This is a genomic window from Aeromicrobium jepli (assembly GCF_047246605.1).
GTDB lineage: Bacteria > Actinomycetota > Actinomycetes > Propionibacteriales > Nocardioidaceae > Aeromicrobium.
In genome coordinates this window covers 268,418-314,471 of record NZ_JBFOKO010000003.1, presented here as the reverse complement: position 1 = coordinate 314,471, position 46,054 = coordinate 268,418, and the positions used below count along the sequence as shown (strand labels likewise).

The 46,054-nt window shown below is 64.7% G+C and carries 89 protein-coding genes (2 of these 89 cut by a window edge); 21 read left to right on the top strand and 68 right to left on the bottom strand.

Going from position 1 to position 46,054, the window contains the following annotated elements:
- From AB3M81_RS09010 to AB3M81_RS08975, 8 genes are all read right to left on the bottom strand, one after another.
- A protein-coding gene (locus tag AB3M81_RS09010; RefSeq protein ID WP_412903564.1) for a hypothetical protein crosses the window boundary here: on the bottom strand, window positions 1–403 show its 5' portion. It extends 185 nt beyond the left edge of the window; 403 of the gene's 588 nt are visible here — the first part of the coding sequence; its start codon is at window positions 401–403; its stop codon lies off the left edge, out of view.
- On the bottom strand, window positions 400–756 hold the full coding sequence (locus tag AB3M81_RS09005) for a hypothetical protein (RefSeq protein WP_412903563.1): 357 nt from the start codon (window positions 754–756) through the stop codon (window positions 400–402). Before AB3M81_RS09005 ends, AB3M81_RS09010 begins: the two co-directional genes overlap by 4 nt.
- Window positions 753–1,115, bottom strand: coding sequence for a hypothetical protein (locus AB3M81_RS09000; protein ID WP_412903562.1), 363 nt, complete (start codon window positions 1,113–1,115; stop codon window positions 753–755). Before AB3M81_RS09000 ends, AB3M81_RS09005 begins: the two co-directional genes overlap by 4 nt.
- A gap of 98 nt (window positions 1,116–1,213) precedes the next feature.
- The gene (locus AB3M81_RS08995; protein WP_412903561.1) at window positions 1,214–1,846 is read right to left on the bottom strand and encodes a C40 family peptidase; all 633 of its coding nucleotides are present in this window, start codon (window positions 1,844–1,846) and stop codon (window positions 1,214–1,216) included.
- Between the two features lie 304 nt (window positions 1,847–2,150).
- Window positions 2,151–2,507 (bottom strand): hypothetical protein, encoded by a 357-nt coding sequence (locus tag AB3M81_RS08990; protein WP_412903560.1) that lies wholly within the window; start codon window positions 2,505–2,507, stop codon window positions 2,151–2,153.
- Window positions 2,504–2,689 carry a hypothetical protein gene (locus tag AB3M81_RS08985; RefSeq protein WP_412903559.1) on the bottom strand — a complete coding sequence of 62 codons (186 nt, stop codon included), beginning with the start codon at window positions 2,687–2,689 and terminating at the stop codon, window positions 2,504–2,506. Before AB3M81_RS08985 ends, AB3M81_RS08990 begins: the two co-directional genes overlap by 4 nt.
- A gap of 5 nt (window positions 2,690–2,694) precedes the next feature.
- Window positions 2,695–3,006 (bottom strand): hypothetical protein, encoded by a 312-nt coding sequence (locus AB3M81_RS08980; RefSeq protein ID WP_412903558.1) that lies wholly within the window; start codon window positions 3,004–3,006, stop codon window positions 2,695–2,697.
- Between the two features lie 64 nt (window positions 3,007–3,070).
- A complete protein-coding gene (locus tag AB3M81_RS08975; RefSeq protein WP_412903557.1) occupies window positions 3,071–3,409 on the bottom strand; it encodes a hypothetical protein in 339 nt (112 codons plus the stop codon).
- A 340-nt stretch (window positions 3,410–3,749) separates the two neighbouring features.
- Here AB3M81_RS08975 and AB3M81_RS08970 point away from each other — a divergent pair, with 340 nt between their 5' ends.
- The 15 genes from AB3M81_RS08970 to AB3M81_RS08900 all read left to right on the top strand — a co-directional run bounded on the left by AB3M81_RS08970 (window position 3,750) and on the right by AB3M81_RS08900 (window position 12,007).
- Window positions 3,750–4,391: a hypothetical protein gene (locus AB3M81_RS08970; protein ID WP_412903556.1), complete on the top strand. Its 642-nt coding sequence runs from the start codon at window positions 3,750–3,752 to the stop codon at window positions 4,389–4,391.
- Window positions 4,388–4,705: a DUF4326 domain-containing protein gene (locus tag AB3M81_RS08965; protein WP_412903555.1), complete on the top strand. Its 318-nt coding sequence runs from the start codon at window positions 4,388–4,390 to the stop codon at window positions 4,703–4,705. The genes AB3M81_RS08970 and AB3M81_RS08965 overlap by 4 nt, the downstream gene beginning before the upstream one ends.
- A 16-nt stretch (window positions 4,706–4,721) precedes the next feature.
- Window positions 4,722–5,267, top strand: coding sequence for a hypothetical protein (locus AB3M81_RS08960; RefSeq protein WP_412903554.1), 546 nt, complete (start codon window positions 4,722–4,724; stop codon window positions 5,265–5,267).
- A 65-nt stretch (window positions 5,268–5,332) separates the two neighbouring features.
- Window positions 5,333–5,656, top strand: coding sequence for a hypothetical protein (locus AB3M81_RS08955; protein ID WP_412903553.1), 324 nt, complete (start codon window positions 5,333–5,335; stop codon window positions 5,654–5,656).
- Between the two features lie 185 nt (window positions 5,657–5,841).
- Window positions 5,842–6,456: a hypothetical protein gene (locus tag AB3M81_RS08950; RefSeq protein ID WP_412903552.1), complete on the top strand. Its 615-nt coding sequence runs from the start codon at window positions 5,842–5,844 to the stop codon at window positions 6,454–6,456.
- Entirely contained in the window at window positions 6,453–6,881 is a 429-nt protein-coding gene (locus AB3M81_RS08945) for a DUF2493 domain-containing protein (protein ID WP_412903551.1), read from the top strand. The genes AB3M81_RS08950 and AB3M81_RS08945 overlap by 4 nt, the downstream gene beginning before the upstream one ends.
- Window positions 6,878–7,351 (top strand): hypothetical protein, encoded by a 474-nt coding sequence (locus tag AB3M81_RS08940; RefSeq protein WP_412903550.1) that lies wholly within the window; start codon window positions 6,878–6,880, stop codon window positions 7,349–7,351. Before AB3M81_RS08945 ends, AB3M81_RS08940 begins: the two co-directional genes overlap by 4 nt.
- Window positions 7,348–7,812, top strand: a complete 465-nt coding sequence (locus tag AB3M81_RS08935; RefSeq protein ID WP_412903549.1) for a hypothetical protein — start codon at window positions 7,348–7,350, stop codon at window positions 7,810–7,812. Before AB3M81_RS08940 ends, AB3M81_RS08935 begins: the two co-directional genes overlap by 4 nt.
- On the top strand, window positions 7,809–8,123 hold the full coding sequence (locus tag AB3M81_RS08930; RefSeq protein WP_412903548.1) for a hypothetical protein: 315 nt from the start codon (window positions 7,809–7,811) through the stop codon (window positions 8,121–8,123). The genes AB3M81_RS08935 and AB3M81_RS08930 overlap by 4 nt, the downstream gene beginning before the upstream one ends.
- 23 nt (window positions 8,124–8,146) lie before the next feature.
- Complete coding sequence (locus AB3M81_RS08925) at window positions 8,147–8,449, top strand: hypothetical protein (protein ID WP_412903547.1); 303 nt, start codon at window positions 8,147–8,149, stop codon at window positions 8,447–8,449.
- Window positions 8,446–9,099: a hypothetical protein gene (locus tag AB3M81_RS08920; protein ID WP_412903546.1), complete on the top strand. Its 654-nt coding sequence runs from the start codon at window positions 8,446–8,448 to the stop codon at window positions 9,097–9,099. Before AB3M81_RS08925 ends, AB3M81_RS08920 begins: the two co-directional genes overlap by 4 nt.
- Window positions 9,096–9,515 (top strand): hypothetical protein, encoded by a 420-nt coding sequence (locus AB3M81_RS08915; protein ID WP_412903545.1) that lies wholly within the window; start codon window positions 9,096–9,098, stop codon window positions 9,513–9,515. Before AB3M81_RS08920 ends, AB3M81_RS08915 begins: the two co-directional genes overlap by 4 nt.
- Window positions 9,515–9,982, top strand: a complete 468-nt coding sequence (locus AB3M81_RS08910) for a hypothetical protein (protein ID WP_412903544.1) — start codon at window positions 9,515–9,517, stop codon at window positions 9,980–9,982. The genes AB3M81_RS08915 and AB3M81_RS08910 overlap by 1 nt, the downstream gene beginning before the upstream one ends.
- A gap of 20 nt (window positions 9,983–10,002) precedes the next feature.
- The gene (locus AB3M81_RS08905) at window positions 10,003–10,980 is read left to right on the top strand and encodes a pentapeptide repeat-containing protein (protein WP_412903543.1); all 978 of its coding nucleotides are present in this window, start codon (window positions 10,003–10,005) and stop codon (window positions 10,978–10,980) included.
- Between the two features lie 181 nt (window positions 10,981–11,161).
- Window positions 11,162–12,007: a pentapeptide repeat-containing protein gene (locus AB3M81_RS08900; protein ID WP_412903542.1), complete on the top strand. Its 846-nt coding sequence runs from the start codon at window positions 11,162–11,164 to the stop codon at window positions 12,005–12,007.
- A 5-nt stretch (window positions 12,008–12,012) separates the two neighbouring features.
- On the opposite strand, the gene AB3M81_RS08895 is transcribed toward AB3M81_RS08900, so the two are convergent.
- Complete coding sequence (locus tag AB3M81_RS08895; RefSeq protein WP_412903541.1) at window positions 12,013–12,222, bottom strand: hypothetical protein; 210 nt, start codon at window positions 12,220–12,222, stop codon at window positions 12,013–12,015.
- A gap of 140 nt (window positions 12,223–12,362) precedes the next feature.
- Here AB3M81_RS08895 and AB3M81_RS08890 point away from each other — a divergent pair, with 140 nt between their 5' ends.
- On the top strand, window positions 12,363–12,827 hold the full coding sequence (locus tag AB3M81_RS08890) for a hypothetical protein (protein WP_412903540.1): 465 nt from the start codon (window positions 12,363–12,365) through the stop codon (window positions 12,825–12,827).
- Window positions 12,828–12,946: 119 nt separating this feature from the next.
- Here the strand turns inward: AB3M81_RS08890 and AB3M81_RS08885 are convergent, their stop codons facing one another.
- From AB3M81_RS08885 to AB3M81_RS08865, 5 genes are all read right to left on the bottom strand, one after another.
- Window positions 12,947–13,543 carry a hypothetical protein gene (locus tag AB3M81_RS08885; protein ID WP_412903539.1) on the bottom strand — a complete coding sequence of 199 codons (597 nt, stop codon included), beginning with the start codon at window positions 13,541–13,543 and terminating at the stop codon, window positions 12,947–12,949.
- Window positions 13,544–13,610: 67 nt separating this feature from the next.
- Window positions 13,611–14,018 carry a hypothetical protein gene (locus AB3M81_RS08880; protein WP_412903538.1) on the bottom strand — a complete coding sequence of 136 codons (408 nt, stop codon included), beginning with the start codon at window positions 14,016–14,018 and terminating at the stop codon, window positions 13,611–13,613.
- Window positions 14,015–14,242, bottom strand: coding sequence for a hypothetical protein (locus AB3M81_RS08875; RefSeq protein ID WP_412903537.1), 228 nt, complete (start codon window positions 14,240–14,242; stop codon window positions 14,015–14,017). Before AB3M81_RS08875 ends, AB3M81_RS08880 begins: the two co-directional genes overlap by 4 nt.
- A gap of 53 nt (window positions 14,243–14,295) precedes the next feature.
- Window positions 14,296–14,559 carry a helix-turn-helix domain-containing protein gene (locus AB3M81_RS08870; RefSeq protein ID WP_412903536.1) on the bottom strand — a complete coding sequence of 88 codons (264 nt, stop codon included), beginning with the start codon at window positions 14,557–14,559 and terminating at the stop codon, window positions 14,296–14,298.
- An 87-nt stretch (window positions 14,560–14,646) separates the two neighbouring features.
- Window positions 14,647–15,000: a hypothetical protein gene (locus tag AB3M81_RS08865; protein ID WP_412903535.1), complete on the bottom strand. Its 354-nt coding sequence runs from the start codon at window positions 14,998–15,000 to the stop codon at window positions 14,647–14,649.
- A 118-nt stretch (window positions 15,001–15,118) separates the two neighbouring features.
- On the opposite strand from AB3M81_RS08865, the gene AB3M81_RS08860 reads away from it, so the two are divergent.
- Entirely contained in the window at window positions 15,119–15,721 is a 603-nt protein-coding gene (locus tag AB3M81_RS08860) for a hypothetical protein (protein WP_412903534.1), read from the top strand.
- A gap of 67 nt (window positions 15,722–15,788) precedes the next feature.
- Here AB3M81_RS08860 and AB3M81_RS08855 read toward each other — a convergent pair whose 3' ends face one another.
- From AB3M81_RS08855 to AB3M81_RS08830, 6 genes are all read right to left on the bottom strand, one after another.
- On the bottom strand, window positions 15,789–16,565 hold the full coding sequence (locus AB3M81_RS08855; RefSeq protein ID WP_412903533.1) for a hypothetical protein: 777 nt from the start codon (window positions 16,563–16,565) through the stop codon (window positions 15,789–15,791).
- A gap of 85 nt (window positions 16,566–16,650) precedes the next feature.
- Entirely contained in the window at window positions 16,651–17,172 is a 522-nt protein-coding gene (locus AB3M81_RS08850; protein ID WP_412903532.1) for a hypothetical protein, read from the bottom strand.
- 92 nt (window positions 17,173–17,264) lie between these two features.
- On the bottom strand, window positions 17,265–17,594 hold the full coding sequence (locus tag AB3M81_RS08845) for a hypothetical protein (protein ID WP_412903531.1): 330 nt from the start codon (window positions 17,592–17,594) through the stop codon (window positions 17,265–17,267).
- Window positions 17,591–17,743 carry a hypothetical protein gene (locus tag AB3M81_RS08840; RefSeq protein ID WP_412903530.1) on the bottom strand — a complete coding sequence of 51 codons (153 nt, stop codon included), beginning with the start codon at window positions 17,741–17,743 and terminating at the stop codon, window positions 17,591–17,593. Before AB3M81_RS08840 ends, AB3M81_RS08845 begins: the two co-directional genes overlap by 4 nt.
- 36 nt (window positions 17,744–17,779) lie before the next feature.
- Entirely contained in the window at window positions 17,780–18,406 is a 627-nt protein-coding gene (locus tag AB3M81_RS08835) for a hypothetical protein (protein WP_412903529.1), read from the bottom strand.
- Window positions 18,406–18,912, bottom strand: coding sequence for a hypothetical protein (locus AB3M81_RS08830; protein ID WP_412903528.1), 507 nt, complete (start codon window positions 18,910–18,912; stop codon window positions 18,406–18,408). Before AB3M81_RS08830 ends, AB3M81_RS08835 begins: the two co-directional genes overlap by 1 nt.
- Before the next feature lie 105 nt (window positions 18,913–19,017).
- On the opposite strand from AB3M81_RS08830, the gene AB3M81_RS08825 reads away from it, so the two are divergent.
- Both AB3M81_RS08825 and AB3M81_RS08820 read left to right on the top strand, forming a co-directional pair.
- Window positions 19,018–19,614, top strand: a complete 597-nt coding sequence (locus tag AB3M81_RS08825; protein ID WP_412903527.1) for an NUDIX hydrolase — start codon at window positions 19,018–19,020, stop codon at window positions 19,612–19,614.
- Between the two features lie 214 nt (window positions 19,615–19,828).
- Entirely contained in the window at window positions 19,829–20,410 is a 582-nt protein-coding gene (locus AB3M81_RS08820; RefSeq protein ID WP_412903526.1) for an Ltp family lipoprotein, read from the top strand.
- Between the two features lie 72 nt (window positions 20,411–20,482).
- On the opposite strand, the gene AB3M81_RS08815 is transcribed toward AB3M81_RS08820, so the two are convergent.
- The 8 genes from AB3M81_RS08815 to AB3M81_RS08780 all read right to left on the bottom strand — a co-directional run bounded on the left by AB3M81_RS08815 (window position 20,483) and on the right by AB3M81_RS08780 (window position 23,672).
- Complete coding sequence (locus AB3M81_RS08815) at window positions 20,483–20,713, bottom strand: hypothetical protein (RefSeq protein WP_412903525.1); 231 nt, start codon at window positions 20,711–20,713, stop codon at window positions 20,483–20,485.
- Between the two features lie 47 nt (window positions 20,714–20,760).
- The gene (locus AB3M81_RS08810) at window positions 20,761–20,997 is read right to left on the bottom strand and encodes a hypothetical protein (RefSeq protein WP_412903524.1); all 237 of its coding nucleotides are present in this window, start codon (window positions 20,995–20,997) and stop codon (window positions 20,761–20,763) included.
- A gap of 34 nt (window positions 20,998–21,031) precedes the next feature.
- Entirely contained in the window at window positions 21,032–21,640 is a 609-nt protein-coding gene (locus AB3M81_RS08805) for a ribonuclease H family protein (protein ID WP_412903523.1), read from the bottom strand.
- Window positions 21,633–21,863 (bottom strand): hypothetical protein, encoded by a 231-nt coding sequence (locus tag AB3M81_RS08800; RefSeq protein WP_412903522.1) that lies wholly within the window; start codon window positions 21,861–21,863, stop codon window positions 21,633–21,635. Before AB3M81_RS08800 ends, AB3M81_RS08805 begins: the two co-directional genes overlap by 8 nt.
- Before the next feature lie 9 nt (window positions 21,864–21,872).
- Window positions 21,873–22,403, bottom strand: a complete 531-nt coding sequence (locus tag AB3M81_RS08795) for a hypothetical protein (RefSeq protein WP_412903521.1) — start codon at window positions 22,401–22,403, stop codon at window positions 21,873–21,875.
- Window positions 22,403–22,615, bottom strand: a complete 213-nt coding sequence (locus AB3M81_RS08790; RefSeq protein WP_412903520.1) for a hypothetical protein — start codon at window positions 22,613–22,615, stop codon at window positions 22,403–22,405. Before AB3M81_RS08790 ends, AB3M81_RS08795 begins: the two co-directional genes overlap by 1 nt.
- 104 nt (window positions 22,616–22,719) lie before the next feature.
- On the bottom strand, window positions 22,720–23,526 hold the full coding sequence (locus AB3M81_RS08785) for a hypothetical protein (RefSeq protein WP_412903519.1): 807 nt from the start codon (window positions 23,524–23,526) through the stop codon (window positions 22,720–22,722).
- Entirely contained in the window at window positions 23,523–23,672 is a 150-nt protein-coding gene (locus AB3M81_RS08780; RefSeq protein WP_412903518.1) for a hypothetical protein, read from the bottom strand. Before AB3M81_RS08780 ends, AB3M81_RS08785 begins: the two co-directional genes overlap by 4 nt.
- A gap of 101 nt (window positions 23,673–23,773) precedes the next feature.
- Between AB3M81_RS08780 and AB3M81_RS08775 the strand changes: the two genes are divergently transcribed.
- Window positions 23,774–24,097, top strand: a complete 324-nt coding sequence (locus tag AB3M81_RS08775) for a hypothetical protein (protein ID WP_412903517.1) — start codon at window positions 23,774–23,776, stop codon at window positions 24,095–24,097.
- A gap of 153 nt (window positions 24,098–24,250) precedes the next feature.
- On the opposite strand, the gene AB3M81_RS08770 is transcribed toward AB3M81_RS08775, so the two are convergent.
- The 5 genes from AB3M81_RS08770 to AB3M81_RS08750 all read right to left on the bottom strand — a co-directional run bounded on the left by AB3M81_RS08770 (window position 24,251) and on the right by AB3M81_RS08750 (window position 29,708).
- Window positions 24,251–24,994: a tRNA(His) guanylyltransferase Thg1 family protein gene (locus tag AB3M81_RS08770; protein WP_412903516.1), complete on the bottom strand. Its 744-nt coding sequence runs from the start codon at window positions 24,992–24,994 to the stop codon at window positions 24,251–24,253.
- Between the two features lie 87 nt (window positions 24,995–25,081).
- Window positions 25,082–26,419, bottom strand: coding sequence for a hypothetical protein (locus AB3M81_RS08765; RefSeq protein WP_412903515.1), 1,338 nt, complete (start codon window positions 26,417–26,419; stop codon window positions 25,082–25,084).
- A gap of 51 nt (window positions 26,420–26,470) precedes the next feature.
- Window positions 26,471–27,526 (bottom strand): hypothetical protein, encoded by a 1,056-nt coding sequence (locus tag AB3M81_RS08760; protein WP_412903514.1) that lies wholly within the window; start codon window positions 27,524–27,526, stop codon window positions 26,471–26,473.
- A 65-nt stretch (window positions 27,527–27,591) separates the two neighbouring features.
- Window positions 27,592–28,662 carry a hypothetical protein gene (locus tag AB3M81_RS08755; RefSeq protein WP_412903513.1) on the bottom strand — a complete coding sequence of 357 codons (1,071 nt, stop codon included), beginning with the start codon at window positions 28,660–28,662 and terminating at the stop codon, window positions 27,592–27,594.
- A complete protein-coding gene (locus AB3M81_RS08750; RefSeq protein WP_412903512.1) occupies window positions 28,662–29,708 on the bottom strand; it encodes a hypothetical protein in 1,047 nt (348 codons plus the stop codon). The genes AB3M81_RS08755 and AB3M81_RS08750 overlap by 1 nt, the downstream gene beginning before the upstream one ends.
- Before the next feature lie 169 nt (window positions 29,709–29,877).
- Here AB3M81_RS08750 and AB3M81_RS08745 point away from each other — a divergent pair, with 169 nt between their 5' ends.
- Entirely contained in the window at window positions 29,878–30,150 is a 273-nt protein-coding gene (locus AB3M81_RS08745; RefSeq protein ID WP_412903511.1) for a hypothetical protein, read from the top strand.
- Here the strand turns inward: AB3M81_RS08745 and AB3M81_RS08740 are convergent.
- The 35 genes from AB3M81_RS08740 to AB3M81_RS08570 all read right to left on the bottom strand — a co-directional run.
- A complete protein-coding gene (locus tag AB3M81_RS08740; RefSeq protein ID WP_412903510.1) occupies window positions 30,147–30,365 on the bottom strand; it encodes a hypothetical protein in 219 nt (72 codons plus the stop codon). The genes AB3M81_RS08745 and AB3M81_RS08740 overlap by 4 nt on opposite strands.
- Before the next feature lie 35 nt (window positions 30,366–30,400).
- A complete protein-coding gene (locus AB3M81_RS08735) occupies window positions 30,401–30,853 on the bottom strand; it encodes an NADAR family protein (protein WP_412903509.1) in 453 nt (150 codons plus the stop codon).
- Window positions 30,850–30,987, bottom strand: coding sequence for a hypothetical protein (locus tag AB3M81_RS08730; RefSeq protein ID WP_412903508.1), 138 nt, complete (start codon window positions 30,985–30,987; stop codon window positions 30,850–30,852). The genes AB3M81_RS08735 and AB3M81_RS08730 overlap by 4 nt, the downstream gene beginning before the upstream one ends.
- A gap of 115 nt (window positions 30,988–31,102) precedes the next feature.
- The gene (locus tag AB3M81_RS08725; protein ID WP_412903507.1) at window positions 31,103–31,579 is read right to left on the bottom strand and encodes a hypothetical protein; all 477 of its coding nucleotides are present in this window, start codon (window positions 31,577–31,579) and stop codon (window positions 31,103–31,105) included.
- A gap of 26 nt (window positions 31,580–31,605) precedes the next feature.
- On the bottom strand, window positions 31,606–31,845 hold the full coding sequence (locus tag AB3M81_RS08720; protein WP_412903506.1) for a hypothetical protein: 240 nt from the start codon (window positions 31,843–31,845) through the stop codon (window positions 31,606–31,608).
- Window positions 31,846–31,879: 34 nt separating this feature from the next.
- Complete coding sequence (locus AB3M81_RS08715) at window positions 31,880–32,062, bottom strand: hypothetical protein (RefSeq protein ID WP_412903505.1); 183 nt, start codon at window positions 32,060–32,062, stop codon at window positions 31,880–31,882.
- A complete protein-coding gene (locus tag AB3M81_RS08710) occupies window positions 32,059–32,346 on the bottom strand; it encodes a hypothetical protein (protein ID WP_412903504.1) in 288 nt (95 codons plus the stop codon). The genes AB3M81_RS08715 and AB3M81_RS08710 overlap by 4 nt, the downstream gene beginning before the upstream one ends.
- 65 nt (window positions 32,347–32,411) lie before the next feature.
- Window positions 32,412–32,750 (bottom strand): hypothetical protein, encoded by a 339-nt coding sequence (locus AB3M81_RS08705; RefSeq protein ID WP_412903503.1) that lies wholly within the window; start codon window positions 32,748–32,750, stop codon window positions 32,412–32,414.
- 34 nt (window positions 32,751–32,784) lie between these two features.
- Window positions 32,785–33,516: a hypothetical protein gene (locus tag AB3M81_RS08700; RefSeq protein WP_412903502.1), complete on the bottom strand. Its 732-nt coding sequence runs from the start codon at window positions 33,514–33,516 to the stop codon at window positions 32,785–32,787.
- Between the two features lie 59 nt (window positions 33,517–33,575).
- On the bottom strand, window positions 33,576–33,788 hold the full coding sequence (locus AB3M81_RS08695) for a hypothetical protein (RefSeq protein WP_412903501.1): 213 nt from the start codon (window positions 33,786–33,788) through the stop codon (window positions 33,576–33,578).
- Complete coding sequence (locus AB3M81_RS08690; protein ID WP_412903500.1) at window positions 33,785–34,162, bottom strand: hypothetical protein; 378 nt, start codon at window positions 34,160–34,162, stop codon at window positions 33,785–33,787. The genes AB3M81_RS08695 and AB3M81_RS08690 overlap by 4 nt, the downstream gene beginning before the upstream one ends.
- A gap of 14 nt (window positions 34,163–34,176) precedes the next feature.
- A complete protein-coding gene (locus AB3M81_RS08685) occupies window positions 34,177–34,554 on the bottom strand; it encodes a hypothetical protein (protein ID WP_412903499.1) in 378 nt (125 codons plus the stop codon).
- A gap of 3 nt (window positions 34,555–34,557) precedes the next feature.
- The gene (locus tag AB3M81_RS08680) at window positions 34,558–35,154 is read right to left on the bottom strand and encodes a 3'-5' exonuclease family protein (protein WP_412903498.1); all 597 of its coding nucleotides are present in this window, start codon (window positions 35,152–35,154) and stop codon (window positions 34,558–34,560) included.
- An 87-nt stretch (window positions 35,155–35,241) separates the two neighbouring features.
- Window positions 35,242–35,682 carry a hypothetical protein gene (locus AB3M81_RS08675; RefSeq protein WP_412903497.1) on the bottom strand — a complete coding sequence of 147 codons (441 nt, stop codon included), beginning with the start codon at window positions 35,680–35,682 and terminating at the stop codon, window positions 35,242–35,244.
- Between the two features lie 101 nt (window positions 35,683–35,783).
- Window positions 35,784–36,458, bottom strand: a complete 675-nt coding sequence (locus AB3M81_RS08670; protein WP_412903496.1) for a hypothetical protein — start codon at window positions 36,456–36,458, stop codon at window positions 35,784–35,786.
- 35 nt (window positions 36,459–36,493) lie between these two features.
- Window positions 36,494–36,772 carry a hypothetical protein gene (locus AB3M81_RS08665; protein WP_412903495.1) on the bottom strand — a complete coding sequence of 93 codons (279 nt, stop codon included), beginning with the start codon at window positions 36,770–36,772 and terminating at the stop codon, window positions 36,494–36,496.
- On the bottom strand, window positions 36,769–37,119 hold the full coding sequence (locus tag AB3M81_RS08660) for a hypothetical protein (protein WP_412903494.1): 351 nt from the start codon (window positions 37,117–37,119) through the stop codon (window positions 36,769–36,771). The genes AB3M81_RS08665 and AB3M81_RS08660 overlap by 4 nt, the downstream gene beginning before the upstream one ends.
- Complete coding sequence (locus AB3M81_RS08655; protein ID WP_412903493.1) at window positions 37,119–37,403, bottom strand: hypothetical protein; 285 nt, start codon at window positions 37,401–37,403, stop codon at window positions 37,119–37,121. Before AB3M81_RS08655 ends, AB3M81_RS08660 begins: the two co-directional genes overlap by 1 nt.
- Window positions 37,400–37,648 (bottom strand): hypothetical protein, encoded by a 249-nt coding sequence (locus tag AB3M81_RS08650; RefSeq protein ID WP_412903492.1) that lies wholly within the window; start codon window positions 37,646–37,648, stop codon window positions 37,400–37,402. The genes AB3M81_RS08655 and AB3M81_RS08650 overlap by 4 nt, the downstream gene beginning before the upstream one ends.
- A gap of 71 nt (window positions 37,649–37,719) precedes the next feature.
- Window positions 37,720–37,938 (bottom strand): hypothetical protein, encoded by a 219-nt coding sequence (locus AB3M81_RS08645; RefSeq protein WP_412903491.1) that lies wholly within the window; start codon window positions 37,936–37,938, stop codon window positions 37,720–37,722.
- An 82-nt stretch (window positions 37,939–38,020) separates the two neighbouring features.
- On the bottom strand, window positions 38,021–38,698 hold the full coding sequence (locus AB3M81_RS08640) for a hypothetical protein (protein ID WP_412903490.1): 678 nt from the start codon (window positions 38,696–38,698) through the stop codon (window positions 38,021–38,023).
- Window positions 38,699–38,758: 60 nt separating this feature from the next.
- Entirely contained in the window at window positions 38,759–39,094 is a 336-nt protein-coding gene (locus AB3M81_RS08635; RefSeq protein WP_412903489.1) for a hypothetical protein, read from the bottom strand.
- Window positions 39,094–39,849, bottom strand: coding sequence for a hypothetical protein (locus tag AB3M81_RS08630; RefSeq protein WP_412903488.1), 756 nt, complete (start codon window positions 39,847–39,849; stop codon window positions 39,094–39,096). The genes AB3M81_RS08635 and AB3M81_RS08630 overlap by 1 nt, the downstream gene beginning before the upstream one ends.
- Window positions 39,846–40,643: a hypothetical protein gene (locus tag AB3M81_RS08625; RefSeq protein ID WP_412903487.1), complete on the bottom strand. Its 798-nt coding sequence runs from the start codon at window positions 40,641–40,643 to the stop codon at window positions 39,846–39,848. The genes AB3M81_RS08630 and AB3M81_RS08625 overlap by 4 nt, the downstream gene beginning before the upstream one ends.
- Window positions 40,640–41,074, bottom strand: coding sequence for a hypothetical protein (locus AB3M81_RS08620; protein WP_412903486.1), 435 nt, complete (start codon window positions 41,072–41,074; stop codon window positions 40,640–40,642). The genes AB3M81_RS08625 and AB3M81_RS08620 overlap by 4 nt, the downstream gene beginning before the upstream one ends.
- On the bottom strand, window positions 41,071–41,376 hold the full coding sequence (locus AB3M81_RS08615; protein WP_412903485.1) for a hypothetical protein: 306 nt from the start codon (window positions 41,374–41,376) through the stop codon (window positions 41,071–41,073). The genes AB3M81_RS08620 and AB3M81_RS08615 overlap by 4 nt, the downstream gene beginning before the upstream one ends.
- Window positions 41,373–42,728, bottom strand: coding sequence for a nicotinate phosphoribosyltransferase (locus tag AB3M81_RS08610; RefSeq protein WP_412903484.1), 1,356 nt, complete (start codon window positions 42,726–42,728; stop codon window positions 41,373–41,375). Before AB3M81_RS08610 ends, AB3M81_RS08615 begins: the two co-directional genes overlap by 4 nt.
- A 112-nt stretch (window positions 42,729–42,840) precedes the next feature.
- Window positions 42,841–43,059: a hypothetical protein gene (locus tag AB3M81_RS08605; RefSeq protein ID WP_412903483.1), complete on the bottom strand. Its 219-nt coding sequence runs from the start codon at window positions 43,057–43,059 to the stop codon at window positions 42,841–42,843.
- 189 nt (window positions 43,060–43,248) lie between these two features.
- Window positions 43,249–43,461, bottom strand: a complete 213-nt coding sequence (locus AB3M81_RS08600; protein WP_412903482.1) for a hypothetical protein — start codon at window positions 43,459–43,461, stop codon at window positions 43,249–43,251.
- Between the two features lie 2 nt (window positions 43,462–43,463).
- The gene (locus AB3M81_RS08595; RefSeq protein ID WP_412903481.1) at window positions 43,464–43,733 is read right to left on the bottom strand and encodes a hypothetical protein; all 270 of its coding nucleotides are present in this window, start codon (window positions 43,731–43,733) and stop codon (window positions 43,464–43,466) included.
- Window positions 43,734–43,741: 8 nt separating this feature from the next.
- Entirely contained in the window at window positions 43,742–43,936 is a 195-nt protein-coding gene (locus tag AB3M81_RS08590) for a hypothetical protein (RefSeq protein WP_412903480.1), read from the bottom strand.
- Window positions 43,924–44,796: a methyltransferase domain-containing protein gene (locus AB3M81_RS08585; protein ID WP_412903479.1), complete on the bottom strand. Its 873-nt coding sequence runs from the start codon at window positions 44,794–44,796 to the stop codon at window positions 43,924–43,926. Before AB3M81_RS08585 ends, AB3M81_RS08590 begins: the two co-directional genes overlap by 13 nt.
- Entirely contained in the window at window positions 44,790–45,386 is a 597-nt protein-coding gene (locus AB3M81_RS08580) for a hypothetical protein (protein ID WP_412903478.1), read from the bottom strand. Before AB3M81_RS08580 ends, AB3M81_RS08585 begins: the two co-directional genes overlap by 7 nt.
- 45 nt (window positions 45,387–45,431) lie before the next feature.
- Window positions 45,432–46,031, bottom strand: a complete 600-nt coding sequence (locus AB3M81_RS08575; protein ID WP_412903477.1) for a hypothetical protein — start codon at window positions 46,029–46,031, stop codon at window positions 45,432–45,434.
- On the bottom strand, window positions 46,028–46,054 hold the final stretch of the coding sequence (locus tag AB3M81_RS08570) for a hypothetical protein (protein ID WP_412903476.1). It continues 333 nt past the right edge of the window; the window shows 27 of its 360 coding nt (coding positions 334–360); its start codon lies off the right edge, out of view; the stop codon is at window positions 46,028–46,030. The genes AB3M81_RS08575 and AB3M81_RS08570 overlap by 4 nt, the downstream gene beginning before the upstream one ends.

Genomic DNA, 46,054 nt, shown 5'->3' with positions numbered 1-46,054 from the left:
GGGTGAGAATTCCTGACCCGGGAGGGATGACTTCGGTGGCGTGGTCGACCATCTCGGGTGGGACGAGGAAGTAGAACGCGTTGGTGTGGGCGCGCCACAGGACGGACTTCGCGGGCGTCTCGAGTTCTCGTTTGAGGTCAGCCTTGGAGACCTTCACCTCGACGGCCCACCTCTTGTCCTTGAACAGGACGAGCGCGTCGATGTACCGGATGGTGTTCTCGGCGCCTTGCTTCTGGTCGGCCCGGAACCCCTTCTGCTTGTAGGCGAGCCCGAGCGGCACATGCCGGATGACGGCCGCGCCGAGCCTGCCCTGCTGGTACTGCCGGTAGAGCGCGTCGAGGAGGAGTTTTTCGGTCGCCGCTGCAACAGACAGGACCGGTTCGATGACGCCCCCGTCGGTCACGTCCCTTCCACCCGCGTGGGCTGGTGAGATTCGCGCAGGAGTTCGTACCGGCCGCACGTGCCGCATTCGCGCCCCTCGAACGTCGTCTCGACACCACGAACGAGATGGGTGAGCGTCTGGCTGACCGGGTTGTACCGGTGCCGGGTCGCCATGCAGAACGGACTGGTTCGGTAGCGGAGACGTTCCGCGCGCGACCGAACCTGCTTGACGTCGATGTGCTCGTTGGTGAGACGCTGCCCGTAGTCACCCATGAACTCGGGGTTGTCGAGCGCGTCGACGAGCAGAAGCGGGTCGGTGAGGATCGTGACCATCTGCTCGTCGGTCATCGACCAGTCGTGGGTCGTGGCGGTCATGCGGGGATCACGATCGCTGCGACCGGGGAGGTGACCCGATGGGTGTAGATGCCGTTGCGCAGCAGGTCGAGGATGAACCGTGCGGACTGGCCGACACGGATCTGGCCTTGGTCGATGACATGGATCGGGTCGCCGTCGGCTCGAAGGACCGCACTGTCGTCGGCGTGCAGGCCGAGGTACTTGACCTCCTTGGGAACGCCTCCGTCGGCGAGCCACTGCTTGACCCTCTCGTCATCGGGGTGCCGGGTGAGGGTCTGGTTGTCGGCGTCGTACGTGTAGGTCGAACCGGTCGCGGTGATGAACACGTAACGGCCGTCGGTTGTCCCTGAGGGTAGGACGTCGATGTTCTGGTCGGTCATACGAGGTTCTATGCGGCAGACCCGGCGAACATGGCGCGAAGAGGGGCAGGCCCACCGGTGGTGAGCCTGCCCCTCTTCGCTTGTTGCGGGTGCGACGGTCAGGGTCGCGCGACGGTGTAACCGCTGGTCCAGATCTTGACCTTCTTGACGGTCTCACCCGTGCGTGGAGCGTGCCAGATCTTCCCGTCACCGGCGTAGATGCCGATGTGGTAGTAACCGCCACCGTTGGAGAAACCGATGAGGTCGCCCTTCTTCTTGGCGCTCTTGGAGACCTTCTTCGCGGCGCGCATCTGGTCACCGGCGATTCGGGGCAACTTCTTGCCGACGGCCTTCTTCACGACGTACTGGACGTAGCCGGAGCAGTCGAACCCCTTGGGGGTGGTGCCACCCCACACGTACGGGGTGCCCTTGTACTTCGCGGCGACGCGGACGATCTTGGCTCCGCGTGCGGCCTTCTTCTTGGCTGCGATGCGCTTCTTCTTCGCGGCGAGGGCTCGCTTCTTCTTGAGCGCGGCCTTCCTCTTTGCGATGGCCTTCTTGCGCTTCTCGGCCGCGGCCTTCTTCTTGGCTGCCGCCTTCTGCGCTGCGGTCTGCTCGGGCGCCGGGGCCGGAGCGGTGTTCGTGCTGGTGTTCGTGTCGTTCGTGCTGGTCGATGCTGCCTGCGCGGGGGCTCCCACGGTCATGACCGAGACGGTCAGTGCGGCGGCGAGGATGGACTTGACGTACTTCATCGGATTTCCTTCATGCCGTCTGCGAGGAGGATCCTGTCGGGCTGGCGCAGAAGGTGCGCCCCATACTGGTTGGCCCCAAGCCCACGAGGTGGGCGGTCGTGCTCGGGTTCCCCGTCCTGCCGAGTTTTGGTTGAAGTCGCACGAACGTCGGCAGGCTCGACGCGTTCGTGGTCTGGCCCCGGTTGAGGCCACGGGTAGTTAAAGGCGGCGATACGGGCGCGACTCGATCAAGATCTGGATGCAACTGGCTGTTTCCCGCGTAACCGCGGCGTCAAAGGTGACGAGGTTCACCCGGAACGTCGGGTCAGTACTGCCGTGGAGGTGACATCTGGCCGACGATGCGCAACCGCTTCGTGTTGTTACAGCGACGGCACACCAGAGCGGTCACGGTGGAGGTCGAACGTCGCAGGACGTCGTTCTCCTCGAACTCGACCCGCTCGGCGTCATGGCCGCGCAGCAGGCACACCGGCCCGGTCTTCGCGGCGAGTGCCTTCCACTTGTCGGACGCGGCTACCTGCTCGCGGGCCGTCTGGCGCAGCCGGTCGAAGTAGTGGCCGCGCAGTTCGTCGTCGGCGAGCATCGTCGTGTACCCGTGCGGGGTGTCGTAGATGAGGTTCGCGAGTTCCTCATCGGTCCACGACCGGGCGGTCACGCCGGTCACGCTCGAGACCTCGCGATCGAGTCCACAGTGCCGCCCTGTTCGACGATGATGGCGTGGGCGTCATCCTTCGACTTCGCGATGATGATGAACGAGCGGGTCTCCCCCGTCGCGTTCGTACCGGACGCGACGTACGTCTTGCGTTTGCAGAACTTGGCCTTGGGGCCTTTCACCTTGGCAGGCATCGTGTTCACCGGGCCATCGCGAACGACAGCCGAGACAGTGCGGTCGTGAGGACCGTGACTTGCTGGCCGTCCTCGAACCGGACCTCCGAAGCGACCGGGTTCGATGAGATGACCTCGCCCTCGATGAGAACGAACACTGGGGCGTCCCACACCTCGTGGAGGGACCGGCCGTTCATGTTGCGCAGGGTCGCGCCGGTCACGGTGACGCCTCGACTACTGCCGGACTCAGTGTTGATGACGACGTTCGCGTGACCGTTCTCGTCGGTGGACAGGACGGTCGCGTCGATGAGAACACGGTCGGCGGGGGTGAACTTCATGACAGGGCCTCTTTCGCTCGTTGCTCTGTTCAAGCCCGCACGCCGGACGGGTTCCGATCGGATCTCACGATGCGGGAACCGCGATGTGATGCATCTCGGTGACCCGGTTGCAGATCCGTTCAACGGCCGCGAGTTCAGGTCCGTCGAGGTCGATGCGGGCTTCGGCGCGCAGGTCGTCGATAGCCTGCTTGGCTCCACGCTGCTCAGCGATCATCGAGGACAGGTGCGACTCGGACTGGACCTGCTCAGCCAAGTCGATGAGACGCAACACCATGTCCGGAGTGAACGTCTCGTGGTACTGCCGTAGAACCGGCAGGAGCCCCTCGGACTGCCACACCTCCTCGGCTTGCGTGGCGATGTCTCGCAACGCCTGCAGCATGGGCGTGTTGTCGGTGGCGATCATGGACTCTCGTTCGTTGGGGAAGTGCCGCGTGGACGGTTGTTCACATGCGGCGATGCAGGAACCCCAAGGCCCGAAGGTCGACGTCACTCGATCGTGATCGGATCACGCATCCGGGCGGGTCTTACGCCTACAGACACGCAACCCCTTCGATTTGGAGCACCCCGATGAGCAACCGACCCCACCCGTGCGGCCGTGTGCATTTCCCCGGCATGGCTGTCGCTGTGGGCCGGTTCAAGCCGACACCCGACGGCTACCGTGCTGTCTCCGGTGGCGACTTGCGGGCGACACGCGCCGAAGCCGTTGCTGACGAGTGCGCGGCAACCCACGGGCAGGCCCGCTGATGGAACTGAACGACGTGTACGTGACGAGCGACACCCACTTCGGACACCGGAAGGTCTCCGAGATTCGCGGGTTCGCGACCACCGACGACCACGACTTGCACCTGATCGAGAGGTGGCAGGAGACCGTCCCGCCGAATGCGACCGTGTTCGTGCTCGGCGACATCGCCGGACGCCGTGACGACCACAAGCACGCGTTGAACATCCTCGCCGGGTTGAACGGCACCAAGTACCTCATCTCCGGCAACCACGACGCCGCCCACCCCGTGCATGTCGAAGCGTTCGAGGTGCTCCCCGACTACCAGTACGTGTTCCGGGCCGTGCAGCCATTCATTCAGGTTCGTCTGAACATCCCGTCCGGCAAGGGCGTTCCCGGCCTGCGCCGCATCCTGATGTCGCACTTCCCGTACGCGGGAACCGGCGGGGACAGTGAAGGCCGCGCGCAGGACCGATGGTCTCAGTTCCGTCTCCCTGACATGGGTCAGACCCTCATCCACGGGCACACTCACCGCGCCGACCAGCGTGGCCACCTGTCAGACGCGGGCACACCACAGGTGCATGTCGGGCTGGATGCGTGGGACATGGCGCCGGTGTCGATGCGTGCCGTCGCCGACCTGATCCTCGAACTGGAAGCGATCCTATGAGCACCACGGGACCGAAGGTTCACAACAAGTACCACCGGACCGCCGGACCGGACGCCGTGTACATCGGTCGTGGGTCACCGTGGGGGAACCCGTTCGTCATCGGCGTTGACGGTGACCGTGACACCGTGATTCGGGCGTACCGGCTGTGGTTGGAGACCCAACCGGAGTTGATGGAGCGGATGCGCCGCGAACTGCGCGGCAAGGATCTGGTGTGCTTCTGCAAACCGGCCGCCTGTCACGGCGACATCATCCTCGAGATCGCGAACGACCCGGCGCCGGAATCCGGCCGTCCGGGCTACACGACCGACTTCTGAACAGTACGGTCCCATCATGGGGTTCGAAGATGAAATCGAAGCGCGCTCGGCTCGGCGCGTGCGACCGCCACGACCAGAAGCCGACGTGGAACGGTTCGTGTCTCTGCTGCGGGCTGAACTGCTCGACCTGTTCGAGTTCCTTGACTCCCGTCTGGGGCGTCAACGCGTCAAGATTGGGTCGAAAGGGTTCTTCGCCAAACCCGTCTACTCCCCCGACGGTTTCCTGCTCTACCGCCGGGACAACTCATCACTCGTGGAATCCAAGTCAGGGTTGAAGCCTTCGGTTCATCTGGGGGAACTTGAACTCGTTCTACCTGATGGCCACCTGTGGAAGTTCAAGCACCCGTGGCCACGACAGAACGCACACCCTCCCGCCTACGGTCTCGTTGACGTTGCCGATTCCTACCGGAGGTCGGGCCGTGTGGTCATCGCCTGTAAAGAGGTCTACATGACCGGCTCTGAGTTACGGGTTCACGATGAGGGGTGGTCGAGCGAAGGTAACGACACCTTCCACAACTTTCTCATTTCGTTGGCCGAATCGAAGTTGCGCAGCACCACCTGATCGGTTTCGCGGTTGCGGGCGGGCTTACAACCGGTGAGCGAACACCCTTCACCGAGGAGCAGGACATGAGCGAGCAGGCGACCACGGGCGACATCCGAGGCACCCTCATGGGTGACAAGTGCAGCAACTGTGGCATGGGCTACGGCCAGTGCACCGACCGCATCCTCAATCAGGGCAAGGGCGCCTGTTGCAACTCCTGCTACGAGACCGACACCCACGATGAGCGTTCCGTCATGGTGCACGAGAACACCATCGAGGGTCAGTGGGCCATGTACGCCGACCGGGCGGGCCTCGACGCGAACGACAACCCTGTCGCGAAGGCCGCGTTCGAGGCTGCGTGGACCCGCGCGACCGTCATAGCCCGCAACCGTCTCATCGAGCAGGACTGAACATGAGCGTCGCGGGTGAATGCGCCCGATGCTGGGGCGCGGTGCACGCCAACGGTCGGACCACGAGCGAGTGCGCGGCACGCGGTAAACCGGCCGAGTGTGAGAACTGCGGAGCCTGCGTCTGCGATGGGTCATGTTGAACCAGTTCTGATCGAAGCCAGTCCCTGCGAGGGCTTAGACCGGTCATGAACAAGACGGTCACGACCCTCGCCGAGTTGGACGCCCTGCCCGCCGGGTCGGTCATCCATCACAACGTCCCCGACATCGAGATGGCGTTCGTCGCCTTCAAAGACGAGGACGGCAAGTGGCTGACGTGCGGTGACGAGACCCCGGAGAACTCCATCGAGTTCGCGTCCGGGCTCCCGTACGACGTCCTGTTCCAGCCCGAGACCCCCGCCCCTCCCGCTCCCCTGCCGGAGCCCGTCGAGGTTGCCGAGCCCAAGACCCCGACCTACCGGAACCCCAAGGACGGACTCGACGCCAACAACGCGGTCGCGGTCGTGTACGGCCACTCCGACGACTGCATCGAGTTCGACGGCCTGCTCTACGACGAGGTAGGCAACTACAACACCGACGAGGAGAAGCCGCACCGTGTGAGCCTGTCGAACGGCGTCATGTTCGACGCATGGTACGACAAGGGAGGCGTCTGGCGGTTCAAGGTCATCGCCGGTCACAACTTGGTGACCCTCGACCGTCACGAGTTCGACGACGAGCAGCACGACCGCTACACCGACTACCTGTGGATTCACGGTGCTGACGGAACCGGTCGCCTCAACCTCATCTCCGGCGGGCCGGAGTGAACGCCCCCGCCCCTCGCCTACTGATCACCGGTTCGCGTGACTGGGCCGACGCCGACATGATCTTCACCGCTTTGCGTCAGGCGTGGACCCAATTGGGCGCCCACCCGGGAACGATCCTCGTCTCAGGCAACTGCCCGACCGGCGCCGACAAGATCGCCGAAGACATCTGGGAGCAACGCGGCCACATCGTGGAACGTCACCCCGCGGACTGGTCCAAGGGACGCTCGGCCGGGCCCGCACGGAACAAGAAGATGGTCGAGTTGGGTGCCGACCTGTGTCTGGCGTTCATCGGCCACTGCACCTCCCCGCGCTGCAAGAAGCCCCAACCTCATGACTCTCACGGTGCGACCGGCTGCTCCAAGTTGGCCGCGAAAGCGAACATCCCGGTGCGTGAGTACCGACCGACCGAACGGACCACCTCATGAAGGTCGACTTCTCGAGCCTCGACCCGCTCGCCGCCAAGACGCGTACCCTCGGACGGGTCGCATCCACTTCGTTCACCGCGACCATCGTCATCGCGATGATTCTCGTCATCGTTTACGGTGACGAACCCGCGAACTGGTGGAGTGTCCTGTTGTTGGCCGCCCCCGCCTTGCTCGGCCTCGTCACCGGTGTCGCATGGGGTGTCGGTGTTTCCAATCGTTCTCGCGCCCGGGGCAAGATCGTTCACGCCTTCGTAGCCGACCACTGGGGTCGCGTGAACTTGCACGTGTGCGACGTCCTCGCGGAGTACGGCGGCCCCGGCCAGTTCGTTCACTATGAAGGCATCCTCCTGCACGACAACGGCAGCGACCATCCACGCCTCGTCACCATCGCGATGGAAGACGACGCCGTGTACCTCATCGACGAGTACGGCGACCCCATCCCCGGTGGCGGCCAGAAGGCGGCAGCATGACGACCCCGACCAGCCTCCCCGAGGCGAATCTCATCAACGCGCGAGCCCGCAAGATCGGGTGTGTGTCCGCCGTCGCGTTCAGCAGCACCATCGTCCTGTTCGCCGTGTTGACCGCCAGCACCGGTGACGCCAGCATGTCCGCACCCGTGGCCGCTGCCACGTTCGTCGTCTCAGTCGTCGCGTTCGCCTACTGGGCGGTCCTGATGAGTCGGTGGGTGCGCGCCCGCGGAGACGTCATCCACGCGGACCTGCAACGCAGATGGGGCATCGACCATGAGCCGACCGCCCGCGCCCTCGCACAGTTCGGACCCAAGGAACACCAACCAGTTCACGTTGGTATGCCTGTCGCGCTCGAGGACGGCACCGTCACCGAGATCGTACTGAGCATCCACCGCGACGTCATCGTCGTCACGTTCGCTGACGGGACACCCATCCCTTCCGCCGACGAGGCTACCTCGTGAACCCGGCCGACGCGTTCCTCGCGTCGTTGACCGAAGCGCGCGGCGCTGAACTGATGGCGAACCGGTGCGCCCACACCAGCAAGGACATGTCCGTCGACTGGGCGGACGCTTTCACGTACGCCATCGTGTTCGGTTGGGGAGGCGACCCCGAAGACCCCAGCGACCGTGGCGCATGGGAGACGCTCGCCGCCAAGCACGGATGGGACACCGAACTCACCGAGTTCCTCATCGACACCCACCACCGGTTCAACCTGCTGCGCGCACGAGCCGCGATCAAGAACGACGACTCTGCGACCTTGAACCCGTCATGACCACTGTGAACGCGCGTGAACCGTTGTTCGACGACATCGCGCACGTCGTCCGTCAGCCGATGCAGATCTGCTGCGAGGACTGCCGCGAAGACGAGACCGGCGCCCTGTACATCGAAGCGGACCGCATCACCGCCGCGCTCCTCGCCGCGTACCCCGAACTGACCGACGTTGACGTCGCCGGAGTTCAGGCACGGTTCGCTCGCGCGATGGCCGAGGAGATCCGCGCCAGCCTCCCCGAGAAGTACGACACCGCCTCCCACGGGAAGGCCGAGATCGTTCGCCTCCTCGAAACCCGAGCCTCCACCCTCGAAGGAACAACCCGATGACCGCCACCCTGTCCCCCGAGGCCCCAACCCTCGACGCACACCACCCCGACGTTCACGCCACGTTCCTCGGGGACGTCGCCAACCACCAGATGACCGTCCTCCGCGACGATGGCGTGTACCGGCACCTGAGGTTCGCGGTCCCGGGCGAGAACGCGTGGCATCAGTGGTTCGAACTGGTCACATGGCCGGGTCACCTCGTCATCAGCGGCGACATGGGCTCCTACGGTCCGTTCGCCCGCCACGGCACCACCGACATGTTCACGTTCTTCGAGTCGGCGTCCGCGAACATCAACCCGTCCTACTGGGCCGAGAAGTTGGGGCGCTCGCACGGCGACGTCAAGGAGTACTCCCCCGAACTGGCCCGCAAGGTCGTCCTCGCCTACTGGGCTGACGAGGCCGACGAGTTCGAAGATGAAGACCGCCGGTGGATCTCGGCACGACTCGACGACCTCCTCGCCTACCACTGCGACTTCGACGCGCACGAGATGTACTCAGCACTCGAGAACTTCAAGGTCGCCGGGTTCTCGTTCTCCGACGTGCACGAACTCGACTTCGACGAGTACACGTTCCACTTCCTGTGGTGCTGCTTCGCCATCCGGTTCGGCATCAACCAGTACCGCAACCTCACCGAAGGTGGACCCCTCGCATGAACGTCACCGACGCGACACCCGAGACGCCCACCAACACGTTCGGCGTCAACGGCATCATCACCGAACTCATCCGGTACAAGAACAACCGCGACCGCGCGGGCACCCCCATCTCGTGGGACTCCCTGCGACCACTGCTCGACCCACCGGTCGCGAACGTCCTGTTCCCGGGAACGACCGACCGTGACATCGACGACGCGTCGGCGTTCCTCACCTCGATGGTGCTGGCCGACCTCGTGGAGAAGACCAGCGAATCCAGCCCCGTCACCGACAAGACGCTCTACGAAGTCATCGCCGCGCAGGTCCGCAAGGACTTCGCGACCGAACTACTCACTCGTGCCAAGCCGGTCATCACCGAAGCGGGCATCTGGACGACCGCGGTGAACGCGCTCACTATCGCCGAACTTGGAGACCTCTGATGATCCTCAACCGACACCACCTGTACGGCCTCGACCCCGAACGAGACGACTTCCTCACCCGCCTCCGCGCACTCGAGCCCGGCGCCCTGCTCGGCACGACCGTCACGACCGACAGCGAGATCGACGAGTTGGGCCGCCTCTGGGTGAAGCGCAAGCAGACGTGGAAGATGATCGACGCAGACAGGCCCGTCGAAGAGATGCTGTTCATCGAGGTGACCCGCATCGAGGAGAGCCGACCGGACGGCCGTGAGACCGACGTGACCATCGTGCACATCGACGGTGTCGAGGTCGGCGGTTGGGAGGAGTTCTGGCTTTCCGATGACGACTACCCGTTCTGGCTGTCCGACACCGGTAGCCAGCGCATCAGTGAGACTCTCCACTCTGGCTGGTGTGACCTGATCGAGAAGCACACCGGTCTCGACATGAGTGAAGCGCGCCGACCCGTCGAGGTTCCGGCCCCGGCGTGAGCGCAGCACACCTTGAAGGTATGAAGCGTTTCAAGGACACCAGCAAGCCCCTGCGCGGCGGAGCAACCCCCGGCTCGTTCGCCGAAGCGGAGCGGCCCGCTCCCTCCGTCGGGGTCATCGACCGGCCCGTCACCCCGACCGACTTCGACGTCGTAGGGAACCCTCACGAGTCATGGATTCGTGACAACACATGGGACATGCGGAACCTCTCCGGGCAGCATCTCACCGGCCTGCGTTGGAACGCCGTGTCCGCGAACGACATCTGCCTCAACGGGGCCACCATCACCGAGTCGGACCTGTCCGGCATCGACATGCGTGACGCCAAGGTCCGCAGCGCAGAAGTGACCGCCACGAACCTGTCCTACGCGGACATGCGCGGCGCGAACCTCCAGTACACCGAGTTCGATGACTGCAACTTCAACAACGTGAAGTTCGCCAAGACCGCCGCACGCGGAAAGTTCACCGACTGCACCATGTACGGCACCTACATCAACGGGTCGAACCTGCGCGGCGCCGAACTGACGAAGTGCTCGTTCATGTCGGCCGAGTTCGAGGGCGCCAACTGCATCGACACCGAGTTCGACGAGTGCGACCTGCAGCGCGTCAAGTTCACCCAAGGTACCGACCTGACCGACGCCCGGTTCTACAACAGCGTCCTGCGTCGCAGTGAGTTCATCGGCGTGAACGGCATGGGCGCCGAGATCGGGCGTAGCGACGCGACCGACACCACGTTCGTGAACTCCGACTTCCAGAACGCCACGTTCATCGGTTCGGACCTGCGCGGCTCGCACTTCCAGAACGTCAACCTGACCGACGCACGCTTCGACGATGCCGACCTGTCGAACACGTCCTTCAAGGACGTCAATCTGACTCGCAGCAACATCGCTGACCGTGCCTCGTCCGTCCGTGGAGCCCGATTCCTCATCGTCGACACCGACGAGCACCGCGAAGTGGCTGCCGAACTGCGTCGTCGTGGCGCCGAGGTCACCTTGTACTAGCCCCGCATACCCTCGATGCATGAGCAACAGGGACCAGAAGCGGAACAAGGATCTTGGCGGTGTTCCCGCCGGTAGCGCAGGAACTGGCGGATCGTTCGGACCCGTTCGACGTCCCGAAGCGGACCACCTCCGTGTCACCGCACCGGCGTCCACTCCGAGCCCGGACGAGTTCTGGGTGGACATGGATGAGGACTGGCGTGAGATCGACGAGTCCACCTACGACTACCGTGATCTGCGTCGGGGCGACCTTGGTGCGGCCGACTTCTCCGGTCAGTCCATGCGAGGTGTCCTGCTGATGGGTCGTCGTTTCGCCGGGTTGAACGTGCGCGGCTCGAACCTGACCGGCGCTCACCTCGACGGCGGCATGTTCACCGATGCGGACTTCCGTGAGACCGACCTGACTCGCGCCTCGAGTGAGGCCTCCATGTTCAACGACTGCGACTTCCGTGCCGCCGTCATGGACGAGACCCGGTTGGAGGCCCGCTGGCGTGACACCGACCTGTCCCTGCTCGTCGCGAAGAACTCGACCCTGCACGGCTCGTTCATGACGGTGGTCAACGCGCAGAGCGCTTCGTTCACCGACGTCGGCATGAAGGGTTCGAACTTCCATCGCGTGAACTTCGACAAGGCCGTGTTCAAGAGCGACGTCGACCGGACCAGCCTCACGAACACCGAGATGTTCGCCACGACGTTCCGGTACGCGAGCATCTCCGGTACCGACATGGACAAGGTCAAGGTCCGTGAGGGCGACTTCACCGGAGCAAGCATCTTCAACTCGAACCTCAACTGGGCTGAGTTAACGTCCACCGACTTCACCGGCGTGCACGTCAGCGACGTGACTTTGCGGGGCGCGAAGTTCACACGCTGCGTCTTCGCTGGCGCGTTGATCGAGGGTCAACTCGACGAGAAGACCCGCTTCGATGACTGTGACCTGTCGGGTGCGCGGTTCGTGCTCGCCGACAACCCGGACAACCGGGCCGCTGCACCGCAGGTGGAGGCCGCCGGAGCGGTCATCGACTGGACCTGATCGGTTCAGGCAGCGTCGATCTTCGAGTAGCGTTTCGCGAGGTCCGTCGCGGTCACGGTGTCGACCCACTCGCCACCGCTCATGATCACGAACTCGCCGACCGTCGCGGCCACCGAGATGATGTCGTACACGATGTCATCTCCGAGGACACGCGTCCCGCCGGGGATCATGGGGTGGAGGAGTTCGGCAATCTCGACGAGGTTCTCGCGGGTCACCTGTACGACCTTCACCGGAGCGATGTCGGGGCGGTACGTGTCGAACTGGATGCTCATGTGTGACTAAGCCCTCACGCGTGGTCTGTCCTGATCGGTAGCAGGTGTCCTTGCGGGCTTGAACAGTTATGAGTATCCCCACCATGCATGAGGGCGACATCTTCATCTACGGCCCCGAGCAGCGCCACTGCCGCGAGGGCATGGCTGTCGTGGTGAAGTACGGCGACCGTCTGGTCGCGAAGGACACGTACTGGAACGCCGGTGGCCGCGTCGACTCGATGTGCGACCACATCCTCACCGACGTCGAGTTGGAGACGGCCGAGTTCGCTTTCAACATGTTCAACGACGTCAACGAGATCATGGCGTACCAGCCGAAGCGCGAGTGGGAGAAGTACGCACCCAACGATCGGTTCCGGGTCACGTCCCAGCACGGCCTGCGGGTCCACTACTTCACCAAGATCGGTGCGGTCCCGTCCATCGACACCCAGATCGAGAACGCCCGCGCTGCGGTGGAGAAGGCCGAGGCTCAGGTGCGGTCCGCCCAGTGGTCGCTCGAGAACCGTCGCCGCGAGTTGGCCGAGTTCGAGGCGCAGCGCGCCAACGCCTGAACCCCCAGACACCGAGAACGCCCCGCACCTCGACTCGAGGGCGGGGCGTTCTTCTCGTTAGATGAAAGATATCTTCCGGTTTACGAAAGAACTTGCGTGAAAGACACGCTGGCATGCGTTTAACGCAAGGCCTTTGCGAGCGTCTTCTCGGCCGTCTCGGTGGACTCCAACCCCCACCGCTCGAACGGGTCCGCGTTCAGGTCGGCTTCGACGAGAGCCCACTCCTCGGCCGTCAACGTCGGGTTGAACGACAGGCCTCTGCTCACGAACGTCACCCACTGGTACGCCATGCGGTGCGTGTGCCGGAGCGTCTTCACGTCACCGGACGACGAACCTCGGGTCCAGTGGTGGGCGATGGCGCCGGAGTACTTGGACCGGGCCGACGCGAGCGTGGGACGCAGCGACAGCCGGAACGCTTCACCGAGACGGTCCACGGTCGGGATGCGACTGTAGGCGGCCTCGACGTACTGAGGGACACCCATTGACGCGTACGTCATGAACGTGGACAGGTCCACGACCGTCACGTCATCGGTGCGCCCCAACAAGGGGTCGTACTTCATCGTCTGGGCCGCGTTCCGGGCGCGCTTGCGGTGCGGGTCGTTCACGATGACCCGGAACAGGTCGAAGTCCGAGTCAGGGCGCGCGTTGCCGTACAGGCGAGAACCCGTCGGGGTCTCGAACAGCGTCTCGTGTCGCTCCGGCTCGTAGATGAACATGCCTGTTCAAGCCCGCGACCGGCGTGAAGTCCGATCAGGGCTTGACGCGTCCCGAAGGGCTCCGGGGTCACTCCATCTGGTCGGAGGTCAGTGTGCCGCCGTCGGCGATCAGTTCGGGCAGGTACCCCGAAATGAGGATCTTGTAGTCGACGGACTGTGCCCACTGCTCCCCGATGGTCTTGCGGTCCTCGACCGACAGGGATGTCTGGTCCTCGACGAGGCGCATTCCGGTGAAGCGCAGATCGTCGGGCGTCTTGTCGAAGTCGAACCGGACCGTCACGGTGCGGCGCGTGTCGGTGTCGATGAGATCGCTGACCTGCTGTGCGAGGTCGGGGTGGAGCGCGAACACGACCTCAGCGATCGACTCGCCTTCGTCTGTTCGCGCGTCGAGGAACTCGGTCAGGAACGCGTTGGCGACCCCGGCCTTCTCCTCACGGGTGGTCGCCTGCTTCATGGCTGTGGCGTAGTCGTTCATGGGCGCACGTCCCGGGCGATGTCTTCGAGGTCGTCGGCAACGTCATGGAGCCACTGGCCGACCGACGTTGCCGCCTCGTCGTAGAGGCTGTACGACCTGCCTTCGGGGCGTGGCGTGTAGTCGATCGCCTGAATCAGGGCGGTGTGGTCGGCGAGAGAATGCAGGACGACCGCGACCTGCTCCTCGGTCAACGGTTCGACGCCGGGGCTGAGGCGGTAGTCCAACGACCGCATGATGCGTTTGGCGGCGCGCTCTCCGGCGACCTCTGGTGCGTTCCTCATCGGGGGTTTCTTCGGTTGGTCGTGGAGGGGACGGGGTTCCCGTCGCGGTCGGTGACGACGAGTTCGATGGTGCAGCCGAGGACGGCGAGTGCCTTCGCGGCGGTCGACATCTTGATGTTTCCGTCGGAGTTCAAGATGACGATCGCCCGGTTGGGGGTGACTCCGAGTCCTTCGGCGAACTGTTCGAGGCTCATGTCGGAGCGCTCGTACGCGACCCGGAGGGCTTCCTCCATGTCGAGGGTGAGTCTGGCTGCTGCCATCTCGCGTCGACCTTCGGGAGTCGCTTCGTACCGGGTGAGGAAGGTCGTTTCGGGGCTGGTCATGTCTTGGTCAAGCCCGCGCGACGGTCAGGACTCGATCACGTGCCGCGGGATTGCGGCGGCGGCATCAGCGAGGTGGCGACTGAGGAGACGGTGCACGGCGTCACCCTTGGTGCGGCCGGAGAACCAGAACTCCATCGTGGGGGTCTTCCATCGCCAGCCGATGACGTTCCATCCGTCCTGCCGGGTCACGTGATCGGCAGGACGGATGGGGTGGACGTCAGCGAACCCGTGGCGGATGAACCCGATGTGGGTGTCGCCGAGGTAGACGTCCCACTCGCGGTCGATGGTGATGTTGCGGGTCGTGTCGGAGCCGCGGGGCTTGTAGGTGATCTGGCGGCCGGGCTGGGACTGGATGACCGTGGTCTCGCGTTCGCTCATGTTCTACCTAAGCCCGCACGGGTCTCGTGGCACGATCGGGATCGGCCGGTGTTGCGGGCTTGAACATGTTGAGCGAACGCGACCACCCCGGTCGTCCCCTTGATGGAAGGTGCAGAACATGGTCGAGCAGATGGACTACAGCGAGTTCAACTGGGAGCACGTGGACGTCAAGGAGGACGACGGAACGATCATCGACCGGTTCTTCCTCGCGCGTCGTGTCGGCGCCACCAGCGCGGCCATCCTTCCGTCCGCGATGGTCTCGGAGGTCCGTCCGGGCGTCTGGCTGACCACCACCTATCCCGACCCGAACGCCGCCCACACGGAGACCATCTCGGACACGCTGTTCGAGGCGTTGCGTGTCGGCGAGGCGTACATCCGGTCGTTCGCAAAGCCCGAGCCGGTCAACCAGCCGTTCCTGTTCGGCGAGTGGAACCACATCTTCGACGAGGAGGACGTGACCGATGAGTGGCCGGTTACTCCCGGCGAGGACGGCATCTCCGCGGACGGCACCCGCTGGTTGAAGGAGGAGTACCTGCTCCTTCGCCCGGACTCGCTGCTGATCGCGTACATCAAGGCGACCGACGGCGGGAAGTTCGTGTTGGAGACCAACTTGAACACCGGCCATGAGGCTCCCCGCTACCAGCGGGTCGAGACGGTGTTCGATTCGGTGTTCGACGCGATGGGCGCGGGCGAGGCGTGGATGGCCCCGTACCGCGCCTGATCCAAGACACAACGAAGCCCCAGCGACCATCACGGCTGCTGGGGCTTCGCTTCGTTCTGACTGAGGTTCAGTCGTTGGCGTCCTTGAAGATAATGCGCGCGAACGGGTTGTCGTCGAGGACGCTCGCGGCGATGTCCGCGTCACTCATGCCGTTCCCGGGGTAGCCGTACGGGTCGTTCTCGGCGCTGCGGTTGAACCCGGTTCCGTCGATCGTCTTCTCGACCACGAAGTCGTCGCCGTCGAATCGGCCGACGAGCGTCTTCACGGTGAAGTCGTCGAACCGCTTGGTGGAGAACCCGACGATGATCCCCTGTTCGACGGCAGCGGCGGTGTCCACTTGGCCTTCGGGGTCGAGCGGCAGGTGCTCCTTCGCCTCATCATGGTCGTCGGTGGGGGTCATCTCGTCCTCATCGGCGAGACGAATATGCTGGCAGTCCTCGAACTCGTCGACCATCTGCGCGGCAACGTCGGCGTCACTCGTGCCGGTCACCCAATGGGCGAACATGCCCTCGTCCCAGTGACCTCTGTCCTCGCGTTCATCCATGACCTCACCATCGCGGATCCCTTCGACGACGATCTCGCTGTTGTCCCAGTGGCCGTAGAACGACACGGTGCGAGGCCCGTCGGGGAACGGCGTCGCAGAGAACTCGTTACTCACGAGCCCGAGCGCGATCGCCTTCCGGGCGTCAACTCGGCCGTCGGGTGTGCGGGGAAGCCCTCGAGGATCCTCGCTGGTGTCGGCGATGGACTTGTTGGACTCGGGCAGTTCAGTCGGAGAGAAGGAGCCGGGGGTCGCGCCCTTGGGGAGTGGCTTGCCGGTGTCCTTGAATCGGTCTTGGGTCATGGAGTGCAGGTGTGCGGGTATGCGTCCCGGACATGGCAGAAGCCCCAACCTTCAAGGCGAGGGCTGGGGCTTCTGAGTTTGGCGGTCAGGGCAGACGTACCGCGTCAGGTAACCGGAGCCACAGCGGCTCCTCGTCGTCGGCGTGTTCTGCGTCGTACTCGGCCTCGGCACGTTCGATGGACCGGATGGTCTCCTCGTACGGATCCTCGTACGTGTAGCCGTAGTCGTCGTAGTGGAGCCCGTCGTCGATGTCGTCCTCATCGTCACCCTCTGGGGTGAAGTCGTCCGGGTCGACCGCCATGCGGATGCCAGCGCACGGATACGCGTCCAGCATGAGCGCGGCACGTTCGGCGTCGCTTCGCCCGGTGACGGTGTGCGACCACAGTTCGTCACGCCAGTACCCGGACGCGTCACGGCGGTCGTCGTACTGGTCGCCCTCGAGGATGTACTCGACGACGATCTCTCCGTTGTCCCAGTGACCGACGAGGGTCGCGGGTTCACGGGCACCTTCGGCGGCACTGAACCCGGTCACGAGGCCCTCCTCGACGGCCGCGATGGTGTCGATGCGTCCGTCAGGGCGTCGAGGGATCTGCAACTCGTCTGTCACCGACGTTCCGGTTTCTGGACGAAGGGTAGGTGCGTACGATCCGCGCGTCGCTCCCCCAGTCAACGGAACGGTCGTGTCCTTGAAACGAGTGCTCATGATTCGGGGGTGTGCGGGTTGAGCGGTCGAACGTATCCGACGAACATCCATCCGAGGAGGCACACCCAGTCGGACTTCTTGTTCAGGGGCCGGTTCCAGTAGTGGCCGACCCGAACTCCCGGCATGACCCGGTGAACTGTCAGCGATGAGTAGGACTTTTCCTCGGCGTCAGGGACGGAACCGAACTCGATGAACAAGCCCAGCCGCTCGTACACGAACTGGTACGCGAAGTAGACAACGTTCGGGACCGCGTAGACGAGCGCGACGAGCGCCGGAAGGGTGACGACGCCCGCCCAGTAGGCCGAGTCGGTGAACAGGTCGGTCATCGACCGAACACCCGGCGGTGGCGGTCCGCGGCGGCAGGGATCAGGTCGGCCTTCTCACGTAGGCGTGTGATGGCTCGGCGGATGAGGCCGGGCTGCTTGGGGCCGTCGTAGTCGTAGATCTCGTCGAGGTTTCGCACGGGCTTCTCCACACAGGTTCTATGCCGACCTCATGGCCGACACTCTGTTCAAGCCCTCCCGACGCTGCTGTCCGATCTGATAGCACGGATCTTCACGACGGGAGTCTCGAAGCCGTGTTCGCTCGTGCCCATCTCGGCCGAGACGACAGCCCACGTCCGACGCTCGTGCACGAACACGCCACCGACAGGAACGGTGATGTCGTACTGGTCGTCCGCCCGGTGCATCCCGTTGATCCGCAACGTGACCTCGCGGGAGTCGGCGACCCCGATGACCGCGATATGGGAAGAACCGACGATCGACAGGCGGTCGACGGACAAGGTGTGCTCGTCGGCCTCGCGACGTTCGACGTGCCCGTCGAAGAACTCGGTGTACGCGGGTGTCGGCTCGAGGACGTGATGGTGGCCGGGTGCGCCGCCGCCGCCGCCGTACTCGCGGTCGCACTTCATCCCGAGGGTCCGGAGGAACTCACACCGTTCGGCCTCGGACTGATCGCTCATCTCGTTGCCGAAGATCGCGTGGGAGAACTTGTTGTAGGTCTGCTCAATCGCGTTCTTCACCATGAAGAACGCCTCGGAGTCCGGCTCGACCCGCATCGACCGCATGAAGATGCACTGCATCTCCCACTCCACCATCATCTGCCCAGCGATGAACATGGGCGGTGCAGTCTCACGCATCAGTTCCCGTCCTCCCCTGTCATCTCTGCCGGGAGAACCCGGACTGTGAGGATCTTGTTCTTGCCTTCGAGTTCGACGAACACGGTCTGAGGGGAACGGTCGCCGTCGAGGGCCGGGATGGAGAACGGCTTGCCGTCGCGGCGCAGTTCTGCGAAGTCGTACGCGAGCGAATCCGATTGCATGTCGATCGCGTACCCGCCCAACGACAGGTTCTTCTGGACCTCGTACGCGATCTGGCCGTCCTCGTCGGTCTCCCAGTCGATGGAGGCGACGCACCAACCCAAGATTCCGAGGAGAACGCCGACAAGACCGGCGCCAATTACGGCGGCAGTATTCTTCGCTTCGTGCTTCTCTGGCTTGTCGAGAAAGTCGAAGACGATACCCGCGCCGACAAAGATGATGATGGCTGCAGCAAACCCGACGAGGACGAACCAGCCGAGACTCGGCATGGCATCACCTGACGTCAGCCAGTCGGTCACAAGGTCACGGGGAATGTCGTGGGTCATGGGTCGCTCTCGGGTCAGAAGTGTTGAACACCATCCGTAAGCCCGAACAGTCCACTTCCCCGATCCGGGCCCGAAGTGGACGGTGTTTCGCCGCATCTATGGGGTATGTCGAACTACACCGCTGCATACCGTGAAGCCGCCCGGAACGCCGCCGACGGCCGTCAGAAGATCGTCGGAACGCCCGTGGCTGTGTGCCCGGTCGCGTTCGACGCCGACCCCATCGAGAACATCCAGTACTCGGTCCTTCGGATCGGGTTCGGGTACGGCGCCATCGCCATCCCCACCCTGCTGTTCCGAGGGATCCGTTACCTCGCGCTCGTGCGTCAGTTCCGGTTCCCGCTCGACGAGGACACGTGGGAGTTCCCACGCGGCGGCACCGTCAGCCTTGACGAGTCCGAAGCGGCCCTCGAACTTGTCGAGGAGACCGGCCTCGAGGGCGAACTGACTGATCTGGGTGTCATCTACCCGGACACCGGCATCGCTGACACGCGCGTCTCGGTGTGGCAGGCGCACGTGAACGCCGACGACTTCGACCCGAACGACCGTGAGTACGTCCACCCGAACAACGAGACCGACAAGGTCAAGTGGGTCACCGATGGTGAACTCATGGGCATGATCTCCTCGGGGAAGATCCAGTGCTCGATGACGCTCGCCGCGTACATGATGCTCGTCGCAAAGGGCCCCGCCGCCGCGCTCGGCTGAACCTCTGCACGAACGAACGCTCATCGCAGGAACGCCCCACCGGTCTCTGGCGGGGCGTTCCTCGTTCCCGGGGCGTGATCGGTTCGATGACCTGATCGGGTCATTTCGCAGACTGGTGGAACAAACTCGTCCAGACTTGTCTTGAGCACGATCGCCGCCCGGTGAGAAACCCCGGGGACTGGTGTCGCCGAATTCAACTGCACGAGAGGTACCGATGACCGTCAACGCCCCCACCCCGAGCCCGGAACCGAACCCGAAGGCGAACCGGCCGTGGTTCAAGAAGAAGCGGTTCCTCATCCCGATCGGCGCGCTAGTGTTCTTCACGGCTGTCGGCGCGTTCGCCGAGGAGGAGCCGACCGACACGGCGGCGGACAAGAAGCCTGCCGCCGTCGAGACGACGAAGGCACCCAAGGTGGAGAAGACCACCGAGGCCGCACCGGTGAAGGCAACGACTCAGGCTCCCAAGCCGAAGCCGACCGCGAAGCCCAAGCCGAAGCCCAAGCCGTTGACGCGTTCGCAGGAGAACGCCATCGACGCGGCCGAGGGATACCTCGACTACACGGCGTTCTCCAAGTCGGGGCTCATCAAGCAGTTGGAGTTCGAGGGGTACTCAAAGGCCGACGCTGAGTTCGCAGTCAAGCGCATCAAGCCGGACTGGAAGGAACAGGCGGTCAAGGCGGCGGAGGATTACCTCGATTACACGTCGTTCTCTCGCGCTGGACTCATCCAGCAGTTGGAGTTCGAGGGGTACACACGTGAGCAGGCCGAGTACGGGGTCTCCAAGACCGGCCTCTGACCGAACCGAACGACGAAGCGGGCGCGCCCGGGAGTGATTCCCTGAGCGCGCCCGCTTCGTCGCGTCCGGGGGTTACTCGGTGCCGCGCTGGCGTGCCTGCTCGTCGATGAGTGTCCTCTTGATGTACTCCTGCTCGACGTCCTGTGCGTTGCCCCCTCCGGTGTCGTTGGCGAGTGCTTCCACGTAGTCGGTGCCGAACACGACGAGGTGATTCATGAAGGTCATGTCGTTGGCGGTCCGATTGTCGTACACGTCCTGCAACGCCTTGGCGGCGTCTTCAAGTACCTGCTCGGGGGTCTTCACGATGCTACCTGTAGATCTAGTGGTGATGTGGAGTCTAGGACGGACGTTCAGGACTCCGGGGCGAACAAGACGATGAAGTCCTGTCGGTCGTTGACGAGGACGGACGTCTTCACAGGCCTGTTGAGGCCGGGACCGTACCAGAGGCCCGAGCCGAGGCGCTCGTACACCATGTCGTCCTCGGCACCCTTGACGACGGTCTCGTCCAGAGCGTTCGACAGGGCAGCCTCCACGTCGTCAGCCGCGATGCGCTGGTAGTCGAGGTGGGTCGTCGTGTTGATGCTCATGACTGTTCAAGCCCGCAACGATCCCTGCCGTCGATCAGAAGTCTTCGGTGAGGTCTCCGGGAAGGAACACGTCATCATCTGGGACCGGGACAGGCGAGACCTTGAGGGTCGCAGGTCGGACGAGGTGGGTGGCCGGGGTGAGGGTCTGCTTGACGACGGTCGCGCCACCCGTGACGACCTCCTCGACACCTCGGGAAGCGGCCTTCGACGCGAGTCCGGCGAGACGGTCCGCTTCGGTGTTCAACGGGAACGCGTTGTCCTTGCGATGCCCCTTGACCCACTCGAAGTGGGTGACGCGTCCGTTCTCATTCCGGGCGGTCATCACGGCGTCGATCTGCTGGATGAGTTCCTTGTTCGCGACGGTCTCACCCTTGGAGTTCTTCCACCCGCGACGCTTCCACCCCGGCAGCCACTCGGTCGCGGCCTTCATCGCGTACTGCGAGTCGATCTGGATGTGCAGGTCGATGCCCGGATGCATCGACAGCACGTTCAGCACGGCCATCAGTTCACCGATGTTGTTCGTGCCCTTGACGACGCTGCCGTACGCGAACGACCCGTCCACACCAGCCCACGCCCACCCCGTGGGTCCGTCAGGGTTCGACAGGCAGGAGCCGTCACAGGCGACGAGGAGCAGGTCAGACATCAGGGGTTCCGTTCGGTGATGGTGCGGGATCGGTGAGTTCTATGCGGCCCGTCGGGGCGACGTCGACGAGCAGGCCCTCCCGCCGCAAGGCGTTCGTGATCTGCATCTCGAGCGAGTGGCCGATGTGCTGCTCCAGTGGCGGTTTAGCCTCGTTCTCGCGCCAACGCCGGAGTACCTCGCTGACGGCGTGCTCGGCCGGGCCCCAACTGGCCGGGTTCTCCACGCCGTCTCCTCAGTCCTCGTTCTGCCCGCTGGCGGGGATGTAGTTCTCAGTGAGCGAACCGTCCGATCCGAGCGTCAAGGTCATCTGCTCGCCGGGACCGACCATTGTGACCTTCGTGTCGCCGGGCAACTTCACACCGAGCAACTGCTCGAGGATCTCCTTACCCATGTCAGGCGCTGTCCCGTCCGCGGTAGGCGCGCCCGGGGCGCCGGTTCCGTCGCCCGGGCCACCGACAGGGATGCCGACTCCGGGGATGGCAGGGATGTTGGAGAACGCCCCGCGGGTCGGGGCCGGTTCGGGGCCGAGGTCGCCGTCCCACGCGTCGACGCCCTCGACGAGCGTCTCGAGCGCGACATCGTGATCGATCGGGTTGTCTCCCCCGGGCTCACGCACGACACGCAAACGTCCGAGGTGACCGGCGTTCTTGACGACCTCACGGATGGTGCTCTCGACCCAGAACACGAGCACGTCATCGGTGACGGTCTCGACGACCGGGTGGCCGTGCTTGGTGACGACCCGGATGGTCTGGCTGGTACTCATCAGCGACCGAACCTGTCCCTGATGGCCCAGCGGATTCGGCGGACCGTGCGACGGATCTCGTCGGCGATGTTGGTCGGGTCGACCTTGCGGATGATGTACGGGAGGGTCACGACGTCGCACGTGCCGCAGTGTCCGAGTCGCCACGGGTGCGCGCCCGGGTGACCGAGTCGGTCCTTCGGGTCGTCGAGTTCGGGATGCTCGATGACGTTCACGCGGATCGACCCGTTGTCGCATCGGTCGGTCTTGGCGTAGTGGTTCCCGCCGCCTGCCCAGCCGGGGCAACGGTGGGGCTTGTCGTAGCAGGGACGTGAGAGCCTCACCGGGTCACGGCCTTCGAGGTGATGCCGGAGTAGTCCTTGTTCTGGAACGCGCCGGGCTGGTTCCGCAACGCCTGACGGTCGTACATCGGCCAGTCGTAGTCGAGTAGGTAGTTGTGGGCGTTCCCGATGAGGTCGTACCGGTGGTTCGAAACGCTGATCTTGAAGAACGAACGCGGGCCCGACTCGGTGACCTCGGGGGTGGAGTGGATGACGTACGGGGACAGGCGCAGGATCTCGCCGACGGGACCATCCTCGACGCGCAGGCCCTTGGGGCGGTCCCACGCGAAGTCGTTGGGATTCTTGGCGCCGTAGGCGTAAGCCTCCATGACGTCCATCGACTGAGTGTCATCGGCCGGAATGTCGATCGGCTCGTCCGCGAGTAGGAACCGGGTCGGGAACGCGTCGGTCCAGATGTAGTTCAGGTCGTCGCCACCGAAATCATCAGCGTGGTACCCCGGACGATTCAGCGGGTTCCCGGGCGTCGCATACCCACGACGGGCGGTGACGTACACGTACGGGTCGGACAGGTGCTCGGCGGTCGTGGCCGCGTCGTTCATCAGGCGCAGGATCGTCTCGCGGAGAAAGCCGAGGTTCGGCGGGAGACTCCGTTCCAGCGTCTCGTCATAAACGTGGGTGCGACGTCCGTCGCCGTAGATGTGCGGACCGAACACGCCACGGTAGCCCGGGTCGGAGTCGGGGATCCGGACCGGCAGGTACATGTAGTGCATGTACTCGTCCCAGTTCGGGTTGAACGGGGCGATCGATACGGGTGCCTCACCGTAGAAGCCGGGCAGCGTAGTCATCGGCGGAACGCCTGACGGAAGCGCAGCGAACGGGCCGCCTCGATGGCGTCACGCAGGCGCGTGAACGGGTTGTGCTCGTCCTGCTTCACCGTGGTGTCGGTGGGCGGGAGCGGCGGCGCCGGAGGATCCATCAGCAGAGTGCTCATGCATGTTCAAGCCCGCAGCCACACGGTTTTCGATCCGCGCGATGTACCCAGTCCGGGGCGCATAGAACCCTACTTGCCTCTTCGACCCCTTGGAGCATCCTGTGAACTACCTGACCCGACCGGACTTCGAGACGTGGTTCGCCGACCCGGACAACCACACCGGCTACGAGGTGACAGATCCGACCCCTGACGAGGACGGCGACATCACCGTCCTGCAGTGGTACGGGCCCGGTTCAGACTGTGAGACCTGCGGATGGAATGGCGAGGAGGTCACCGTCTACTTCTGCGCCCGTACGAGCAAGTGGACCTTGCAGGGGTCGTGGGGTTGTTACAGCGGCGCGTTCGAGGAGTACGACACCAAGGACGAGGCCCTCCGTCACGCCAAGGCCGAGATTCACTGGATGGAGAACCCGCCGGGCGCGTGACGAGCCGCCTCAACGGCTCTGTGGCGCCCTGACAGCCCGTCAGTCGCTCCAAGGCCCGAATACTCGACGCTGACCCCGTTGGGCTCGCAGAACGGCAGCCTCGCCGTCCCACGTGTGAATACGGGGCGACGAGGCTGCCAGATCGCGCAAGGTTCAGGCGACGGTCAGGAAATCCGTGTCGTCGAGCCAGTCACCGATGTTCTCGGCCGGGGCCGTCTCGGTGACCCACCGGTGACGCATGACTGGACCGTCGAACCCCTCGACCTCGAACATGTCCCGGTAGACGACCGCGCCCTCGAACACGCGCCCGGTCACGGGGGTGACACCCCCAGTGGTCAACATGTCGAGCCGTTCACCCATCGTCTTGCCGTGCAGGGTCTTGTGGGAGAAGTGATGGCGGGCCTGCATCGAGATGGCGTTCCGTCGGGCGTCACGCTGACGCCACAGCAGGTAGTTCTTCACCTCGGCCTTCGAGTCGAGCGTGAACACCCGCGAGTCGAACACGGCCGGACCGTTGGTGAACCACGAGTCGGGCCCGAGGTGGTTGAAGTGGGCGGTCGCGAGCCCTGCGGTGATCGAGACCAGTTTCTGCACCTGCCCACCCAGCCACGGCTCCGTCCGGTCACCGTGATCGGACAGGATGAGGCTGATCTCGTCCGACTGGGTGTACGCGATGCGTGTTCCGGCAACCTCCGCGCACAAGGCCTCGGTGACCCGATCCATCACGTCGAGGAAGCCCATGTCGAACGGCTTGTCCATCTGGCGGGTGAACTTGGAGAACCCGCGGCCGTCCATGCGGATGACCGTGAACGTCTTGCGGGGCAGGTAGGTGCGGGCGGTCTTCTCGTAGCCCTTCATCCGGTCGCCGAGGGTCATCTCGGTCGCGACAGCGGTCATAGCGGGTGCCTTCCATCAGGGGTGAGGATCGACCCTGCGTCGTCCTCTGTCGTCTTCAAGGCGTCCCGGGGTTGAACACCGATCGGTTCAGGCGCGGAACCCCAGACACGGCAGGAACCGGTCGCGCTTCCACACACCGGTGGCGGCGTTGTAGGTGCCGTAGTCGTTGTCGGTCGCCCACGTGAGCCCGGCGCTGCAGGTCGTGTTGTGCGATGGTCCGTACCGCCACGTGTCGTCGACGACCTTCAACCCGGTGACGCTGCCGGGGGTCTCCATCCGGAACACGAACCCTCCCCCGGCCATGACGACGTTGTCGATGACGGCTGACGTGTTCCCTTGGTTCGGGTAGAAGAACGCGGAGTTCCCGAGGCAGTACGGGGTCGGGTTCAGCAGGAGGGTTGAGTCGCGGACGGTGACCTTGGCGCCGTTGTAGCCCTGCACGGCGTCTCCGTGCCAGTCGATGCCGTTGTCGGGTCGGTCGCAACCTGCGTACGCGTCGATGCTGGCGAAGGACCGGTCGATGGTGACCTCGCCGCAGCCGTACTCCTTGCCGCCGACTCGGAACCCTTCGGAGGGGCCGTCGATCTTGACGCGTCGGGCGGTGTACCCGCCGAACTCGATGGCGGGCTGTCCGATGTCGAAGGTGCCGCGACGGATGGTGGTGTCCTCGATGATGAGCCCGTTCGCGCATTGCCGGTTGAACACGTTGCGGATCTGGCCGGACTGGATCTCGACCCGCCGGATCGTGACGTTCGGTGCGCGTACGTCCAGCCTGCCGCCGACGATGCGAATGTCCTGCACGACGGCTCCGGGCGTGGTGACGACGTGGTCACCGTTGATGGTTCGGGTGGGGGTCCAGCCCGCGGGGGTGCCGGTGTTCGCCCGGGTGGGGAACGTACCGGGGGCCGGTGCCGGTGTGGTCGGGTTCGGGGAAGGTGCTGGCGTCGTGGGTTCCGGAGTAGGTGTCGTCGGAGGGGTGGTCGGTTCAGGCTTCACCGGGACAGGCGCGACAGGTCGCGGGTTGCGATGCTGCATCTTCACCGCACCGACTCGTACGCTCCGGTTGCACACGGTCCGCTTCTTCGACCGGACCCGCTTGTCCTTGGCCATCACGACCGACACACGATGCGCGCCCGGCCGGTACATCTTCTTCGACGTGACCTTCACGTAGCGGGACTTCTTGACCGTCACCACCCGGTCGAGTCGCCCGTCGACCCAGATCCGTGCGACCGGCCACCCCATGCACTTGGTCGCCTTCACGGTCACGAGCACCCGCCCGTGACCGTTCACGTGAACAGTGGACCGGTCCCCGTTCGAGCGGAGCGTCTGCGCCGGTGCCGCCATCGCCTGCGGAGCGACGATCGACAAGAGCGCCACGACGACCGCGGTGAGACTGACGCACGCGATGACCTTCTGAGCCTTCATGCCCAGATCTATGCGACAAGCACGCCCCTCAACGCCGCCTACCGACCAACGTCAGAACGGCCATGACCCGTCGTCGTCGTCGTACGCGTGACGGGACGTGTGCATTCCCTTCCGGGTGTCACCGCACGGCAGGCACCTGCCGTATTCGGCGCCGAAGTCCTCCCGCTCGATGAGCACGCCCCTTCCTCCACTCGTGACGACGTTCCCTCGAACCTTGTCCAGCAGCGGCTTGCGCTTGGCTTCCATGTGGGCGATGAACTCGTCCCGGTCGGCGTTCAGACGGTCGAGTGTCCGCAGGAACAACATCGGGGTGACGGCATGGTCGAGCAGGTCCAGTTCGATGATCGACGCGTCGTTGACGCCGACCCGGTTCCGGACCGCGTTCTCGCGAACCTCCTTCGACAGGTTCATCCACGTGCCGAGGTTCGCGGGGTTCACTCCCCCATCAACCAGTGGCCGAATCGACGACTCCCACTCCTCGCGGGCGTCGTCCTCGACGGTAATCCGAGGGTCGTCACGGACACCCATCTCCACCATCTCCTTGTGGTGAATCATGAGGAACACGCCAACGGCCGGAAGGACGAGCGACAAGATCCACAAGTCCGCCATCACGAGCGCAAACGTCACCGCCACGATCGCGGCCACTGACACCACCGGGACGACCGACGTGGGCTTGAACAGGGCAAGCCATCCACGGGCTCTACGCTGCTTACCGGTGACGGTCGGACTCTGGCGGAACTCCGCGACCCGCTCAGGCGTCCAGTACGGGTGCTCATTCCGGTTGTCGGTCGGCTCGTCATCCCAGTCCGAGTACCGCAACGAACGGGCGGTCTCCTCGGCCAGCATCTTCTCGACCTCGGCCTGTCGCTTGCGTTCGGCGGCGTCACGCTCGCGCACCTCGAGCACGGAGGCGCCGTCGAGGACCGCGGCGCGCATGTGCCAGTAATCGGTCAGTCCGTGGGCCGCGAACTTCTCCCACGTGGTCAGCCCGACCCCGGCGGACAGCATCAGGTCGGCGACCTCGTTCGGGATGTCGAGCCACCTGTCCAGTTCGGACGCGTGGACGCCCTTGGCGGTGAGGTGCTTGCGGCGTGCCTTGTCGCTCATCTGGATGCTCCTGCGTGCTGTGGTTCGCTCACTCGATGTAAGACCGCCCGGTTGGCCGGTTTCGATCAGGCGAGCAAGCGTCGGGCGATGGACCCGATGACGCTGCGGCTGCTTGTGGCGTCGGCGACCAGTTGAGGCAGGACTCGCAGGAAGGGCTGCTCGGAGCGCAGTCGGTCTTCGCTCTCCAACTCCTCAAGCGTCTCGATGAACACCAGCGGGGTGACGACCCGGGTTGCGAGACGTGCGTCGATACGTTCGGCCATGTTGATGCCGACCCGGTTGGTGAGCGCGTTGTCACGCACCTCCGCCGACAGGGACAACCATCGGTCGATGTTCGAAGGGTGCGCTCCGGCTTCCACCGCCGGGCGGACCACCTTGACCCACGTGTACTCGACACTCTTCTGGTTGCGTCGCGCTTCGTCGCGAGCCCTCGAAAAGCCGGTCCGGTAACCCCACGACTCGTCTCGTGACTCGTCGCTCCATGCCTCCATGTTCGTTCGAAGCAGACTCGGCATCGAACCGTTCGACAGGGTGAACGGCGGCTTCTGCCGCTCTCTGCGTGTCAAGGTCAACGACGCGCCAGCGGTGAAGGCCGCGATCGGGATGCCCAGCAGGACGCAGACGACAGCGTGCAGGCTGGAACCGAACATGGCGGCGACAAGCGTCGAGGTGAAGAACCAGCCGAAGGTCGTGTACAAGGCGGCAGCGAAGTAGTCGACGAGATCGAGACGCGGATCGTCGATCGGTCGAGCACGGAACTCGGCGATGACCTCTGGCGTGAAGTACCAGTGTTCGGGCTGGCCGGGCTTCGGCGTGTCATCCCATGAACCGGTAGCCGCCCTCAGGATCCGCGCGGTTTCGTCCTTGGCGGCCTGCTCGACGTCTCGCGCTCGCTTCTCGGCTGCGTGCTTCTCGGCGACGATCTCGTCGATGCTGAGATTGCGGATGATGGCGTCGTTGAAGTACTGGTACTCGGTCAGGCCCTTGTCCTTGAACGCCTTGTAGGTGTCCAGTGAGAGACCCGCTGACAGCAGTAGCGTGGCGACGTCCGGGTCGATGGCTTCCCACCGGGACAGGACGTCCGGGTCGGCTCCCTTCGCGAGAAGCATCTTGCGATGCTTGTACTTCGACAGCATCAGCGGTCCCGCATGAAGTCTGCCCAGTCGGTGGCGAGACCGTGGAGCAGTTCGTCGCGCGACATCCAACCGGACACCCCGTAGCGCGTGTCGGCGGCCTTGTTCACGGTCGGGTAGTAGTTGATGAACCAGTAGTCACCCATCGGCCGGTCGCCCGGGGCGAGGCGACCCGGCGACATCGCGTACAGGCGACCCTTGGCCTCCAACTGGTCCTTGACGTCAGCGATGAAGTTCATCTGGGTGTCGTTGTAGTGCTGGGAGGCGCGGATGGACTCGACGGTCTCGGGGGTCAGGTCACGGTCGTCGAAGAACGACACGGCACGGCTGAACGGGTTCGACGAACCTCCGAAGCGGAGGTTGTTCGTCTCGGTTGCCTCGAACAGCAACGCGAGCGCGTCAGTCAGGAGACGGTCGGCCGGGGCCATGACGAGGAAGTCGCCTCGGTGGAACTCGCCGACCGAGACGCGCTCAGGCAGCCCGTGCACGTGGACGCGCAGGGCGGTGAGCAGGTCGGCGCGCTTGCGTGGCAGCGGGGTGACGATGCCCTTCAACTCGGCGCGCAGGTCAGCGACGGACTTGCGGTAGTCGCGGAAGTAGCCGTCGTACCACTCGGCCTCGGAAATGGCGCGGGATGCGGCCGTGTCCACCCGATCCGCGAGCGTGTCGAGGAAGTCCCACGCCTTCTTCGCCTCGATGACGAAGTACGGGTGCGCCCCATAGGTGACGACACTGACGATGTCGGACTGGTTGACGGTCGAGCCGTTGAACTTCTCGGAGATGGCCGCCAGACCCCACTCCTCCTCGGCGCGGTAGTCGCCGGTGTAGGTGACGCCGATGACCGGCTCGTCGGTGCCGTTCTGCTTGTTGACGGTCAGGTAGATCTTGCGGTTGGCGCGCTTGCGCTCACCCTCGGCGGCGGCAGCGTCGATGTCCTCACGGGTGTGACCGAGTGCGAGCAGACGCTGGTAGACAGTGTTGCCACCTGCGGCGTAGTCGCGTCGGTTGGTCGTCTCGTCGGTCGTGACGAAATCGAGGGTCGCGGTCATCGGTGGTACTCCATCGCTCTTGGGGTGTTCGATGGGTGTAAGCCCGGCCGGGGGTGGTTTTCGATCGGGAGGACGATAGCGCGTGGGACACTACCGGGTGTCTAGGGAAGGGACCATCGTGCATCCTCTTGGTGACCGTCGCGTACAGAAGGCCGAAGAACTCGCGAAGATGACCGACGCGATTCGTGCCCGGTTCGACGACATGGCCGAACCTCAGGTCGCAGCGGACGCGGCTCAGGCGGTCATGGAGTCCGGCGTGCTGGACGAGGCGGAGACCCGAGGCGCCCTACTCGCGCTTCACCTGATGACCGTGATCCTTGACGCCAAGCCGGAGACTGAGGTGGGCGCGAACCTCGCGAACCTGTTCCACGACACGTTGAAGAACGACGGGTGGGCGATGGTCAACACGATCTTCGGGTTGGAGTTCGAGACCCGCGGCTAGAACGAGCCCTCACTGTCGGTGAGCAGTTCGATGGCCGCCTCCTTGGCGTCTCCACGGACGTCGCAACCGGCATTGTTCAGGTTGGCGACAGCGAGAAGGTTCGCGATGCGCAGTTCGAGCACCAGCGCACCGATCGCGTCGGCAGTCTCGAGCGGCTCGAACCCCTGCGACTTGTCGGGCTCGATGATCTGGATGAGTTCGGTGACGCTGGTCATGACGAACCCAAGGACGATCGTCTGCCGATCACCGATCAGCCGAGGAGGCGGGCCCGGAGCGCCATGAGGAGTTCGCCGAGCATGTTCACGCCCTGCTGACCGACGTGCTTCGGGCAGGTGCATTCGCCCCAAAATCTGTCATGCCAGTGATTGAATTCGACGAGGTGGAGGTCGCCGGTGGCGATCAACTTCGCTGCGAGGTCGGGATGTTTGAACTTCGCGACGAGCGTGTCCTGCATCGCCCGAACCCGGTAGCCGTCATCCCACCCGGGCCGGAGCGTCACTCGGCGGCCGCGGGCCTTCGCGTCACGCGGGGACTGGGCGGCGAGCACGTGCGCACGCTGGGTCGGGTCGAGGGTCTTGAGCGCGTTGAAGGCGTGCTCCCCGGACTTCACGACACCGCCAAGGAGCGGCATGTCGAAGGGGGTGGTGTCGAAGTTGGAAAGGAACCCCAACTCTCCCGTGAACATGGGCTTCGTGGCGTTCATGCAGCCACCATCACGGCCGAGTGGGTGACGCACCGGACGATCTCGACGGACCGCCAGAGTGCGATGTCGAAGTAGGTCCAGCACCCGCACGGGTGCTTCCGCTCGTCGTGCACGTCCGGGTGTTTCTCAGCCATCTGGTTGCTCCATTCGAGGTCTACGCCGGTCCTAAGCCCCGCCGGTCGCCCATCGCGATCAAGACCACGAACGCCCCAGCCGGTGGAAGGCTGGGGCGTTCGTCTGGTTGCGGGTTCAGTTAGCGGCGGTGAGTCCCTGCGTGTGGACGTGCAGGTGCACGGTCGCGTCCTCGTCGCCGCGAGCGGTGAGCGCCGCGCCGATGATCTGCTTGGCGACGTCCGGGTCGAACTTCGGGTCGTCCTCGTGGGTCCGGGGCTTCTTCGTGGTGAGTGCCTCGTACGCGAGTCGTTGGTTCGACTCCAACCGGCCACCGAACACGCGCACCCAGTCCGCGAGATCGCAGGCCTGACCGGTCAGGAGCGGGAAGTTCGCCACGAGGTCGTGCAGGGTCCAGAACTTCGCGAGGTAGTCGTAGGAGTTGAAGCGGAACGGCTTGTTGTGGCTGACGAAGTAGGTGACGCCCTCGCTGTGGACGAGGTACGTCTCGCCTGTGTAGGGGTTGATGCCGAGTGCGTACCGGTCGTTGCGGGACTCGGGATGTCCGGTCGGGTCGAGCGGGATGACGTAGGCGCCGGTGGGACGGTCAGACATGCGGTTCTCCTGCGGGTTGGGGTGGTTCAGTCAGTCTCGGGGTTGAGTACGCCGAGGGCACGCAACTGGTTCTCGGCTGCCTTGGCTTCGTAACGCCACATGAGCGGGTTGTGACGGTGGAGGGACACGATCGCGATGAGGTTGGCGATGTGCTGCTCCCGGCGGAGCGCGTCCGTCGCCCTGATGACCGCGGCGTCACCGTGGGTCACACCATGCTGCAACGGGATGCCGGTCTCACGGTACGGGTACCAGTTCTGGTTGCTCATACCTGTTCAAGCCCGCAACGGTCACTGGGGCCGATCAGGTCTCGGGCAGGAACAGGACGTTCGCGGGTAGTGCGGGCTCCCACGCTTGACCATCGGCGTACCACCACGCACCGGACTCGCCCTTGATGGCGGGCCTGCCGCCGGACTCGACCACCGCGTCGTAAGGCAGCGCCTCCAACTCTTCGGCGGTCTCAACCACGGCGAGGGTCTGCATCACGCGTTCACGAGGATCGACTCGATGGGTGCGGCGTAGTTCCACATCGACCCGTCAGCGTCGATGAACACGGGGTACTTGCCGACAGCGACATCAGGGTCCGCGAGGAACTCACGAACGGGAACGTCCACGTGCTGTACGTCGGCGTCGTTCTGGAACCCGACCAGTTTCTCCGGGGTGCCGTTCCAGAAGTCCTGACGGCCGACCGTGCCGTCCTCTTCGATGTGGAACGGGTACGGGCGGGAGAGGTTGTCGCCGGTCTTCGGCTGGATGGTGACGCTGGACATCAGGTGGTGCTCCTTCGGTGCGTTCTGGGAAACGATATCGGTGGACAGGGACAGTCGAGGGGATGTCAGGAGTAGAAGTAGCCGTTGTTCTCCAAGATGCTGTCACCACGGGCGATCTGGTTGATGACGTTGGTGGAGAACTCGATGTTGCACATGTCGACCGGTGGAGGCCACGCAATTGTCTCGACGTTCCACGAACCGCCGGTAGCGGAGATGTGGAAGCCGCCGTCGAACCGCTGCGAGATGGTCCACACGTCGCTGGTGTTGTCCCTGATCTCGCCGAGCATCAGCATCTGGATCTGCTCGTCGGTTGCCTGACTGGCGGGCACGTACTCGCCGATGAGGCATTCGGTGCAGCCGCAGTTGTGCGGGTCGATCGCCAGCAGTTTGATGTGGTCGCTCATGCCGGTTCAAGCCCGCAGGGTCACGGGCCGTCGATCAGTCGTAGTCGGCGAACGACTCGGTGTAGCCGTAATCGTCCCGCAGCGCGTCGGCCAGCCGGGCTGCCTCAGCGTGCAGGTCGTACACGTGGACCAGCACCTCGGCCAGCGACTCTGACGTGAGCACCGTGTGCTGGTCTCCTCGGAACATTCCGTCGCTCTTGCTGACGAGACGGTACGAGCCGCCCTTGTTCGGGTTGAACACGATGTACAGGTGGCTGTCTGCGGTCGGGTGGTGACCGGCCATCAGGCGTGCGTCCTTGCCGTGCTCGGCGAGGATGGCGTGCTGTGCGCGGAAGATCGGGCCGATACGGTCGGCCGACTCGGCGACCTCTTCACGGGTGGCGCGACCGAACGCACCGGTGACGTTGATGAGGATGACCGGGACGTTGTTCTCGTGCGCGAACTGGAACGCCCATGTCTGGAAGGGCCGGATCAGTTCACGGAACGGCTCGTCGAACCCCTCCATGCCCCAGCCGTTGTTGTACACGAGGCGGTAGATCTCGGCGGCGGTCTGCGGGTTCGACAGCAGCGCCACCCCGTCCGTCTTCATCGCTTCGACGAGCGTCTCAGCGATGGCGGTGTCCGTGGCGTCGATCTGGTCGTTCACCGCGTCGAGGGCGGGCTTGATGGAGTCGTGGATGGACTGCTTCTGGTCCTGCAGCGCACCCTTGCGGACCGCGAGCCCGGAGATGCGGGCGGTGAGGTCGGCGGTCGTGTGGTGACTCATGGCGGGTTCAAGCCCTTCCGCGGGGTGAACCGCGATCAGTGAGCGATGGGCGTGTCGGGTCAGGATGCGGGACGCAGGACGGTGACCGTCCGGTTCGCCATGTACGTGCGCACGCGCGGGGTGCCGTCGGTGAACACCCTGACGCTGCTTCCTCGAGCGATGACCGAGGTGACGGTCGCGTCGTTCACGTCGTCCCAACGCGGGATGACATCACCGGGGCTGATGTCCTCGGTCTGGATGGCCCATCGTTCGAGGTTCTTGATGTCGGTCATCGTTGGTCCTTTCGAGAGTCGGCTGCGACCTTCTTGTACCCGGCGGGTTCACGGTCGGTGTCGGGGTTCCACGCGATCGCGGCGAGCGGCGCGGCGGGCCCCTTGTCGTAGCACCAGCCCGCGACCCAATGAAGGGGGTACTCGTCGGTGCGGGACAGCAGGATCCGGTTGTTGAACAGCATCGGCGCGACGGACACGATCCAGTCGGAGGACCGGCGTACGACCATCGCTTCGATGTTCGGGTCGTACTCGCCGACGTTCTCCCACCCTTCGAACGCCGGGTAGTCCGCGGCGGTGAGGATGGCGAAGTCCCGGGCCGCGAGCGCGTCGAGCGCCTCGGTCAGGTCGTCGAACGTGGCATGTGTGTCAGTCATGGTCATCTAAGCGGTCACACTACCGGCAGGTCGATCTGTCCCACGGTGAGTTCGGGGTACAGGTGTTCCGCTTCGGCCATCATGTCGTCCCAGTTGAGCAGGCCAACATGTTCGAGCGCCATCGGCAGTGCTCCCCCGGTCGGGCTGTTCCCGTCCGTGACGTACGCCGGGTCGTAGGACGGCGTGATACGCCGGTCGAACGCCCACGACATACAACTCCAACCGCACACGCACTCACCGATCCACTTGTACGGCGTCGCGCCAGTGCGGTCCGCCCCGTGCTCGATGGCGACACCCTTGCGCAACCAGACGAGCCGGACACGGACCTTGTGGTCTGGTCCGGCGGTCTCGGGTTTCGTGTTGTCGACGGCAAGACGAAGATGGCGCGGCACGGGTCAGAACTTCTGCTCGTGGCGGGTAAGGATGGTCCGGTACGCCTCGGCGTTCCCGAGGGCGTCGTTGACCGGATTGTGGTCGTGGGCGGTACGGCGGTACTTCTTCCACGCCGAGGTCTTGCGCCAGTTACCTGACAGGCCCGCCGCGAGGTCGCCGATGCGACGGGATGAGTGCCCGAACGGGTTGGGGTGGCCGTGCTTGTCGAAGTAGTACGCCATCCACATGAAGTCGTAGCCGTTGTTGTCCGACACGAACGTGGCCCGGCCGCCGTCGGTGAGGTTCTTCACGAACTGCGAGGCGGCGGCCATGACGAACGCCTCCCCTGCCACCGCGTCGGGCCGGTCGGACGTCTGGCACGAGTCCCACTTCATCGCGTGGACCGGGTCGGGGGTCACCTTGCCACTGAGGCGGAACCCGGGTGCCGGGACGTCAGCGATCGGCTTGGCGGGGATCTCGGGGTCGGGATGGAAACGCCACAGGCGTCCGTGGAACCACGCCTGTGTCTCGAAGTCGACGATGCCGAACTCGGTCATGACGCCCGTGGCGGGCGTGTCGTCGGTCGCTTCGACGTCCACGATGAAGATGCGGTTACTCATGTCACGAACAAGACCGAACCTATCCCGGACTCGATCGGAGGGGGTAACTGCGTGTCCGTGCGGTCCTTGACACGGCGTCGTGTTCGCTCAGCGGAGGGCGCGCAGGATGTCGGCGGCCCAGTCGTCGTCGGTTTGCGCGGCGGCAACACGTTTCGCGGACACGGGACGAACACCCAGCACGAGGGACGGATCGAGCAGGCACTCCCACTCCCCCGCATCGAGGGTGCCGTCGGCGAGCCAATCGGTGAGCGTCATGCCAGAAGACCAGTACGTCTCGAACCCTGCCTTGCCGCGGTCCTGAGCGTGCTCGACCTGCGAATGGGATGCAGATTCCCACGCGTCGATCGAGTAGACCCACACGTCGTCGGCGTTCACGGTGATCTCGCGAACCTTCACGTCAGCGATTCGGGTGTTGAACGCGTTCCCTCGAACCCACCTGCCGACACCTTCGAGAGTCGGCGAAGCGAAGATGGCTTCGGTGCGACCCACTCGTCCGGCGGGCTTGTGCTGGTCGGCGAGCAGGTACACGGCTGCTTCACAACCACGACTCGCGGGTGCGGCGACGACACCGGACCGGTAGACCTTCGCTCTCATGTCTGATTCAAGCCCGCAACGAGTGTCAGGGGCGATCAGTCCGTGAACGAGTTGACGAGCCCCTCGGTACGGGACGCGGCGATGAGCGCCTCAGCGAGCGTCCCGAACGTCTGCTCCGTCCACGAGGCGCCTTCGAAGCCCAGCGTGAACCCGCCGGTTTCGCCGTCACCCCAGATGCGCAGGTAGCGGCCGTCCTTCCATCCGCAGACGATGGACGGCGCCCTGTTGAACTCGGCGAGGATGTCCTCCTGCGCCTCGAACACCGCCTCGACGTTCACCGCGACGTCCTTGATGTGCTCGACGGACGTCTGCGGGTTGAACGGGGCGAACATCTGCAGGACCGGGTGCTTGGCCGTGTAGTCCGAGTCGGTCGGCTCACCGAACATCCACCAACCGGTCGGTGACTCGGTGGGCAGACCGATCGCTGCGTGGAACGCGTCGGTGAACTCCCGCGTGCCCCTGCTCCCGAACCAGCCGAGCCCGTACACGTTCTTGGCCGAAGCGGGGTCGGTCAGCAAGTTGAGGCCGTCGGCTTCGATTGCCTGCACGACGGTCGAGAGAACTGCCTTGCGGTTCTCCTCCCGCTTCGCGTGCAGCGCCTTGACCTGCTCCTCGACAGACGCGCGCAGGGCGTCCACCTGTGCGTCGATGGCGGCGTCCTCGGTCTCGATGGCGTCGAGGTTCGGCAGATGCGAAGTCACGTTGCTCATGCTCTCATCAAGCCCTCGCGGCTGTGGTGAATCGATCAGTCGGCGGGTGCGAGTGTCTTCACGTCGTAGCCGAGCATCCACATGGTCGTGCACCACGTCTCGTAGTCGCGGGCCTTGTCCCACCCGTAGGCGTCGGCGAACGCGCTGGTTCCGCAGCACTGGCCGCAGTCCGGGTCAGCGAACATGGCGATGTCGGGGTACTGGTCCTCGAGCGCGACCGCGCGGGCGACCAGTTCCTCCTCGGTCACCATGACGACCTTCGGGGACGGATTGGTGGTCGTGCGCTTCTTCCGGCGGCGTCGGTTGTTCCTCATCGCGATACCTCCCCGTCCTCGTCGTCGATGATGATGAGCCTGCCGTTCTCGTCGGTGCCATGCTCGGCCACCTCGTCACGGAGTCGTTGGGCGGCGGCGCGGGCACGCGCGTGTCGCTTCTCGACCTTGATGAATTCGTCGGGGTCGGCGTCCATGTCGAGGACGGGCCGGTCCAACGCTTCGAGCATCCGTTCCAGCGTGGCTCGCATGTCCTCGGCGGACGTCTCACACAACCCGACCGGGTTCTCGGTCCAACCGATCTTCCCGTCCATCGCGTACACCTCACGGAACTCGAACACGTCCCCGTGCTCGGCCGTGCGCTTGGTCAGCACGTACCTCCACGACATCAGGCGTTCTCCCTCTCGGTCTCATGCCAGTCGAGGACATGACGGAACACCGGTACGAGTGGTGAACCGTCGGCCACCGTCGGCTGGTGGTTGTAGGTGTGTTCGAACGGGTGGTCCGACCCGGGCGCCTTCAACGCCCACTGGACAGTCGGTTCCGGCGACGCTTCGATGAGGTTCGCCATCTGCTCGATGAGAGCCCACGCCCACGACGGGTCAGGGGCCGACGCATCGGACGCGGCGATGATCTGGTCGGCGAGCGCGTCGGGCAGTTCGATGGGCTTCACGTGGGTTCTCCTGTGACGGTGATGCCGTACTCGTCAGCGAACAGGTCGATGAGAGCCAGCAGGTCGGCGTACGCGGTGTCGCGGTCGTCACCACTCACGCGATCGCGTTCCCGGTTCGACACCACGACGCTTCGAACATGCGGCAGCCACCGGTCCACAGGTAGGCCGTGGTGGATGTTGTTGACCGCCGACTCCCCCATGTCGAACACGCCAGCGGTCCCGTAGTCACGCTTCGCGAGCGCCAACACGGCTTCGTCGTGGCACAGGTCCATGAGCCTCTTGCCGGGCATCACCATCGTCGTCGTGTCCCTTCTGCTCAGTAGCCGGAGATCTTGGACGAGACCTGCACCTTGTCGATGTGCATGTCGGGGCGGTCTCGGTGCCCGCCGTACCGCTTCGAGCGAAGGTCGGCCTCCTGCTCGGCGGTCTGCTTGGACGTGAACACGGCGATGTTCGCCTTGCCGTAACAACCCGGGTCATCACACAGGCACGGGTCGGACACGAGGAACACGGTGTCACCGGGAGATACGCTCATACCCCCTATAAGACCGCAACCGCGTTAGGTACCGATCGGCGTCGCGCGCCCGGTCAGGCGCCGACCATCTCCTTCACGTTGCTCACAAGCGGTCTCCGTCGATGTAGATCAGTTCGATGCGGTGCTTGTTGGTGTCCTTGTCCCGGCCTCGCCAACGCGCGAGCGTCGGCTTCTCGTCGGGGTGGTGCTTCACGGCACCCGTGAGCGCCATGTCGATGGCTTGGACGGGCATGTTCCCGTTGACGTGCACGATGACGGAACGGCCGAACTCGTGGCGGACGGTCTCATGCTCCTCGTACTCGGCGGCGTCGCGGTACCGGTCGGCGGTGTGGCGGCCCGTCATGGGTGTGGCGCCGTCGGCAACCTGCTGCCGGATGAACTCCTCGGCTGTGTCCGCGTCACGCTCGACGAAGGCGATGCGTTCGAGGCTGTACAGGGCGGACACGCCTCCGCGGACGTCCTCATCGATCGCGTCGATGTCGAACGACGTTTCGCCGGGACGTCCGAGGAGGATCTCCTCGACGATGTAGCGGACCGTGTTCAGGCCGTAGTTCTTGCTCAGATCGCTGGGCTCTCGGCCGTAACGCTGCGACAGGAGGATGTTCGCGTCCCGCAGGAACGCACGGACACGCATGTACTCCGTCTGAGCATCCACGAGCCCGAACTGGCGCAGGTCATCGGAGGTCGCCTCGAACGTCTCACCGTTCTCGAGATGGACGTGCAGGGTTCCTACGACCGGACGGTCGAACGTTGCGTGCATGGATGCTCCTTGAAGCGGTGGGTTCGCCCCATTCAAGCCCGCAAGGAACCCGACCGTCGATCAGTCCTCGACGACGAGCGGCGTCCTGCCGACGAACACGTGCCGCCGGATGGTCTGCTGGTGGTCGATGGTCGTCATGGCGAAGTAGTTCCCCTCATCGGGTCGGTAGCCCTTCGCCCACTCGAGTGCCTCTTCCTCGGTGTCGAACGCCGGGGACACCAGCCGTGACTGCTTATCGGTCCACGAGCCGCCGTGCGTCCCGGACTGGTGCTGAGACGGGGTGACCTCAGCGATCGCGAACTCCCGCTTCACGTTGTTCGCTTCCCACTCCTCGGCGGACTTGCGCAACATGTCGCCCAGCGTCCACTCATCCGTGGTCGTCTTCTTGGTCGCCATCACTTCACTCCTTCGTACTTCTCACGTAGGCGCAGCAGTTCGACCCTGCGTGGGTCGTTCGTCACGTCGCGCTGGTCGAGCCATCCCCACATGTCACGGCCGTCGCGGACCGTCGGGCCCCACGCGAGCGCATGCTTGACGTTCGTGACCGTCCCGTCTGGCATGACGGTCACGTCGTGCTGGAACATCGGGTAGGACTGTTCGGTCGGTACCGCGTCGTAGTCGACGATGGTGGCCGCCCACCTCACCTTGTCCTCGCTGGTGGCGGTGTGACCTCCCGCGGGGCACGTCTTGGTGTTCGTCCAGAACCGGACGTGCTCGGGGTCGCGACGGCGTCGGCGCGGGAACCGCAACACGTCCACGTCCGGCAGGTGCAGCCGGGGCGAGAACACTGCCGGGTTCTTGGTCGGCGTCTCGGGGGCCAACTCGTGCGACAGGTGGATGTAGGTGACCCACTCGGCGGGGTCGGGCTTGTCGCGGTAGTCCAGCCACCCGTACTCGTCGTCCTCAGGGTCGGGAGTCGGGCGCATCCCGTACACAGGGACCGATGACGCGTACTCGTCGTGCACGGCGACCCGGTAGATCCGGAAGCAGGTGATGGCCTCACGTCTGAACATCGACAGTGCGACGTTCGGGTCGGTGTGATGCAGGGTCAGTGGTTCGGTGTGACCGTCGGGGTCCATGCTCGGGTCGGTCCACCCCTCGTACCAGATGACGTTCGGGGCGTTGACGTTCTCTCGACGGAACAGGCTCACGGCCGCTCGCCGTCCTTCCACGGGATGTCTTCTGAGAAACTGGACGCCTTGCCGGTGCGCAGGTCGAACCGGACCGGCAGGACAAGATCGATGTGACCGGTGAAGTACTCCGAGACGTTCACCGCGTCAGCGAGTCGCAGGTTGTTCGGGAGCGGGAAGTACCCGAACCGTTCGTCGGACGTGACAACACCTTCGGACAGGCGGGACAGGTCGATGTACTGGACCTTGTACGACCAGTCATCACCCCACACGCACCCGGACACGAACCCGAACTCGCCGGTGACCCGCTCGTTCGGGTCCATCGTCGCGAAGTCCTCGTCGGTCCACCCTGACCACTCCTCGTCGTCCTTCGGGTCGAGCCACAGGTCGAAGTTGTCGGTGACATGGAACTCCCCGGGACAGAACCCACTGTGGGCGAGCATGTCCTCAACGCTCTCGAGCGACTGAGCCCAATCGCTCTTGCCATCAGCCTTGAGACGAGCGAACTTCTCCCGGTCGGCGTCGGACGGGGTTCGGTGGATGACGTCGAACGTCTGCAGGTCCACGACCGCGAACGACGTGTACTTCGGTGAGATCAACGCGTAGTTGCGCCACACGCCGTCACGCAACTGACGGAACGGTTCGAACGGGCCGGAACCGGCGAACCCGCGCTCGTACTCGAACACCGGGACGCCGTTGTCACAGATGACGTGCTGCCCGGGCTTCTCCCCGGGGACACGGGTGAACCGCTCGCGGATCAGTTCCTTCGGCGGGGCAACCCAACCGTCCGAGGTCGTGCTGGGCGTGGCGGTCATGGCTGCTCCGGGGTGTTGAGGTTCGGGTACTGGATGAGGCCGAGGGCCTCACTGTCTGCACATGCGACGACCTTCGGGATGTTGACGGCATCTCGGCGGGCGCCACAGTGAACGCACTCCCCCACCCGGTCGGCCATCTGCTCGGCCACATCCTCGGCCGTTGTCCACCGGTGCCCGAACGTGTAGTCGCCGCAGTCGGCGTAGTCCAGATCGCGGTAGAGGTCGCGGCGGTGCTTGTCGAACGCTTCGGGTTTGATGCCGTGGTCGGCGAGTTGCTCATCGGTCCAGTCGTCGAACTGGTGGTTCTCCCACTCCTCGAGCAGTTCGTAGTACTCGACCCCGCCCCACACCTCGCATGACCCGACGTCGATGCCTTCGGGTGCATGGCATTGCAGGCACTGGCGCGGAATGGTGTTCGTGTCGGAGTTCATGCTGTCTGGTCCTCTCGCCAACCGGAACCGTCGATGAGGTAGTCGATGGCGCGGCCCTGTTGCACGAACCGGCGCGCGTCCGTGACGATGGCTCCCTTCGGGAACGCAACCCACCTACCCACGGGGTCGTTCCGTTCGACGGTGACGTCCTCGATGAGGACACCCACCGGGTCAGCGATGTCCGGGTCGAAGTCGGGCACCAGTTCGACGTAGTAGGTGTTCTGGGCGAAGTCCGGGTCGAGCCACGCCCAGAACACCTTGTCGTCCTCGACGGCGAAATGGGCGATCTTGTGACGGCTCATGCGGGAACCGGCGCCTTCTCACTGGCGAACGTCTCGACGACCGGGTTGATCGCGCCGCTAGTGAGGACGTGTGCCTCATCGGGCAGCGACGCCATCTCGTCCGCGTGCCACTGGCGCATCGAACTCATGGATGTCGGAACGACGATGCGACCGTTCGTGAACAGCACCTCGTTGAACGCTGCCGGGTCGTGGAAGCCGTCGAGATTCGCTTCGACCGTCTCCGAGCAGAGGGTGCCCTCGATGTCGGAGTAGTCGCGGTACACGTTCTTGAACCCGCCGTGGGACCGCTTTCCCGACGACTTCTTCTCCACCGGGCGCAGACGACCGTCACCGTCCTCGATGGCGACCAACTTGTACACCATTCCGGCGGTCGGGTGACCCGAACCGGTGACCAGACGGGTGCCGACACCGAACGTGTTGATGGGTGCGGCGGCGAGCCGGTCCAGTTCGTACTCGTCGAGGTCAGACGTGACGGTGATGTCGGTGCGGTAGGCACCCAACTCGTCGAGCAGGCCACGCACACGAACCGACTCCACGGCCAGATCGCCCGAGTCGATACGGACAGCCCCGGGGCCCTCCTCACCGAACTCGCGAGCCACCTCGACGGCGTTACGGACACCCTGCTCGATGTCGTACGTGTCGATGAGCAGGGACGTCTTGACGCCCTGCGCGCGCACCTGAGCCCGGAACGCGTCCTTCTCGTCGGTGTACACGAGCGTGAACGCGTGCGCCGACGTGCCCACCGTGGGCACCCCGTACCGGACACCGGCGGCGAGGTTGCTGGTCGAGTCGAACCCGGCGATGTACGCGGCGCGGGCGGCAGCGACCGCAGCCTCCTCGTGGGTGCGACGCGAACCCATCTCGATGAGGTCTCGGCAGTTCGCCGCCTGCACCATACGTGCGGCGGCCGACGCGATGGCCGAGTCGTGGTTCAGGATCGACAGCGCGAGCGTCTCCAACACGATGCATTCGGCGAGAGTGCCCGTGATGGTCAGGACGGGGCTGTTCGGGAAGTACAGGCTTCCCTCCCGGTAGCCGTAGATGGTGCCGGTGAACTTGAAGTCGGTGAGGAACGCGAGCGTCTCTTCCGACAGGTCCATGTTCTCGCGGATCCATGTGAGTTCGTCGAGCGTGAACTGGAACTTGCTCTCGTCAGCGAACTCGTCCTCGGACTCTGCGGTGAGCATGTCGAGGAACCGGTTGGTACCCGCGACGACACCGTAGGTGCGACCCTGCGGCAACTTCCGCGCGAACAGGTCGAACACGGCCTTGTCGTGGGCGCGTCCGTCACGGAACAAGGCGTCCAGCATCGTCAGTTCGTACCGGTCGGTCCGCATCGCCACATCGGTCATCGGGTCGTCATCCTTGAACTCAGAGGCCCCACCGGTGGGGTGCCTTCGCAAGGTTCAAGCCCGCGGGCGACGACGACTCGATCAGGGGCGGGTCAGGCCCCATCCGATGAGGTCAGGACGGGACCGCTGAGTGGAACCACTCCTGCTGTGCGGCTTCGGTGTCGAACACGCGGCACCAGCCCTTGCCGTCGGCGACGGACTCGAACCCGTACAGGGTGCCGAGCCACGTCTCACCGATGGTGAACGTGCAGTCGCCCACGGTTCGGCGGTCCGTGTACTTGCCGTCGTTGATGTTCTCGTGAACGTCGGCTTCGAACGCTGCGCGGTCCATGCGGGTCTCCTTGCTCGGGTCGGCGTCGCCGACGGTCACCCTAACCAAGCCTGCAGCGGTAGCGTCAACCGATCAGAACGCTTCGTCGGGGTCGAGCCGCAATTCCAGATCGGCCGACGTCAATCAGAATGAGCGCGACGCGCACAGCGACACCGACGACCACACCCGTGAGCAACACGGTCGACAGTCTCACGCGTAAGCCGCCCGCTCAGCCTCACGTTCCGCGCGGACCCGGCGAACCGAACGCAGACAGATGGCCGTGTAGATGCCGCCGATGAGGTTCAGGGTCGTCTGTCCCCCGTTCAGCAGGTTCGGGGACAGCAGGTAGGCGGCCGTGCCGACCCCCGCGCAGATGAACTGGGCCCACATGAGCAGCCAGATGATGCGTTCACCGAGGGGCATGGTCAGGCCTCCTGAGCCTTGAAGATGAAGTAATGACGGTGGTGAGTGTCGGTCGGTGACCCTGAGATGCCGCGGGTGAGACGCTCGTACCCGTCTGGGGTGTCCGGCCAGTCCGGTCGCTCGACGAGTGACGGTGCGGCGAAGATGTCGGGCACACCGATGAACCCGGGGACAGCGTTGGCGATGTTGAACCGGCCGACACGTTCAGCGCCGGTGTCAGCGTCGATGGTGACGACGTGAAAGCGTGGCGTGTGCGTCTTGGTGCGCAGCATGGTCATCTTCACGACGAACCAAGGTCTTCACCGTCGTCGGCCTCGATCGCTTGGATGGTGTCGCACGGGTACGGGCGCATGCAGTGGTCACACACATCACCGAAGTAGGTCTGTCCGTGCGTGCGGAAATCGAACGGTCCGTACGGGCGCCGGTGATGCAGCGCCTTCACCCGCTCGATCGCGGCGGCGGTCATCGCTTCCACGCCGAGAGGATCATGTTCGTGGACGGCCACTGCACCGGCGCGCCCTGCTCGTCGACGATGCGGACGCGCGTGGAGAGGTACTCGACATAGCCGGGCTGGACATACTCGGTCGAGTACCGGGTCGTGAACCCGTGGTTGTCAAGCAGGTCGATCCAGTCGTCGAGGGTGAGGATGCCGTACAACTCCCGGGTCTCACGTTCGGACGGCTCCCACCCCCACGTGTACGTGTAGAGGAACTCCATCGCCGACGCGAGGTTCCCTTCGAGCGACCGGCCGTCGTCACCGATGCGCAGGTGCACGGTTCGCGGGTCGCCGGACGTGTTGAAGAACGGGGCCTGCTGGGCGTACCAGAGGAAGAACGCGAGCACGTCCGAGGTTGCCCCGGGCGCGGTCTCGATACGGACCGGCTTGTCCCACTCGCGCGGCATCACCCCGTCACGGATCAGCAGCGTCCCTTCGGTCTTCGTCACCGTCCAGATCGATTCGAGCACCTCGTCGACGGCGTGTAGCGAGTACGGAGGGGACGCCTCGGTCCCGTACGAGTACACCTCGTGCATGAGCGCCGAGCAGACAACCGTGTCGAACTCATCTTCTTTGAACTCGTAGTGCAGGCTGTGGGCGTACTCGTGAACCCTGTCGACGAGCGGGAAGTTCTCCCGGATGTGGTCCAACGCGACCCACGACCCGTCCACGGCGGTGACCTGCTTACCGTTGATGCGTTCCAGTTCCGCGAACTCTCCCCCACCGGCGCCCACATCGAGAACACGGCTTCCGTGTGTCAGGTGCAGGAGTCGGGCCTTGTCACCGAGGGACGAGGCCATCCGCTCGAAGTACACATCATCTTGGGTGGCGGTCAACATGCTGTCATCAAGCCCGTGCTGGGCCCGGTTCCGATCCGGACTGCAGAGTCCGTGTCTTCTACCGCGTCGAGGTACTCGAGGAACGCGTGATGCTCAGCGGTGTCGAAGCAGCCCCCGGACCCGACGAACACGCCCGCCGGTGTGGTCGCGGTGACCGTGGTGACCTTGCCGCCGTCGTTCGCTGACGTGACGACAGTCTTGCCGGGCCACGACTGGCCGAGCACGTTCTGCCCGAACTTGGTGAGGAACCCTACCTCGGACCAGCAGCAATCCCAGTTGAGGCAGCAGTAGTAGCCGGTCGCAGCCCCCGCATCGGACACCTCCAACATGGTCGAACCGCAGGACGGGCAGGTCGTCCAGACGCGGCGGGTCAGCGACGGGGGCGGTTCGCGTCGTTGGGCGTGCACGTTCCGCCACGCCTTGACCTCAGCGGCGAGTAGTTCAGCCGACGAGTACGTCGTCCCGCCCACGTCAAGGTGGAAGAAGAACAGGTCCGACCCGGCAGCGAACCGCACCTTCGGCATCTCGGCCCGGTCCAGAACGGTCGACCACGGGAACGACAGACGTCGCTGCAGGTCCGTTCCGGGCACGTCGCCTCCATGAGTGGGTTACCCCTCCTCATGCGGCGACGCAGGTCACACGTCGGTGCCTTCGAGGTACTCGATGTACGCGTTCTGCTCGGCAATCTCCATCGTGCTGCCTTCGCCGCGCCACGTGATGTTCTGGTCTGAGACGGTGAACAGGTACAGGCCGGTGTCGTCACGTTTACGGCACGCGCAGTAGGCGCCGTCGGGCCACGGGACGGTCGTCAGGTACTCGAAGTCCCATGTCGCGTACCCCAGTTCGGTCCACCGGCACGACAGGCACGCGTAGTGCCCGTACGCCGGGCCGTGGGTGAGTAGCCGCAGGTCCATGTAGCAGTCGCCGTCGGCGCCGGGGTGCACGGTCGAAGGGTCGGCGGTCATGCCAGAGAGGGACGGGACCGGGTTCTCGTTCAGCATGGAGTGGTAGAGGTTCCACAGTTCCGCTTCGGCTTCGCCCGGGCTGTGGTTGTTGCGGGACCGGGCGATGGCCTTGCCGTCGCGGTACAGGAATCCCTCGTACCGGTATCTCTCGTTGCTGGTCTGGATGATCTCGACGTGTTCGGTCGGGGCGAGGTACGGGAACCAGCCGAACCGCAACCGGTGGTCGACCGGGACGGAACCCGCGGATCGAACGAGCATCGAGTGGGTCACGGCCACACCTCGATGGTGGCTCG

Excerpts from the sequence above, each read along its gene's own strand:
- AB3M81_RS09005 (WP_412903563.1), bottom strand. The coding sequence starts at position 756 with ATGACCGCCACGACCCACGACTGGTCGATGACCGACGAGCAGATGGTC.
- AB3M81_RS09000 (WP_412903562.1), bottom strand. The coding sequence starts at position 1,115 with ATGACCGACCAGAACATCGACGTCCTACCCTCAGGGACAACCGACGGC.
- AB3M81_RS08995 (WP_412903561.1), bottom strand. The coding sequence starts at position 1,846 with ATGAAGTACGTCAAGTCCATCCTCGCCGCCGCACTGACCGTCTCGGTC.
- AB3M81_RS08985 (WP_412903559.1), bottom strand. The coding sequence starts at position 2,689 with ATGCCTGCCAAGGTGAAAGGCCCCAAGGCCAAGTTCTGCAAACGCAAG.
- AB3M81_RS08980 (WP_412903558.1), bottom strand. The coding sequence starts at position 3,006 with ATGAAGTTCACCCCCGCCGACCGTGTTCTCATCGACGCGACCGTCCTG.
- AB3M81_RS08975 (WP_412903557.1), bottom strand. The coding sequence starts at position 3,409 with ATGATCGCCACCGACAACACGCCCATGCTGCAGGCGTTGCGAGACATC.
- AB3M81_RS08970 (WP_412903556.1), top strand. The coding sequence starts at position 3,750 with ATGGAACTGAACGACGTGTACGTGACGAGCGACACCCACTTCGGACAC.
- AB3M81_RS08965 (WP_412903555.1), top strand. The coding sequence starts at position 4,388 with ATGAGCACCACGGGACCGAAGGTTCACAACAAGTACCACCGGACCGCC.
- AB3M81_RS08960 (WP_412903554.1), top strand. The coding sequence starts at position 4,722 with ATGGGGTTCGAAGATGAAATCGAAGCGCGCTCGGCTCGGCGCGTGCGA.
- AB3M81_RS08955 (WP_412903553.1), top strand. The coding sequence starts at position 5,333 with ATGAGCGAGCAGGCGACCACGGGCGACATCCGAGGCACCCTCATGGGT.
- AB3M81_RS08950 (WP_412903552.1), top strand. The coding sequence starts at position 5,842 with ATGAACAAGACGGTCACGACCCTCGCCGAGTTGGACGCCCTGCCCGCC.
- AB3M81_RS08940 (WP_412903550.1), top strand. The coding sequence starts at position 6,878 with ATGAAGGTCGACTTCTCGAGCCTCGACCCGCTCGCCGCCAAGACGCGT.
- AB3M81_RS08935 (WP_412903549.1), top strand. The coding sequence starts at position 7,348 with ATGACGACCCCGACCAGCCTCCCCGAGGCGAATCTCATCAACGCGCGA.
- AB3M81_RS08920 (WP_412903546.1), top strand. The coding sequence starts at position 8,446 with ATGACCGCCACCCTGTCCCCCGAGGCCCCAACCCTCGACGCACACCAC.
- AB3M81_RS08915 (WP_412903545.1), top strand. The coding sequence starts at position 9,096 with ATGAACGTCACCGACGCGACACCCGAGACGCCCACCAACACGTTCGGC.
- AB3M81_RS08910 (WP_412903544.1), top strand. The coding sequence starts at position 9,515 with ATGATCCTCAACCGACACCACCTGTACGGCCTCGACCCCGAACGAGAC.
- AB3M81_RS08905 (WP_412903543.1), top strand. The coding sequence starts at position 10,003 with ATGAAGCGTTTCAAGGACACCAGCAAGCCCCTGCGCGGCGGAGCAACC.
- AB3M81_RS08900 (WP_412903542.1), top strand. The coding sequence starts at position 11,162 with ATGGATGAGGACTGGCGTGAGATCGACGAGTCCACCTACGACTACCGT.
- AB3M81_RS08890 (WP_412903540.1), top strand. The coding sequence starts at position 12,363 with ATGCATGAGGGCGACATCTTCATCTACGGCCCCGAGCAGCGCCACTGC.
- AB3M81_RS08885 (WP_412903539.1), bottom strand. The coding sequence starts at position 13,543 with ATGTTCATCTACGAGCCGGAGCGACACGAGACGCTGTTCGAGACCCCG.
- AB3M81_RS08880 (WP_412903538.1), bottom strand. The coding sequence starts at position 14,018 with ATGAACGACTACGCCACAGCCATGAAGCAGGCGACCACCCGTGAGGAG.
- AB3M81_RS08870 (WP_412903536.1), bottom strand. The coding sequence starts at position 14,559 with ATGGCAGCAGCCAGACTCACCCTCGACATGGAGGAAGCCCTCCGGGTC.
- AB3M81_RS08865 (WP_412903535.1), bottom strand. The coding sequence starts at position 15,000 with ATGAGCGAACGCGAGACCACGGTCATCCAGTCCCAGCCCGGCCGCCAG.
- AB3M81_RS08860 (WP_412903534.1), top strand. The coding sequence starts at position 15,119 with ATGGTCGAGCAGATGGACTACAGCGAGTTCAACTGGGAGCACGTGGAC.
- AB3M81_RS08855 (WP_412903533.1), bottom strand. The coding sequence starts at position 16,565 with ATGACCCAAGACCGATTCAAGGACACCGGCAAGCCACTCCCCAAGGGC.
- AB3M81_RS08845 (WP_412903531.1), bottom strand. The coding sequence starts at position 17,594 with ATGACCGACCTGTTCACCGACTCGGCCTACTGGGCGGGCGTCGTCACC.
- AB3M81_RS08835 (WP_412903529.1), bottom strand. The coding sequence starts at position 18,406 with ATGCGTGAGACTGCACCGCCCATGTTCATCGCTGGGCAGATGATGGTG.
- AB3M81_RS08830 (WP_412903528.1), bottom strand. The coding sequence starts at position 18,912 with ATGACCCACGACATTCCCCGTGACCTTGTGACCGACTGGCTGACGTCA.
- AB3M81_RS08825 (WP_412903527.1), top strand. The coding sequence starts at position 19,018 with ATGTCGAACTACACCGCTGCATACCGTGAAGCCGCCCGGAACGCCGCC.
- AB3M81_RS08820 (WP_412903526.1), top strand. The coding sequence starts at position 19,829 with ATGACCGTCAACGCCCCCACCCCGAGCCCGGAACCGAACCCGAAGGCG.
- AB3M81_RS08810 (WP_412903524.1), bottom strand. The coding sequence starts at position 20,997 with ATGAGCATCAACACGACGACCCACCTCGACTACCAGCGCATCGCGGCT.
- AB3M81_RS08805 (WP_412903523.1), bottom strand. The coding sequence starts at position 21,640 with ATGTCTGACCTGCTCCTCGTCGCCTGTGACGGCTCCTGCCTGTCGAAC.
- AB3M81_RS08795 (WP_412903521.1), bottom strand. The coding sequence starts at position 22,403 with ATGAGTACCAGCCAGACCATCCGGGTCGTCACCAAGCACGGCCACCCG.
- AB3M81_RS08785 (WP_412903519.1), bottom strand. The coding sequence starts at position 23,526 with ATGACTACGCTGCCCGGCTTCTACGGTGAGGCACCCGTATCGATCGCC.
- AB3M81_RS08780 (WP_412903518.1), bottom strand. The coding sequence starts at position 23,672 with ATGAGCACTCTGCTGATGGATCCTCCGGCGCCGCCGCTCCCGCCCACC.
- AB3M81_RS08770 (WP_412903516.1), bottom strand. The coding sequence starts at position 24,994 with ATGACCGCTGTCGCGACCGAGATGACCCTCGGCGACCGGATGAAGGGC.
- AB3M81_RS08765 (WP_412903515.1), bottom strand. The coding sequence starts at position 26,419 with ATGAAGGCTCAGAAGGTCATCGCGTGCGTCAGTCTCACCGCGGTCGTC.
- AB3M81_RS08760 (WP_412903514.1), bottom strand. The coding sequence starts at position 27,526 with ATGAGCGACAAGGCACGCCGCAAGCACCTCACCGCCAAGGGCGTCCAC.
- AB3M81_RS08755 (WP_412903513.1), bottom strand. The coding sequence starts at position 28,662 with ATGCTGTCGAAGTACAAGCATCGCAAGATGCTTCTCGCGAAGGGAGCC.
- AB3M81_RS08750 (WP_412903512.1), bottom strand. The coding sequence starts at position 29,708 with ATGACCGCGACCCTCGATTTCGTCACGACCGACGAGACGACCAACCGA.
- AB3M81_RS08745 (WP_412903511.1), top strand. The coding sequence starts at position 29,878 with ATGACCGACGCGATTCGTGCCCGGTTCGACGACATGGCCGAACCTCAG.
- AB3M81_RS08740 (WP_412903510.1), bottom strand. The coding sequence starts at position 30,365 with ATGACCAGCGTCACCGAACTCATCCAGATCATCGAGCCCGACAAGTCG.
- AB3M81_RS08735 (WP_412903509.1), bottom strand. The coding sequence starts at position 30,853 with ATGAACGCCACGAAGCCCATGTTCACGGGAGAGTTGGGGTTCCTTTCC.
- AB3M81_RS08730 (WP_412903508.1), bottom strand. The coding sequence starts at position 30,987 with ATGGCTGAGAAACACCCGGACGTGCACGACGAGCGGAAGCACCCGTGC.
- AB3M81_RS08725 (WP_412903507.1), bottom strand. The coding sequence starts at position 31,579 with ATGTCTGACCGTCCCACCGGCGCCTACGTCATCCCGCTCGACCCGACC.
- AB3M81_RS08720 (WP_412903506.1), bottom strand. The coding sequence starts at position 31,845 with ATGAGCAACCAGAACTGGTACCCGTACCGTGAGACCGGCATCCCGTTG.
- AB3M81_RS08710 (WP_412903504.1), bottom strand. The coding sequence starts at position 32,346 with ATGTCCAGCGTCACCATCCAGCCGAAGACCGGCGACAACCTCTCCCGC.
- AB3M81_RS08705 (WP_412903503.1), bottom strand. The coding sequence starts at position 32,750 with ATGAGCGACCACATCAAACTGCTGGCGATCGACCCGCACAACTGCGGC.
- AB3M81_RS08700 (WP_412903502.1), bottom strand. The coding sequence starts at position 33,516 with ATGAGTCACCACACGACCGCCGACCTCACCGCCCGCATCTCCGGGCTC.
- AB3M81_RS08695 (WP_412903501.1), bottom strand. The coding sequence starts at position 33,788 with ATGACCGACATCAAGAACCTCGAACGATGGGCCATCCAGACCGAGGAC.
- AB3M81_RS08690 (WP_412903500.1), bottom strand. The coding sequence starts at position 34,162 with ATGACTGACACACATGCCACGTTCGACGACCTGACCGAGGCGCTCGAC.
- AB3M81_RS08680 (WP_412903498.1), bottom strand. The coding sequence starts at position 35,154 with ATGAGTAACCGCATCTTCATCGTGGACGTCGAAGCGACCGACGACACG.
- AB3M81_RS08670 (WP_412903496.1), bottom strand. The coding sequence starts at position 36,458 with ATGAGCAACGTGACTTCGCATCTGCCGAACCTCGACGCCATCGAGACC.
- AB3M81_RS08665 (WP_412903495.1), bottom strand. The coding sequence starts at position 36,772 with ATGAGGAACAACCGACGCCGCCGGAAGAAGCGCACGACCACCAATCCG.
- AB3M81_RS08660 (WP_412903494.1), bottom strand. The coding sequence starts at position 37,119 with ATGTCGTGGAGGTACGTGCTGACCAAGCGCACGGCCGAGCACGGGGAC.
- AB3M81_RS08645 (WP_412903491.1), bottom strand. The coding sequence starts at position 37,938 with ATGAGCGTATCTCCCGGTGACACCGTGTTCCTCGTGTCCGACCCGTGC.
- AB3M81_RS08640 (WP_412903490.1), bottom strand. The coding sequence starts at position 38,698 with ATGCACGCAACGTTCGACCGTCCGGTCGTAGGAACCCTGCACGTCCAT.
- AB3M81_RS08635 (WP_412903489.1), bottom strand. The coding sequence starts at position 39,094 with ATGGCGACCAAGAAGACGACCACGGATGAGTGGACGCTGGGCGACATG.
- AB3M81_RS08625 (WP_412903487.1), bottom strand. The coding sequence starts at position 40,643 with ATGACCGCCACGCCCAGCACGACCTCGGACGGTTGGGTTGCCCCGCCG.
- AB3M81_RS08620 (WP_412903486.1), bottom strand. The coding sequence starts at position 41,074 with ATGAACTCCGACACGAACACCATTCCGCGCCAGTGCCTGCAATGCCAT.
- AB3M81_RS08615 (WP_412903485.1), bottom strand. The coding sequence starts at position 41,376 with ATGAGCCGTCACAAGATCGCCCATTTCGCCGTCGAGGACGACAAGGTG.
- AB3M81_RS08610 (WP_412903484.1), bottom strand. The coding sequence starts at position 42,728 with ATGACCGATGTGGCGATGCGGACCGACCGGTACGAACTGACGATGCTG.
- AB3M81_RS08605 (WP_412903483.1), bottom strand. The coding sequence starts at position 43,059 with ATGGACCGCGCAGCGTTCGAAGCCGACGTTCACGAGAACATCAACGAC.
- AB3M81_RS08600 (WP_412903482.1), bottom strand. The coding sequence starts at position 43,461 with ATGCCCCTCGGTGAACGCATCATCTGGCTGCTCATGTGGGCCCAGTTC.
- AB3M81_RS08595 (WP_412903481.1), bottom strand. The coding sequence starts at position 43,733 with ATGCTGCGCACCAAGACGCACACGCCACGCTTTCACGTCGTCACCATC.
- AB3M81_RS08585 (WP_412903479.1), bottom strand. The coding sequence starts at position 44,796 with ATGTTGACCGCCACCCAAGATGATGTGTACTTCGAGCGGATGGCCTCG.